The following is a 56,856-nucleotide window of genomic DNA, read 5'->3' as shown; positions in this document are numbered from 1 at the left end:
GGCGAGCACGTCTACCTCGGTTACGCTCGCACCCGGTGGTTTTTCCAGCATCACATGCTTGCCTGCAGCAAGGGCAGCGCGGGCTTGCGCGAAACGGACTTGCGGCGGCGCGCACAACGACACGGCTTGCACCAGGGGCTCCGCCTTCAGCATGTCCTCGACATTCTGATAATTGTGGACCCCATCGATCCGCGCGTTCCTGCTTGCGCCGGCAATGAGTTTGAAGCCGGGGTGACCGGCGATAGCGGGTAAATGCTGATCGCGAGCGATCTTGCCGACGCCGGCAATGCCTATCGCAACTTGCTCTGTCATGGTTGGACCTTATTAATGCGAATGTCGTGGCACGTCGGCGCCACGACATCCTACGAGGAAATCAAAATCGCAGCCCTGATCGGCTTGCAGGACGTGATCGACATACAGCTTTCTATACCCGCTTGTGTCCGCAGTCGCAACTGTCTGTACTTCGGCCCAATTAGCGAGACGCTGGGTGAGTTCCGCGTCGCTGACATCGAGATGCAGTGTTCCGGCCAGGCAATCCAGCTCGATCCAGTCGCCTTCCTTCACCACCGCTAGCGGACCGCCGGCACGTGCTTCGGGGGCGACGTGCAGCACCACTGTGCCATATGCCGTGCCGCTCATCCGTGCGTCGGAGATCCGCACCATGTCGGTGACGCCTTGCGCCAGCAGCTTCGGCGGCAAGCCCATGTTGCCCACTTCGGCCATGCCCGGATAACCCTTCGGCCCGCAGTTCTTCAGCACAAGAACAGAGTCCTTTGTCACGTCCAGTTCTGGATCGCCGATGCGGGCTTTGTAATCATCGAAGTTTTCAAACACGACTGCGCGGCCACGATGCTTGAGCAAGGCCGCCGTTGCCGCCGAAGGTTTTACTACCGCGCCGTTCGGCGCGAGATTGCCTCGCACAATGCATAGGCCGCCATCCGGGACGAGGGGTTTATCGAGTGGACGGATGACTTCTTCATCGTAGATCGGCGCTTCTTTCGTGTTGTCCCAAAGCGAATGACCGTTCGCTGTCAGTGCGTCGGGATGAGGCAACAAGCCCGCTTCGCCCAAGCGCCGGATCACACCGGGCAAACCGCCCGCGTAATAAAACTCCTCCATCAGGAAGCGCCCGGATGGCTGCAGATCGACAAGCGTCGGCGTGCCGCGGCCGATACGCGTCCAGTCATCGAGTTCCAGGTTCACGCCGATACGCCCGGCAATCGCCTTCAAATGAATCGCTGCATTCGTCGATCCGCCGATCGCCGCGTTCACGCGAATCGCGTTCTCGAAGGCTTCTTTCGTCAGGAGTTTCGAGAGCCGTACATCCTGCAACGCCATCTCCACGATACGCATGCCCGACATATGCGCGAGCACGTAGCGCCTTGAGTCCACAGCCGGAATCGCGGCATTGTGCGGCAGCGTGACGCCGAGTGCTTCGGCCATGCAGGCCATCGTGGACGCCGTGCCCATGGTGTTGCAGGTACCGGCCGAGCGCGACATGCCCGCTTCCGCCGACATGAATTCGTGCAGCGTGATCTTGCCCGCCTTCACCTGTTCGCTGAGCTGCCAGACGACCGTGCCCGAGCCGATATCGCGGCCATGATGCTTGCCGTTGAGCATCGGGCCGCCGCTTACCGCAATGGCCGGCACGTCGCAACTGGCTGCGCCCATCAACAAGGCAGGCGTGGTTTTATCGCAGCCGACGAGCAGCACGACGGCATCCACGGGGTTCCCCCGGATCGATTCCTCGACGTCCATGCTCGCGAGATTGCGGGTAAACATTGCTGTTGGGCGCAGATTCGATTCGCCGTTGGAGAACACGGGGAATTCAACCGGGAATCCACCTGCCTCGAACACACCGCGCTTCACATGCTCGGCGAGCTTGCGGAAATGCGCATTGCACGGCGTGAGTTCGGACCACGTATTGCAGATGCCGATGATCGGCTTGCCCTGGAATTCGTGATCGGGGATGCCCTGGTTTTTCATCCAGCTTCGGTACATGAAACCGTTCTTGTCGGCAGCGCCGAACCATTGGGCTGAGCGCAGAGGGCGTTTTGCGTCGGACATCGATTTTTTCCTTAACCGTTTGCTATTTCAAGACTTCATACGCTCGAACGCGTCGGGCGTTCGAGACCTTTTTTGCGATTGCGTCAACTCCGGGATCCCAGCGCAACGGGATCGGCTTTGTTCGCGGGATCGTGTTGCTGTGCCGCATTCCGTCTTAGCTTCGAACCCGCTCGCTCACCCGACGCTGTCCCGTCGGACTTGCGCCGTGCCGCATGCCGTTCGATTACACGCTGCAACAAGCAGAACGCGCATAGCAGGGCGCCAATCACAATGCGGGTCCACCACGAGCTCAGCGTGCCGTCGAAGGTGATGAGCGTCTGGATGGTGCCGAGAATGCCCACGCCGAAGACCGAGCCGATCACATAACCGACGCCGCCCGTGAGCAAGGTCCCGCCTATGACCGTGGCGGCGATCGCATCGAGTTCCATGCCCTGGCCCTGCAAGCCGTAGCCCGACAGCACATACAGCGTGAACACCACGCCGCCGAGCGCCGAGCAGAACCCGCTTAACGCATAGACGCCGACCTTGGTGTGCGCCACCGGCAGCCCCATGAGCAACGCGGAACGTTCGTTGCCGCCAACCGCGTAGACGTTGCGCCCGAAGCGCGTGAAATGCGCGACGAAGATGGCAAGCAGAAGCGTTGCGATCGCGATCAGGCCGCCGGCCGTGATCGAGGCACCGTGAATGTCGATATGGAAGCCTGACAGCGCGTGGAAGCTGGGATCGTTGATGGTGATGGACTGCGTCGTGATCAGGAAACACGCGCCGCGCGCGAGGAACATGCCAGCCAGCGTGACAATGAACGGCTGCAGTTTGAAGAAGTGGATCAGCGCGCCCATGGCCGCACCGTACAACGCGCCCAGCACAAGCACGAGCGGCACGATCACCCATATGGACCAATGCAGGTGCTCGGTGAATACGGCGCAGAGAATGGTTGTCAAGGCCACGACCGAACCCACCGACAGGTCGATACCGCCCGAGACAATCACGAACGTCATGCCGATTGCGACGATCAGCAGGAAGGCGTTGTCGACGAGCAGGCCGAGCAGCACCTGCAGCGAGAAAAATCCGGTGTACATCACCGAGCCGAAACCGAACAGCGCGAAGAACAAAACGATGGTGACGACGATCGGCAGCGTACGCGGATCGACCAGGCGGTCGAGAAGGTTCCTCATTTTGCAGCCTCGGCAAGGGGCTTCTTCGGGGCGAAGGGGAAGGCGCGTTTTAGTTGCCGCATGATTACCGTGCGGGCGCTGGCAGACTGGATCACGCTGACCACCAGCACCACGGCCGCCTTCACAACGAGCGTGGCTTCAGGCGGCACGCCGATGGAATAAGTGGTGTACGTCAGCGTCTGGATGATCAACGCGCCGAGCACGGTGCCCGCAAGGCTGAACCTGCCGCCGAGCAGCGACGTGCCGCCGAGTGTCACGGCAAGGATCGCATCGAGTTCGAGCAGCAGGCCGGCGTTGTTGCCGTCGGCGCTGCGCACATTCGAACTGATCAAAATACCTGCTATGGCCGCGGTCAAACCGGAGAAGGTATACACGCCGAACACGATCGCACTTGACCGCAAGCCGACCAGTTTTGTTGCTACGGGATTGATGCCGATCGCGCGGATGAACATTCCAAGCGCCGTGCGATTCATGAGTAGTGCGGTCACCGCAATAGCGCCCGCGGCAACCCACACCGAGCACGGCATGCGAGCCAGATAACCGCCGCCGACCACCAGATATCCCGGCGCGCCGATGGGGATAATCTGGCCGCCCGTGAGCAACTGTGCGACGCCGCGGCCGGCCACCATCAGGATCAGCGTCGCGATGATCGGCTGCATGCCGACGAGCGCCACCAGCACGCCATTCCACATGCCGGCGAGCACGCCCACCGCAAGCGCGGCGGCGAGTGCTCCAGGGACGTGCGCCGGATTGTCGGCCAGGATGCTGGCCGCCGCCGCTCCGGCAATCGCGACGACCGCGCCGACGGAGATATCAATGCCGCGTGTCGCGATCACCAGCGTCATGCCGAGCGAGACGAGCACGAGCGGGGCGGCACGATTGAGAATGTCGATGGGCGCGCCGAACCAATGACCATCGAGCACGGAGATCGACAGGAAGTGTGCGTTCTGGCTCAGGTCGAGCAAGATCAGCAACACGAGCGTGAGGCACGGCCATACGAGAGGATGCTGCAGTGCGGCCTTGATCCGGTTCATCGGCTGCCTCCCGCAATGAGTTTATAAACCTGATCCTCCGATGCCGCATGTCCCTCGACCTCCGCCACCTTGCGCCGGTCGCGTAGCACGGCGATCCTGTGACTCACGCGCACGACCTCGCTCACCTCCGACGAGATGAAGACAATGCCGAGCCCTTTCGCGCAGAGTGCCAGCACGCGATCCATGATTTCGAATTTCGCCGCGACGTCGATGCCGCGCGTCGGTTCGTCGAGGATCAGCATTTTCGGTTCGGTTGCAAGCCAGCGCGCCAGCAGGACTTTCTGCTGGTTTCCACCCGACAAAAGTCCAATGGGCTGTTCGGCATCGGACGCCTTGATGCCGAGATGTTCGATGTAACTATCCGCTATCTGACGCTGTTTCGCCTTGCCGATAGTGCGCCACCAGCCGCGTCTTACCTGCAGCGCGAGAATAATGTTTTCGCGTATCGACAGATCAGCGACGATGCCTTCCTTCTTCCGGTCCTCCGGGCAATACCCTATGCCGCGACGCACCGCATCACGAGGAGAACGAAGCTTCACCGGCTTGCCGTCGATAGACATCGCACCCGCATCTGCGCGCTCAGCGCCGAACAGGAGCCGGGCGGTTTCGGTCCGGCCAGAACCGAGCAAACCCGCGAGTCCGAGAATCTGGCCCGGCTGCACGTCGATATCGACGGGATTCATGAGGCCGCGCCGGCCGATGCCACGCATCTCGAAGAAGGGCGGCACCGCGGCCTTGTGTGCCGGTGGCTCACCGGCCGCGCGCTTCAGGCGCTCGGTCATCCGTTCGTGGCCCACCATCTTTGAAACAAGTAATTCCACCGGTAAATCGCAGGCGAGATATTCACCTTCACTTTCACCATTACGCATGACCGTGATGCGATCCGACACTGCGTAGGTCTGCTCGAGGAAGTGCGTGACGAACAGGATCGCGATGCCCGATTGTTTGAGCTTGCGCAGGACGTCGAAGAGCCTTGCGACTTCACCATCATCGAGACTCGATGTCGGTTCATCGAGTATCAGCACGCGTGCGTCCACCGAGACCGCGCGCGCGATCGCCACCATCTGCTGCACGGCGATGGGATACGTATCGAGCGATTTGGTCACATCCAGGAAGACGTTAAGGTCGGCGAGCGCCGCTTCGGCCCGCGCATGAATGTTTTTCCAGTCAATAGCGCCATGCCGTTTCGGCTGCCGTCCGGCGAACACGTTTTCAGCGACGGATAGATTCGGGCACAGGTTCACTTCCTGATAAAGCGTCCGGATGCCGGCCGCTTCCGCGTTGAGCGGCGCAGCGAAATTAACGACTTCACCGCCTAGCCGTATCTCGCCGGCATCGTGTGTATGTACGCCGGTGAGCACGTTGATGAGCGTCGATTTGCCGGCGCCGTTCTGACCCATCAGCGTATGGATCTCGCCGGGAAACAAGCGGAAATCGACGTTCTGCAACGCCTTTACGCCGGGGAATGACTTGGAGATGCCGATGGTTTCGAGGATGGGTGAACCGGTCATGAGCGAGGCCGAAAGAGGAGGTTGGAAGTCCGCCGCAAGGCCGCCGTGTCGAGTGGACGGCGGCGCGGCGGACTCGCGGCAACTCAGTACTTGCGCTGCGGCAGTACTTGCGCGGCAACGCTCATCGGGAACACCGTTTCCTCGGTCACGATGCGCTTGGGCAAGGGTTTGCCCGCCACTACCTCCTTCACTGCGGTCATGAGTTGCGGTCCGAGCAGCGGACTGCATTCCACGTCGACGTTGATCTTGCCCGCGACCATGGCTTCGAAGCCGCCTTTGGTGGCGTCGAACGAGACGACGCTCACGTCCTTGCCGGGTTTCACGCCAGCCTCTTCCATTGCCTGGATTGCCCCGAGCGCCATGTCGTCGTTATGGGCGTAGACCACGTTGATCTGCTTGCCGTAGGTCTTGATGAAGGCTTCCATGACCTGTTTGCCGCCGGCGAGCGTGAAGTCGCCGCTTTGCGATGCGATGACCTTGAACTTCGGATCGTTCTTGATCACTTCCAGCAGGCCGGCGCGGCGGTCGTTGGCGGGCGCGGAGCCGACCGTGCCTTGCAACTCGGCGATGTTGATGGGACCTGGGTCGTTCTTGTAGTGATCTTCGAGCCATTTGCCGGCGCGCCGGCCTTCTTCGAGGAAGTCAGAGCCGATCATGGTTACGTATAACGACTTGTCTTTAACATCGATATTGCGGTCGGTGAGAATCACTGGAATCTTCGCGTTTTTCGCTTCGATGAGCACCGGTTCCCAGCCGGATTCCACGACGGGAGAGAACGCGATCACATCGACTTTCTGGGCAATATACGAGCGGATCGCCTTGATCTGGTTTTCTTGCTTTTGCTGGGCATCGGAGAATTTCAGATTGATGCCGGCGTCTTTGGCTGCGCTTTTGACTGAAACGGTATTGGCGGTGCGCCATGCGCTTTCCGCGCCGACTTGTGAGAAACCTAGGGTGATTTTGCTGTCTTCGGCGTAGGCAGTTACGCTTGCGGCCAGCATCAGCGCAGAACCAAGCAGCGCACCGATGGCTGCGCGTCGAGCATGTCTCATGTTTGTCTCCGATTTAGTTGTGTTTGTGTTCGGTACTGCCGCGATTATTGATGCGCGCGGTCGACTGGTTCGAGTACGTACCGGATTGAAGCGTAGCGCCGGGGTTCATGGCGGTCCAATCAGTTATTTGGCGTTTGCGATACCAGAATTGGTATGGGGAAGGGGAGGTTGACTCGCGCCGATGGATGAATCAGAAATACTGTTCGGATCAGATTAACAATCGGAGTGATTCCACTGCTTGAACTAACGCCGTCCGTGTAGACGCCTATGCAACGTGGAACTGCGCAGGTCAACGGTATAAGGCTTTGCCGCCGATCTGTTCATTTAACGTTGAACCCGCGCTTCACTTAACTTGGAACTATCCGTAAGTTTTCAAGCTAGTTGTCCCTGATTACTTTGGCGGGCGCTTTCGTAGAGGGCTGCACGACGATCCAGGATGTCTCGGTCAAGATCGTTGTGACGCTGGGCTGGCGTGACGAAACAGATCGTGCTGTGACTGACGCCGGCGTTTGTAGCAGGTTTTAAACTGGGCGAACGATTGCGCAAACGATTGGCAACATGCGGTTAGATCATCTTGCCAGCGCGCTATTGCTCAGCTCAAGCGGTCGTGTCAAGATTTTGTCTGGCGTGCCGTACTCCCGATCAATAATGCGCAACCGTTCTGCGCGATGCCGCGAAAGGGCGAAGGGACATGACTGAATCAGACTGGCCGATGGTCGGGGTATATCTTGTGTTGATGATAGGCACAGTGCTGCTCTTGAGCGCACTGTCCATGCGTGACAAATCACCAACCTCACATCGTAACGAACGCGGTCCGCAAACGTTTTAAGCCGATGCACCCCACGTTGCAAACCGGTCCCAGAACTTCACGAACTCCGGCCTGAAGTCTGAACCTGCCAAGCGCAATTAGCCGCACCCTCCTCGCACCGCAACCAGCGTGAGATTGTTGGAGAAGCTTGGTCTGACATACGTCGACGATTTTTTATCTTTGCGGATTTTGTGCCCAACTGGTGCTCGTTCGAAGTCTTTTGATTTGCAGCAGCAGCGGCGACGCACTCTCGGGAGCGAGCAACGGGTGCCATAGACGCGTTAATTGCGTCGATGACGGTGTCGGCCGGGTTGGCCTGCGTCGGGTGCCACATAAAGTGAAATCTGTGCCAGGTAAGTGAAAAACTTGACCGTCCGCGACAGTCGCTGATCGACCCGATAGCAGTCGGTCGACGTCGAATCATCGCAACGGCTGCTTGAAGCACAACGGCCGTTTGCCGTATGACAAACGTGTATTAAATGAGCCGATCACCGTTCTGCCTTGTCAACTAAATAGACGATAGGGAATGGCGGGCGTTTGATCCAAATAACGACGGCAACCCCGCCAAAACCTTCGCCGAATTGCAGGCTGCGGCTGCCACTGCCACCTAAAAAGCAGGCGCCTGGTCGTACCGATACCTCTGGGACGACGATCGCCCTGTCACCGGGATTACGGCCCCAGCCTATAAACACGCACAGTGAACTGTGAATTACATTCGTATTACATCCATGCAGTCGCTGGTCATCCGGGTTCACATTGCCGCTGAATGACCAGCAAGCCTCCCTCCCACATTCTTGAGTTGCTCCTGTCAGCGATGTCGCTCGCCTTGGACTAACGTTAATGCTCTTCAGTTGCAGTTGTTCGATGCCGATATACAGAAACGGGCCGCACGACGAGGACCGCTTCGTGGCTGAAGTGCTCGAGTGCAAGACGGAGCTTGTTTGCGTTGTGGCCCTGTGCACAGGCACGTCAAAATCAACGGGCGATGGGAGTCAATGGGATTGCTTGAAAGAATTCGTAGGATGCTCCTGATCCCGACATGGGCGCAATGGCAGCGGTGGTCTTTAACCGCGAAACTTACAGGCGTAGGCGCGCTCGTCGGCGTCCTCGGGCTTGCACTTGGCATCTATATGGCTATACCCGCGACTGTGAGTGACGCGTATGCCGTTGATGGTTCCCGTCACGATGAATACCTCGAATTATTCCGAACCGGACAGTTCGGTCAGCGGGACAAGCTGCGCATTGGGTGCGTTGAGTGGAGTGAAGCATCGTGCGTAGCTGCAGGCAACTTTCTGCGATTGTTGAGCGAGGCAGGCTGGGAAATCGATTCGGACAGAGTATTCAGAATGCAGCAGTTAGTGCCGGTTGACGGCGTATCGATTGCCGGCCGCGGTGATGACATGGTGGACTTGCCAAAAGTACCACCGCACATGGGGCATTGGGGTCGAGTGGACGTTAGCCAAGAAGTATTGATAGCAGCATTTAAGCTGATGGGGGGGCCGGTTAATTTTTCCAGTGACCCGACATTACAGCCAGGCACCATCGGAGTCTACTTTGGGCCGAAGCCGAAGTTGGAAGCACCAACCACAAAAGCGAATGAAAAGGCGCGCCGTGCGCTTCTCAACTACATTGGTTCGGGAATGGTTGTTCAGCGGGCCTGCTCTCAAGAGTCATCCGAGCTTTGCGCGGGAGAGCTCTTCGCCTGGGAGGATGCTGTGTCTTCGTTTCTGAAGCAGCAAAGGTTCGACCCCAATGCTGTGGGCAAGTGGTTCGCCTTGCCGCAGGCCAATGCAGCGTCTGCGGCTTCAGACATGAACACAAAACTGAATGTGCTGATGTCGTTCGTACTGGGCGTTGAGTAGCGTTTACAAGTAAGCCCGACGATCGCATGACAAAAATGCCCGCGTGGTAGATCACGCCTGATGGCCGACCTCGGTCCGATGTCGAACAGCCGAAGTCGACCCCTTCAGATCCCCAGGAAGCGGCCGTTCTACGTTGATATGGCGAGACGTCGAGAGCGGGCTAGGTGAAGAGAAATAAAGCGAAATGGCGGATGCTGCGCGACTAACCAGCTGTAATATCAAACGGGCTGATCGCTGCAGTGGCTGGTATAGAAACTGATGCCATTGCCATCGGGATCCTGCATCGAGAAATAGTGGTGGCCGTATAGCTCCCCATCCGCGATAGCTGATGGTGCATATCCTTTACCGATCAGGCCGACCCTGTAGGATTCCAGATCCGCTGTTGTACCCCCCGCGATCATCAGGTCTATTTTTTCGCTGCTGAAATCAGGCCTCTGGCCATTCTGACTGTTCCGCAAAGCGTCAGCCTGATCATCGCCCTTTTGGAACAGCAGCAAATGCGTGCCACCACGCATTTCAACGATCGCCATTCCAGGAAAGGTGCTGAATGCGCGCAGACCTAAACCAATATAGAAGCTATAGCTCGCCGCAACATCTTGCACTTTCATAACAAAGTGACCAAGGGTCACGGCAGGCAATAGATCTTCCTTTTCATGTTCGTTCATAACGTACCCCAAGGAGTTAGCTGAGAAACAATCTTGCGCCGCGAGCATCGCTGCGCTAATCTGACTGACCAGTCGGAAATGTTATACGACTGATCAGTCGGAAAAGCAAGGGGTTGTTGTGACGCGAAAAAAGGAAATCGACAAAGACAGGGTTTTAGATGCTGCCGAGGCCGTAATCCTCGAATCTGGTGGCCGAAATTTCACACTCGATGCCGTCGCCGAGCGCGCGGGAATCAGCAAGGGCGGTCTCGTCTATAGCTTTCCAACTAAGGATGGATTGGTACACGCGGCGCTGGAACGAGAAGTAGCCCGTTTTCAGGAGGCAGTACGTCGGCGACTGGGCAGTGGACCGACTGGGCCGGTCGAATTGGTCCTCGCGTATATCGAGGAAGCACTGGACGAGGACGACGCCACGACCCAAAAGGCGGCCTTTCTCGTAACCGCCTTGGTGCACGCCCCTGACATGCTGGAGCCGGTGCGACGCCATTACCGCGCTCTGCTCGATCCGCTTCGATCGGAATATGGCGAGGTTGCTGAAGTCCGTCATGCACTGCTGGCTGTTGAAGGTATTTTTCTGCTCCGAGGACTCGGGTTCGTAGAGGTTTCCCCCGACGAGCAAAAATCCGTCCTGCTCCACGCGCGCAATATCGTCCTTGCGGCGTTGGATAGACAAGCATAGCGCTCGCTCCGAGAATCAGAGGGTCAACGATGAGCGCGGCGATCGCCCAATTCCGGCATGCCGCGTTCAACGCATCCAGGGTCGCCCGCTCACGGCCCACGGAGGGAAACGGAAGCCGCTTAACATCGAATAGAAGCGGATCCTAGCGATGTTTCGGGGTCGAGTTCTATCTACCGATCTTGAGGCCCGGCGGCCAGCTCTGATAGGACGGGCGCGTCTTAGTTTCGAGCGCCAAGAGTCCGTCTCAAACCGGGACACGAGCGCCGTATTGCCAGCGAAATGAAGGTCGATTGTGGGCAATGTAGGTCGCGTAATCGAGTGTCCCTTCACGGCTGAAGCCGGAAGTCCCAGGCCGCCTGCGCAGGCGCTAAGGCCGGCCCGAAATGGGTAACCGTTGCCAAAGGCGGGCAGTTCATCATTGCTTCAACTCCAAACGTTTTACTGTAGCGTCGTCGATCGAACGAAACACATACGTTCGATGCTCCTCCCCACAGTAGCCGGTTGTCGCTATCAAAAACGTCGGCAACGTTACGTCGACGGACAAGTCGTTTTGTACTTTCGAAACCCGAACTCCGCGCACATCGACGGCACATCCGTCTCCTACCTCTGTAATCGCCGAGAGGACAAAGTACGGCCAGTTGGACGCGGCGCTGCGTTCGCCAGGCGGGCCGAAAATGGCGAGGTATTGATGTACGTTGTTCCCGCGTGCGAACCCTTCGATCACGAATGTTGCTACAGCAACCGTACCGAGGTCCGGGACGTCGACGAACCTAGTCCTTCGACCGTTGAGAACGGAACGCCGACGACGGTTCGATGGTCGAAACGCCCTTCTCGCCCGCGAGGCCTCGTTAGTTGCCTCGGTAAAGATCATGCATGTGCGATGCCTCGTCACTGTTCTGAAAATCCTCCAGCTCGCGTATCACTTGCGCGCGTGTTTTTCCAAGGGAAACGGGGGTGCCGGCGTGACAGCCGGAACCGCGACCGCTGGATCCTGCGGGGCGTTGCCGGCCGCCACCGACTCGTTCGGGTTGGTCGCTGATTGGGCGAAGCATCCGCCTGCTGTGACTCCAGCCATCAGGGCAAGACAGGCGGTGATTGATTGATGAAGTTTCATGAGCGTTCTCCTTCGGAGTTTAAGGGATCGGCCTGTGCATCTTTCGCCGACCGACAGCAGTCCCCACACGAGCCAAGGCGGGTTCAGCTCCGGCGACGATCAACCGATCCGGGTGCGCTCGACGAATGCCCTTGCAGCGTTGCTGTCATAGTCATTCTTGGTCGGGCGACACGCCGTCGCAACGCACATGCGTAGGCGATGGACAAGCAACGCAGGCGAAAGATGTATGCACTCCTGTTGGCCGATCCGGGGTGATGTATCAGGTAGTCGCCCTTCATGACGGAGCTCCTTTCCAGACCGTCCAGGTGCGGGCAAGGGCGCATCCCGTTGCTGATACATTTGTGGCTGATGGCAGGAATGACGACCTGCTATTCTGTTTTTATCGCACTGTGGCGACGCACGAGGGTGTTGTGCGCCCGTGACCACCCGCGCCGCTTTCGCTGGAATTTGCCGTCTTACTCCGTTAGCCACGTTCGATAGGACCTGTCTAACCAGTGGTGCGCCTTAGGCGCCTCTCGATGCCGCGACTATCCGCCCACGGCGGCTTTCCTAATCAAGCAGCCTTATGAGATCGTCAGGCTTCGTAGTACGGAAGTTTAGGTCGGCGGCTTTGGAACGTGCGTTCCGTATGGACTATGCACGTCGCTACGCGGGCCAACGAAGGCTCGCTGGCGCCGGCAGCATACTGATGTGGATCATGTTTGTTGGCCGTGATTGGTGGCTGCTGAACGCGCTTGATCCCAGCATCCTCTTCGACATTGGCTATGTTCGCCTTGCAGGCGTCGTGGGTATGGCTGTGCCGATATGGTTGATGTGGGGACCGCGCGGCCTTGACGAACGCTGGGCTGTCAGATGCCTTTGTGTAGGGACGCTGAGCAGCTGGTTGGCCCTATTGGGATTGATGATGCTTTACCCGATGGCCCTGGCCGGCCGGGAAATTTTCCCCGGTTTTTTGCTTATCCTTTTCGTGATATTCACGTCGTTTCGACTTCGCGCAATCACGGCAGCGTGGTTAGTCGGACTATGCGCTGTTACCTTCAACCTTACCGAACTGTGCCTTTACCTTTGGCCATGGGGTAACGTTTCCACGCTGGCAGCCGACACGGTTTCCCGCGGGACTATGGTGTCTATCATGTATCTCGTTGGCATTGTCGTCTGCATTCAGTTTGAACTCGCTGCCCGGCGCGAATTTGTGTTCCGGCGGACGTTGCGCGCAGCCAAGGCACGCATTGAAGCGGCATCCCGCGCAGTCAACCAGCAAAATGAACGTATGAAAGAACTCGTTAAAGAGAAGGAACGGTTCTTCTCATCGGCCTACCACGACATCCAGCAGCCCCTCGCCGCGATCAACCTCTTCATCCGTAGCGCGCAGATAAAACTCGAAGATGAACACGCCGCAAGTCACGATCTCGACGTCATCGAGGAGACGGCACGCGACATCCTCGACATGTTCAAGGATATTCAGGACTATAGCGAACTAGGCTCGTACATCCCGCACCTGTCGCCGGTCGATACGCAGGACGTGCTGACGGAGGTTTTCGAGCAATACCTTGAACCGGCGAGGGCGCGGGGCATCGAATTCAGAATCAGCGTGCATCGCCGCCGCCCACCGGCCATTGAAAGTGACCGCTCTTTGTTCAAGCGGGTATTGTCCAATTTCATATCGAATGCGATCAAGAACACCTCCGTGGGTGGTGTCGTTGTCGGCTGGGTGGAGATCGGGGAACGGCTTCGCATAGACGTGTGGGACACGGGCGTCGGTATCTCGCCCGTGCATCGGGATGCGATATTCGCCGAGTACTATCAGATCGACAACCCGGGTCGCGATCGCTCGAAAGGCCTCGGGCTCGGTCTGTCTATAGTCCACCGGGTTGTCGGGATTCTGCCAAAGCACAGCATGCGTTTCTGGTCGGTCGAGGGGCGCGGATCGCGCTTTTCGCTGTACGCCCCGATATCGCAAATGGCACCAGTCATCGGGACGGACGATCAAAAGAGCGACACATGCACGTCCATCCTTAAGGGCAAATACGTCTTGCTCTGCGACGATGAGCCGACCGTTCTCGAAGGCCTGCGCCGGTTGTTCCTCAGTGCTGGCGCACTGGTGGATGCTGCCGAGTCGATGACGGGATTCGAAGCGATTCTGGCCGATGAAGGCCGCGCACCCGACATCATCGTCACCGACATCCGGCTTCGCGACGGGCCGACCGGTATCGAGGTTGCCGAACGGATCAGGCAGCATTTCGCTTGGGCGGGCGTGCTTCCCGTCGCGTTCATCACAGGCGAACTGGTGTCTCCTCGGGCACTTCGCGATTTCGCCGAGCCGTTCGTGCTGTTGCGGAAATCTTCCACGCCGGAAAGCACGCTCGCTGAAGTCAGTCGGTTCGTGGCCGCCCAACAGCCGACAGGCTTCGATCATGCGCGGGATCCGTGACCGGTGGGACGCCCAGTTTGATCCCTCTATCCGCCAGCGTGACGATGAGCTCCGTACGGCGCCGCAGATTGAAATGCGCGAGCAGATGACTGACGTATTTGCGTACCGTAATGTCCTCGATCCCCATTCTCAGCGCAATTGCCTTGGAGGGAAGTCCGCGCACCAGCCACGCCAACGTTTCGAACTCTCTCGGAGTGAGTCCCAGCTCGGATGCGTTGCTCATTTCTGAATTACCGCTCGACTGCGCTTTCACAGGTCCATTTGCCGGAGTCTCGTCCGTGCCCATGTCACGCCTGAGCCTTGCGATGCTGGAGGCGGGCAGGAATACGCCCCCGGCAAGCACCGCGCTTATTGCTGCATGAAGCGCTTCAGGAGGCGACGATTTGGGCACGTATCCCATGGCGCGAAGTTCGATGCATCGACTAATGGTTTCCACGCTCTCGTCGGCCGATATCACAATCACCGGTAACGATGGTCGCGACTCCTTCAATTCGGCAAGCGCGTTGCAACCGTGGCCATCGGGAAGGTCGAGATCGAGAAAAACGATGTTCAGGAGCTCGCCAAGAGCATGATTCACGCCTTGCGACAACGTGCTCGCGTGCAGCAACTCGATGTTCGGAAAGAGCTCTCTCAGTAGCAGCGCCAATCCGGCTCTGAATAGCTCGTGATCGTCGACGATCAGTACGCGCATTTCATCGTCTCCCAGAACCGCTTTCGAGGCGAGCTGCAGTTACACGGCGGATGATGCTACATCCGTAGCAATCATCCGCTGTGTTCAAATTGCATAGTACACGCAGCGCACCGGTGCCACGGGCAGGCGATATGATGCACCTCTCGTAGCGCCGAACTTCCGTCGCCGCCCCTGAACCGCGCTTCGAGTCTGGCAATAGCAGCCGTTCGTCGCTTTCAGACCCCTTGGGCAAGATGCCATTACAATCCAGCACTTCGAACCGACAACCGTGATTTGCGCCATGAGATACCTCCTTGCATCGACACTTGCAGCGGTCATCGCGGTCGCAAGCCCGGCCGCGAAAGCCGAAACATCCGGGGGCAGCGATACACCCAAACAGCAGTGCGCCATTGGGTCTGTTACCGGCGTTGGCGGATCGGCACAGAGCTTTCGTGAATACCTTGCGACCCCCGACAGAGACAAATATCGCTACCTTGCAGACAACCCGATCCAATGCAAGGTCTCCGACGAGGGTCGCGCGTCTGGCTGTACCGGTGTCACAAGCCTTCGGCATGAAAGAGTCAGCGTGTACGACGACATCGACAGCGCGACGATGGCCGTGGTCGCGCGCGTGGAACTCGACCGGGGGACATACCCGGTGATTATCGTTGTGCTAAAGCAGGACGTGCAATGCGAGGAGTGAATGTCATCACGCTACCACCGCCTTTCGGTTCGACTGCGTTGCCGATCATGCGCCGGAAAGCAACGCTCCCGCGCCAGGGACGATCGGCTCAAGCTTGAGCCGATCCAGCATGCCCCGGACGGTGCATACCGCAGTCGAAACGGTGCGGATTCCCAGCATGTCTTCAATGCGCTGAATCGCCGGCAATGAGGGCATTTGGACGCATGCGGACGCCACCACTACGTCCGCGCCTTCCGTGTTCAGGCCCCGAACGTCGTTGACCAGTTGCATCGGGTCGCGCAGACCGACTTCAAGGTTGTCGGGAATCTCAAAGCAGAGGGAATCGATTACTTCAATGCCTTCGTTTTCGATATAAGCGACAACGAGGTCGGTCAAGGGCCGCATGTACGGCGCCATAAGCGAAATCCGGCGAGCGCCCATGATCTTCAGACCTTCTACCAAAGCTCCCGCGGAGGTCATGACAGGTGCCATGCAATGATTGGCACGAGCAGCCTCCAACAGTTCGCGTTCAGTTTCCCGATGATATCCGGGTCCCATCGCCATGATCGCGACCAGGCATGCCGTGCTCATGACATCAACACGAGCGTCGGCGAGTTCCGCCGCGCAACGCAAGCCCTCCTTGTTCATTGCTACCAATTCCTCCTTCGTGACCTTGTGCATTCTCATCCGGCTCGAATGGAACGTGAACCGCTCGGGGCGGATCGCTTCACGAGCACGCAACATGGCGGGAATTTCAGTTTCCATGGTCGTATTTGAGCTTGGAACGATCTGTCCAATACGAAAATTTTGAGACATTTTCTTCTCCGAAATAACTTTAGGTATCCAAAATTCTGAGCTGTCTCAGTCCGGCATGCCTGCGCCACGCGTTTCAGGCAAGAACCATGGCAGCACGATGCCGAGCAGATACACCGAACCGAGTACCAAAGCAGCCTGCGACACGCCGCCGAACGATTTGATCATGCTGCCCGCAATGATTGGGAAGACCCATGCGATCAGGCGCGCCGCATTGAAAACGAAACTGATCGCGGTGGAACGCACGCTGCTGGTGAAAAGTTCGCATGGGTAGATTGCCATCCAGACATAGGCGCAGCCCAGGGTGAAGAAGCCATTGATCGGGGCCACGACCAACATCGCTTCGACGCTCGTCGTGAGCTTGTACGTGATAAACGTTGTTACCAACGCACCGACGAAAGTCAGCGACAGGAAGGCCCGCCGGCCAATTGCATCTACTACGAAGCCTGCGATCATGTAAGCCACGATCGCGCCAATGGTGTACGCGATCGATATCTTCGAGCCCCACGACAAGGCGTCCCGTATACCCTCGGCTTTAGCGAGCGACACGGTGTAGGTCGGCAGCCAACTGGAAATGGCCCACCAGCCGACGGTCGTAACAATCGACAGCACCAGCAGAAGCACCGTGCGGCGCAGCGCTTCCAGTTCACTGAACAGTTGTGTGAGCGTGAAGGGGCGCTTCCCGGATGCAGGTGCGTCGCCCGCAACCCGCTGGGTGCTTGTCGCACTCCAGCGTTTCTCGCTCACCGCGCGTTGCCATTTCTCCGACTCGTTGATCCCGCGGCGGATGTACAGCACAAAGAACGCCGGGACTGCGCCAAGCACGAACATCAGCCGCCAGGTTTCGGCACCGAGTGGATGCGCCGACGAAAGCGCGTACCACACGACCGCTGCGATCAGCGTGCCCCAGCCGAAGCCCGATTGCAGGAAGCCCGCCCCTTTCGCACGAGCCCGCTCCGGCCAGGTTTCCGACAGCAGCGCGACGCCCGTGCTCCATTCGCTGCCCATTGCGAGGCCAGTCAGGAAACGCAGCCCGCACAACACCCAGAAGGTTTGCGAGAACGCAGTCAAACCCGACAACACCGCATAGAGGAATACGGACCAGAGCATCATCCGCTTGCGTCCGACATAGTCCGCGAGAATCCCGCCAACCAGACCGCCCGCCCCCCAGCCAAGCAACGTGATGCCGATTACCAGACCCGCGTAAGTCGTGGGGGACGCGGCTTGCGCCGGCGACAGCACCGAATGCAGCATCGGCCCAAGAACAACGACGAGTGCCAGTGCCTCGTAGCCGTCGAAAATCCAGCCGAGAAAGCTTGCCTTCAGCACACGCCAGTGCATCGACGTGAGACCCTCGTACCAGTGAGTTCGCGAGCTCAAAGCAAGTTGTTTGTGGTCCATCTTTCGTCTCCTTCATATTTTCAACAGAGCTTTCATGCGTTCCCGCCGTACACCGGCCTGTGCTTCTGAAAAGGCTGATGTCCCGGCGGTCAGGACAATGTTGCCTCCTCGACATAAAATCGCGATGCACGCTGCCCGGCCCCGCGCCTTGACCGATGGTCCTGCGCGGATCGAACTCCATGGCACATAGGATGCCGGTTGCCGGGCGTATTGAAAACTTCTCAATGTTCAATACAGGCATCGCCAAACGCGATGGGTGCAAACTGACCGGATATCCAACCCGAAGGAGCGAGGATGCGTGTTTCAGCAGATCGGCCGTTGCGACTCGATATGGAGTCCCTGCGCATTTTCGTGGCTGTCATCGAGGAGGGCAGCATTGCTGCGGCGGCAGCCCGCACGCACATCGTGGCATCGGCCGTCAGTAAGCGCGTATCAGATCTCGAAGACGACGCCGGCACGCTACTGCTGTATCGGCACAGCCGCGGTGTTCAAGCTACGCCTGCGGGCGAGGCGCTTTATCATCATGCGAAGCGGCTGAGCGAACACCTGCAGCAAATTTCGGACGAACTGTCTGAATATTCGGCAGGATTGAGGGGGCATGCCCGGATTTATGTGAACTTTACCGCCATGGTCCAGTATCTGCCTGGCGTGCTGCGCTCCTTCCTGCGCACAAATCCGAAAGTGCGGATCGATATGGTCGAGAAATCGAGCGATGAAGTGGTGCAGGCGATCGCAAGCGGCGTCGCCGATCTCGGCATCTGCTCGGCCAGCGAGGACTCCCTCGGCGATCTGCAGTGGCGTCCGTACAGCGTCGATAAGCTGGTCGTGATCGTGCCGTCGGATCATCGGCTCGTCGAGCGCACAAGCGTGACCTTCGCGGAAGCTCTGGAGGACGACGTTGTCAGCATGCCGCACGGTACGTCCATTCCGAAATTGTGTCGCGCCGCCGCTGAGCGTGCCGGCAGGCGGCTTCGCGTGCGCATAGAGGTGACAAGTTTCGAGGGAGTGCGCAACATGGTCAGCGCGGGTCTCGGCATTGGTGTGCTGCCCAAGGGAAGCGTGACACCTTATATGCATTCGGTACCGTTTCGCGTCGTTGAGCTTGACGAACCGTGGTCGCTGCGGCCGCTGTTAATAATCGCGCGCAATTTTGACACACTGCCGCTTCCAGCGCGCATGCTGGTCGATCACCTCGACAAGCACCGAGGCAACGTGTCATGAGGGCTGTTGCAAGTCGATGGCGAGCCGCACAGCGCGCGGTTTGATAGAGCTAGCGCGCCATCGCGGTTCGCGATGGGTGGCGTCGCTACTTATTGATTTACGCCGTGGGCCGGGTTTCTTAGCATTCGTTCAGGGAAGTTCTGATCAAGGTATTAACCCTTTCAATTCCTGGAGCGCGCAACATGGACCCCAAATTCCCTATCAAGGTAGCAATCCTCGACGACTATCAGAACGTCGCGCTGAGCGTGGCGGACTGGTCGCCCCTTGAGAACCTGGCAGACGTTACGGTGTTCAACGACCACGTCGCCGATATCGGGAATCTGATTCAACGCCTGCAGCCATTCGACGTCGTATGCGTGATGCGAGAACGCACACCGCTGTCCCGCGTGGTCATCGAAAGCCTGCCGAACCTGAAGCTAATTGCCTCGACCGGCCCGGGGAATGCGTCGATCGATCAGGAGGCTGCTGCGGAACGCGGCATCGAAATTCGTCATACGGGCTATTCGTCCACGCCGACGATCGAGCTGACATGGGCGCTGATTCTCGCGATGGCCCGCAATATTCCCCTCGAGAATCAGTCCGTGCGTGAGGGAGGCTGGCAGCTTTCGCTGGGCGAAGAACTAGCGGGTAAGACGCTCGGATTGCTGGGTCTTGGCCATATCGGCTCGGCTGTCGGCATCATCGGGCGGGCATTCAGAATGAACGTCATCGCGTGGAGTCAGAACCTCACCGCGGAGCGTGCCGCGGAAAAGGGCGTGCAGCTAGTCAGCAAGGATGTACTGTTCTCCACGGCAGATTTCTTGTCGATCCACGTGCGGTTTAGCGAGCGAACCCGAGGTTTGGTCGGCACGACGGAACTCGCGCAGATGAAACCCACAAGCCGGCTGATCAATACGTCCAGGGGACCGATCGTCGACCACGTCGCCCTGCTTGGGGCACTTACGACCGGTCAGATTGCCGGCGCCGCACTGGACGTATACGACGTCGAACCGCTCGACAATCCGCACCCTCTGCGCGAATTGCTCAACGTGCTCGCGACGCCGCATATCGGCTATGTGTCGAAGGAGTTGTATCGCACCTTCTATAACGATTCTGTGCAGAACATCGTTCGGTGGCTTGATGAAACCGGACGTTCTGCGCAAGGCTAGCGGAGGAGATGATCCTCGCGAGGTCCGTCTGGTACTCGAGGTCCTTGTGTTGCGCCGACCGGTCTCGCGAATGACTCGATGAACAGGGACTGTTGATTTGCACGGAATCCTGACCCAGGATTCCGTGCAAATCAACACTATCGACCCTTGTCGAATGAATTGACCGCTGCATGACGACAACCGACCCGTTCAGCATCCGGTGGATTGTAGCCAACGAACAACTGAAGCACAGCCTGTGCATCGACACACGCATGGAGTTGCTCCCGGAAGTGGTGGTCGCAGAAGCGCTGCGCTACGTCAGCCAGTAGATGCAGATGCGTACTGTTGGCCGATTCCGGGACCAATAGCACGACCACGTCGCCCACGGGATTTCCGTCGGGCGCATCAAACGGAATGGGTGTCGTCGGACGGACATACAACGTTATGGCCCGGCGCAGCCCCTTGATTCGACCGTGCGGAACGGCAACCCCCTGACCCAGCGCGGTCGAGCCTAACGATTCGCGCGCCTCGAGGCCTGCGATCACGGTCGCCGCCGGCAGCCCGAAGCGTTGTTCGCAGAAGCGGCCAAGGTGCACGAAAAGCGACTCCCGGTTAGCGACGTCCAGGCCGAGCAGGACGTGATCCCGGGCGAGCAGTTGCGCAAGAGTGTCGTTTCCAGAAGCCATTTCGTCCGATTGACCGGCCGGGTCGACACTCGGAGGAGACGTGGGATGCATCAGATCCCGCCAGGCTTCGGTGGGGGCATGAGGGATCTCAAACAGTTGCCCTAACTCGGCATTCGGTGCCAGATGCGCGACTCGCTGAATCGCCCCGCTCACTACCTCCTTGGGGAGATAGAGCGATAGACTCACGCGGCCCGTTCCGTATAGAGGCACGAGGCGAATGGTCCACGGCTGACCGGCGCAATCGCGGATCAGAGCCTGACGCAACGGGGTAGCGTGCTGCGCGTCGAGCGTGACATGCATCATCACATTGCGGCCAGATGCGAGACGTGACCGGCGGTGGACGGGGGGCTTGCCCGATGCGAAAAGAGCCCGCAGGGCCGCCAGTGTGTGCATCATATCGCTCCCGTTTTCCGCCACTCAATCCAAGGCTATCAAGACCGATGCTAACGTTCCGTAAAAATCACCGGTGCAACGGACTGCACTGTCAGCCCGGCCCTGGCTCGAACAGCGAATCACCTGAACTATCGCAGCCGGTCGCCATTGCTGACGAAGGCGCCCGGAAGGCGATAATTGCGCCGATGAAAAGCAGGTCCATATTCCGTCTTCATCATCGAATTTATATGTCTTTAGTTCTAAATATAGGTAAAGACTGATAAATGCCGGGTCAAGAGATCGGGGAGACTCATAAAAAAGAAGTAAAACAGTGCCGGAATTTCACGTCGACCGAGGACCGTATCATGTCGGCTGGGAGCGTTGTTCACAATTTCCTTTTGAGTGACTCAAGTCGGCCGGCCATCGTCTGTCGCCGACAGACGCTACGCGACCGGGGCGACGCGAAGAAAGCTGTGCGCATGCTTCGAAAACATATCGAGCAAACTCAGCGGGGAAGGGCAAAGCTGTTTCCGCAACCGCAGCGCGGCCAAAGCATCGTGACCCGGTTCGCGCGGCCCCGTGCGAGCTATTCCTGCTTCGGCGTCGCGTAAAATTTCCCGGCGTGCGCCCAGTTCGTCGGAGGGATTTCGACGAATATGACGTCGATAGATTCGACCGGACAATTCAACACGTCCGAAGTGAGCTTTGTCACCTCCTCGACGTACTTGGCCTTTTGCTCGTGTGTCCGCCCTGGCGACAACTCGATCCTGACGATTGGCATTTGATTTCTCCGTTGGTTAGTGATTGCTGGCATATGCCGGCGTTGTTGGCATTCGTTCGACCGCCGACAATGGTAAAGGAGGTGCGCATGCTGTGGCAGAAAGTCGTCGAGCCGACATAGGAGATCCGCGAATCGGCGAAATCCTAAATGAAGCGTCGCGACCCGACAGTGTTTGCAGAAATCGACCGCCTGATGCAAGCGGTGTTTGGCGTCTAACGCAATCGATATGCGATGGATTCGATATCGAGCCAATATCGAATCAAAGGGAAGGGCAAGGCTAATACGAAGCGAGCGGCGGTCGGGACGACGCGCGTTATGGTCGACCAGTTCATTGCGGCGCCACCGGACGCGAGGCACCGGATGTCTCATTCCACGCCGCATTGAACGTTGCAAGTTTGGCCGCGTGCTGCCTTATGCAAAGAGCATACGCAATGTGAACCACGCAAGTCTGTGATCGGCAGCACGCGACCCCGAGCTGACGTTCATCGTTCTATGAAGCGGACATTGACTCAAGGTAAGCTGATCTGCTTCTGAAGCTGTCCACGGATCGCTTGAAGTCATCATCTTGAGTACATACCCGGGACGAGCGTCTCATTCGCTACCCGCTGCACTGTACCCTGCCATGAGCGCCTCGGCCTCCGTCGCGAACGGATGCAGGCTGTCTACCGCGAGGCGTATCAACACAGCCATGGGACGAGTAGAACTCGTACTTCTGCCAACGGTTGATGCCTACCTCGGTGTCTTGCATGCGCCGTTCCAACTTCGCGCTCGTGAAGTTGCGGTCCCGATGGTTCACCGCCTTGAACTTGCTTCCGTCGATTACCACAAGCGCTTCAGAGAACAGATCCTGGCCCTGGTGCTGACATAACATGACAAATTGCCGGCAACCGCTGCGGATGTCCGGTGGGCCTTGAGGAGGAGGTCAGGCTGACGTCGTTCGTCCATGACAAGATCAACATGCTCGGACGCTACTCGTTCGCGGTGCCGGTGGCCATCGCACGCACTGAATTGCGCCCACTGCGCGATTCAACCGATCCGTAGGTCGGGACGCTGCCATTGCTCCCCGGACCCGTTATTTTTTTACGTCTTGTGCCTTATGTCTGGGGTGACATACTTGGCGCACTCGCGGTTCGAAAAAAAGCGCGCGCCAGCGTCAGCTTTCGCTAACAGGCATTTTTATCGCTATAAGTCTAAAAGGAGATGCGAAATGAACAGTTTCGATACAGCAATTCAAACTTTTCTGACGCACATCGCTTTTAGCTCCGACTTGCTTAACCACGCGATAAGGGTAATCGCGGACCTATATACATCGAAGGGCTTGGTACTCATACCCGTTTTGTGGTGGGTGTGGTTCAAACCCAGTCAGCGTGGTGAATGGGAGCGCGAAATGGTCATCGCAACGATTGCGAGCGGCCTTCTGTCACTCGCAATCGGCAGGCTTCTCGCCCATTACTTGCCATTCCGGGGGCGACCAATCTATAACCCCGAACTGTACCTGCACTTTCCATCAGCCGGTGCGCCAGAGGCGGTGCTGCGAACCTGGAGTTCCTTTCCGAGCGACCACGCGATGCTGTGGATGGCGGTCGCGACAGGAATTTTTCTCGTCTGGCGCCGCGTGGGCGTGCTCGCGCTTTTGTACAGCACGATCTTCATATGCATGCCGCGCGTTTATCTCGGCTTGCACTATCCGACCGACGTGCTCGGGGGGGCGGCGATCGGGATTGTCCTCACCTATGTGATGTCACGGGACTCCGTCAGAACGCGTTTTGCAGTGCCGATCCTGGGATGGTTTCACAGATTTCCCGGGCCTTGTTATACCTTCGCGTTTCTCTTATGTTTTGAACTAATAACCCAGTTTGACGAAATACGATTGATCGAGCAGTCGGTTTCAAAAGCACTACCACTGCACGGGACCGCATCTATCGGCCTGGGACTCGCTGGTGTCAATATTCGACGCGGGCAAGAATGGTGAACCAGGATTATTCATGTCGATGATGGTCGTTATCTGGCGTTCGTCCGTCGATTGTCAACGGTCAAGGCGGCTGTGTCGAACGTCTCAAAACGGCCGAAATTCGTCTGACGTCGAAGTGTGCTCTCAGACTTTTCTGGCCTTTATCGTGTGTCCGCAGGAAGCCACATCTCAGGACGCGATGTGTTTCTGCATGAACACACTCAGTGGGTCGTTCGTGTAATCGCCAAACGGTCCCCGGCGCTCATAGCCGGCCGAGGCATACAAAGCCAACGCCTCATGTTGGTAAGGTCCGGTTTCAAGCTTCAGCAACTTACAGCCAAAGTCCATTGCACGGGATTCGAGCAGAGCCAGGAGTTTCTTGGCAACGCCTTGCCCTCGGCCGCGAGGACTGACATACATGCGTTTGAGTTCGCCGAATTCAGGGCAGAGGACTATCGCCCCACAACCGATTGCCTGGCCCTCACTATCCCGCGCAACGGCAAACAGGACATTGGGTTGCTTCAACGACGCGAGGTCCAAAGCGTGCCTGCTCTCTGGTGGGTACAGTGTGTCTTGGTACGTGTCCAGATCGGCGATGAGGGCGACCACGTCAGGTTGGTCGGGTGATTCGAAGGTGAGAGTCATGGCCGAACAAGCGGGGCGAAAGGGAAATTAAAGTACCGGACGACGAAAAACGACCGACGACGGCCGCTATCTGGTGTTCATTTCCCGATTGTCTCCGATCTATCCGATGCTGTCGAACGTCTCAAAATGGCCGACGGAGTCCAATGCAAAAGGCCAAGAAACCAGTGTAATAGTGTGGAGCGTTTGGTGACCTCGCGCTCTGGCCCATGAAGAGCTGGCACGGCGATGCGCCCCAATTTCGTCACGCAGGAGGACTCAACTGAACTGGAGCGCGAACGGATTTACGCGCGTCCCTTTTTTCCTACCCCAAGCCCATCCGCGACGGTACGGTTTGAGTGCTTGCCGGCCTTCGGGCGATCACACGATATCAAGCTCGGGGGCATCCCACGTCTGACCTAACGGCTCCGTGACCACCCGGTTCCTTCCCGCGCGCTTCGCCGCATAGAGCAGGTGATCGGCGCGCGCCAGCAACTCCCCGACCGCCTCGCCAGGCCGATACCGGGCAACGCCGGCACTCGTCGTAACGCACAGCGTAGCCTCGATTTCATTGAAGCGTGAAGACTCCAGCACGGTGCGCAAGCGCTCGGCGATCTGATACGCGAATTTGTCGTCAGCGCCCGGCAGCAGAAGCACGAACTCCTCGCCGCCGATGCGCGCCACCACGTCTTTCTCGCGCACCGCGGCGCGCAGGATTGCGGCGAACTGGCGCAGCACCGCGTCGCCGGCCGCATGCCCGTAACGGTCGTTGATAGATTTGAAGTTGTCGATGTCGAAAGCGATCAGCGCGAGCGGATAGCTTCGCTTGTCCGCGACGCGGCGGCCCGCCATGCGTTCAAACGCGCGCCGGTTCAACGTTTCGGTGAGCGAGTCGAGATCGCGTTCGAGAGTCAGCCGGTCGATCACGTCCGACATCGCGGCGGCCAGCAGCACGAGCCCCAACACAGCGCCCATCAGGGCGAGCGACAACTGCAGCAAGACCCAGAAAATGGTTCGCGCGAACGGCGCAGCGCTATGCGGCAAGGGTTGGATCGTAGTGAGCGGCGTCCTGATGAAAAAACTGGCGCCGAAGATCAGCAGCACCCAGAGAAGAACGTGGTTGACGGTGCGGCCATTGCAGCGTTTCCTGAAACGGACCGCGGTAAACACCATCAACAGCCCGGCGCTGAGATTCAAAATGTAGACGCGCACGAGTAGGTTCGACGTCACGAAGGAGAAGTAATACATGCCGCCCAGCACCAGCGCGAACATCGACGCATGCGTCGCTAGCCGCAAGTGAAGCCCTGCCCTGCGCAAAACACCTTCCGCCAACAGTTGAATGCTTAACACATAAAACGTTGCCGATATAAGCGCGTTCAATCGCCATTCATCCGGCAGGTGACAGATCTGCACTGCCGAGCCGAGTGCGAAAGCAACAAATGAAGCGGCGAGAAAGCGCAGATAGCGCAGTCGTCTATCGTAGAGCCATGCACAGGCAAAACCGAGCGAAAAGACGGCCGTGATACCTGGGATGATCAATTGAACGAGTTGATTGAGCGTTATCTGAGCGGGCATGTGGCTCGTTCTCCGCTGCCGGCCGCGAAATCGCCGGGCCTATGGGTTGGCGGTTCTCAGGGCGTGTATCGTCAGCCGCCATTGACGACTCTCCCAAAAATGGACGTGGCACCCGATATGGTCAGAGGATTGTACGCCTGGTGAGTGGGAGCCCTCGGGCAAGGCGATAGTGTCGCATCCGGTCTCGAGTTCGGAACTTGATGCGCGCAGGATTGTCAGCGATTCTTCTGACGTCGGCGAAGGTCCCTTACTGGCCGCCCGCTGCCACATGCATGAGAGGCCGTTTCCCGTGGCACATAAAGCGGTGATCTGCGGCAGGCGACCGGGAGCGCCCAGCCATCCCTACAAAAAGCAGACACGTGACGCACGTGATCAAATTGGAGTTGCTCCAATGCCGCTATCCATGTGCGCATTTCAAGTACATGCAGCACGGATTGCCCGCGCGGCCTGTTAGCGTCCCGGGCTCACTCGCCTGGTGGCGAGCAAGCCTCAACCGCGGAGCGCCACAGTAACCACAACGAGAGCCGAAAAGATCAGCGCCGGGGCGAGATGCCCGAACGGCTCCCGGTTTCGTAGCAACGTGAAGAGCGCGCCGACCATGATCGCACCGGCCAGCGTTAGGCCCAAAACTCTGGTTTGTTGTCCAAAAAGAAGTGCCGCACTGAGCAACTCGAGAGCGCCACAGAGCAAATGAAACCATGCCGGGTAACCCCAGCGTGCGAAGTCGCGCTTCACCGCGCCGCGTCCTGCGAGATTGACCACTCCAGCAACCGCGAACAGAACCGCTACGATCACCGCGAGAACCGACTCGAAAGATGCACCGTTCCACGCCATGGTCATGCTCCGTTGCTTTGCTGAAAGTGCTTTTGTACAGAGAGGTCCGCAATCAGGCCGGGGCCATGGGGCTTCCACGCAAGAACTCGCCGGGCATGCTGGCCGCTTACTGTCTGATCGAGCGCCAGTGCGTCAGCGAACGGTCCAAGCGATTTGCGAGCATCGTCGAGCGGCCAGGGTTCGACGCGATCGGCGCCGACCGAGGCCCGAATCGCTTCACCCATTTCGGCAACGGCAACAGCATCTTCCGCGACCACGTTGAAGATCTGTCCCGCGACTAGACCGTCCCCACTTGCCGCCCGCTCCATCGCGCTCAGGTAGGCGGTGGCGAGATCATCGACGTGAACGGCAGGCCAGTGGTTGTGACCATCGCCGACGACCCTCACACTGCCGGTTTGACGGACCATGCCGGCAAGCATGCCGAAGACGCCGCCGCCGTAGCCGTGCACCATCGCTGGCCTGAGGATCACTGCAGCAATCGAGCGGCGTGCTGCTAGCGCCAGCACCTGATGCTCCACTGCGGGCCGCCAGGCGATGAGTGGTGTCGGGTTCAGCGCCGATGCTTCAGTCGCGGGCTCCCCCTCCGTATTGCCGTAGACCCAGGTGCCCGACGTATAGACAAACGCCGCGCCCGGACGCAAATGCGAAAGCATCGCTACAGTCGCGGCCTCATCAGCAGCAGCGGTGGAAGCATCGTTGGTCGACGCGGTGTGCACCACGCCATCAGCGGCACCGGCAGTCCCAGCGAAAGACTGTGGCTCGCGCAGGTCGCCGGAATGCAGGGTCACACCGAGACGTGCCAGCGCGCTCGCGGCCGCCGAGCTGTCATCGCGCACCAGCGCCGTCACCTGATGGCCGAGGATGATTGCCTTGCGCGCGACCGCTTGCCCGATGAAGCCAGTACCACCTGTAATGAACAGTTTCAAAGCGTTCTCCAATGATTGGCTGCGAAGTTGAATAGTTATACAAACGAGACCCATTGGTCTCGTTTTGACAAATCTAAACGAGACTGACTGGTCTTGTCAACTACTCAACGATCTGTTATTTATCTCGCATGGACACTTCTTCTCTCTCCGGCCTGAGCCCGCTGCAATGCCGTAAGCGGTCTGCAATCCTCGACGGCGCGAAAACCGTTTTCTTACGCGAGGGTTTCGGTTTGGCAACGATGGACGATGTCGCCGCGGCCGCTGGCGTCGGCAAACAGACGGTCTACCGCCACTTCAAGTCGAAGGAGGCGCTCTTCGTTGGTCTGGTCAGCGAGATGTGCGCTCAGGTGGGCGCGCTGCTTGCCAGCGCTCAGGGCGAGCAAACCGATGGCGCACCCGAAGTCGAGTTGCGCGAGTTGGGATGGTTGCTGGCACGAAGCCTTATTACGCCGGATTATCTGCGGCTTTACCGGGCCATCGTTGCTGAGGCCGAGCGTCTTCCGGAACTTGGCCAAGTGTTTTACGAAAATGGTGCAAAGGTCGTGCGTGCCTTCGCCGCAAAAATTCTGCGAAAGCGATTTGACAAATCGACTGCTGCATTGCGGGCAGCGACATTCGTTCAGTTGGTGCTTGGCGACGCGTATCTGGAACTGTCAATTGGCTACACGGTGCCCAATGTTGAAGCGCGCTTTGCGCTGCAGATTGACGAGGCGGTGGCGGCTGCACTTCGCTAAGGAGCGCCGCATAAGATGTCGGGCCACTGCACGAAGGGCGATTGGCGGAGACGCCAATTCTTTGACCGCATTGATGCGTTCATCTACAGCATATGTTGGGCATTACGCGCAGATATTGGCACCACTACGAAGTGACACGCGCTCAGATTGCGAACGACGAGGTCTTCGTCGTCGAGCATGAAATCGGCATTTTGGGCTTCTACAGTTTAGTCATCGCGCCCGTAGCGGAACTAGACTTGCTTTTCGTCCCTGACGCAGCACAAGGTAAAAGTGTGGGCAAGTTTCTCTTTCAGCATATGTCCGCGCATGCCCAGGTGGTCGGAGCGACGAAGCTTCTCATCGTATCCCACCCACCATCGGTCGGATTTTACCAACGCATGGGCGCTCGAATTACCGGAACCAAACCTTCGTCCGCCTCTGTTCCCTGGGACCGGCCGGTCCTTCACATGTGGTTATGATTGCAAGTTGCCCATTGGACATTCATTTTCGCGCTCTCAGCTTGTGGCCAGTGGCCACTGGCAGTCTCACGCGACCGTCCGTTGACCCGCTTCGGCCGGTCAAATTTCTACAAACCGGCCATTCGTTCGTCGTGGCGCGCAATCGGCTACCGTCCCAGCCAGAAGCAAGCCGAGGCGGCAAATGGCAATTCCTACGCCAATCGGAGATCCCACAACACATCGAGTACGTGTTGCGTGGAACGTTCGACGTGTCCCGCACGATGTGCAACGCCGAGGCGACGCCACAACGCAGGGCGCAGCGCATGCATGGCAATGCGTCGGTCGGGCAAAGGCGTAGTGGCCTCATGAGGCAACAGCGCTGCCCCGTAACCCGCCGCGACCAGGCTCTTGATTGCGTCGTTGTAGTTGAGCTGAATGCGCGGCGCAGGGTGGTGACCGCCGGTTGCGAACCACTCCGCAGTCAGACGCGAGAGACGCGTGGTGGAGTCGTTAAGAATGAGCGGCTGAGCCGCGAGCCACTCAGGCGTGATGCGAGCCGGACATCGCCAATGTGCCGGCACGAAGGCCATGACGGGGTCGCGACGCCAGGGCTTTATTGTGAGCCCAGCCATCGGGGGCTGAGGCAGAGCAACCAGCCCAACATCCAGCGTTCCATCCGCCAGTCGGGACAGCGTTTCATGCGAAGTGAGTACTGCAACTTGAATGTCTATAGCGGGATGGTGCTGACGCAGCACCTCAAGCGCTTGCGGCAACAGGTGCGCGATCGCGCCGGTCGACGCACCGAGCCGCACGCGCCCTTCGAGCCCCTGCACCTGGCGGTGAACATCGTCCAACGCCTGTTCCGCGTCGGCCAGCAGTCGACGCGCGCGCCCTACCAACATCTCGCCTATCGCCGACGGTCGAACATGTCCGCGCTTCCGTGACAGGAGCGGAGCCCCAATGCGGTCTTCCAGTTCAGCGATGTGCAGGCTGACCGTTGGCGGCGCCAGGTGCAGCGCACGCGCCGCGTCGGCGAATGAGCCACGGTCGGCAATAGCGACCAGGGTGCGCAAGCGGTCCAGGCTGATCTCTCGCATGTCAGGGTCCAGATTCAGAAAAGCTGAATGTTAGCGTTATGAAATTCAACTTTCGCTATTCTAGCTGTACGCAGAAGATAGGGGCTCGCTCTACTTGTTATGACCCAGTCACCGGAGTATTCCGCGCATGATCCCTCCCCTCGTTTTCATCGACGGCGACCAAGGCACCACCGGGTTGCAGATCCACGAACGGCTTCGCGATCGAAGCGACCTGAAGCTATTTACGCTTCCCGCTGCGGAACGCAAGGATCCGAAGCGTCGCGCCGAAGCCATTAACGCCTGCGACATCGCCATCCTCTGCCTACCCGACGACGCCGCGCGCGAGGCGATGGATACGATCGCCAATCCCGCTGTCAGGGTAATCGACGCGAGTTCCGCCCACCGCACGCAGCCGGACTGGACATACGGTTTTCCGGAGATGGCTGCGGGACAGGCGGAACGCATCGCGAACGCACGTCGGGTCACCAATCCTGGTTGCTATCCGACCGGTGCGATTGGCCTGCTGCGTCCCCTGCTACAGGCCGGGCTCATACCAGACAGCTATCCGGTCAGCATTCACGCTGTGTCCGGCTACTCGGGACGTGGACGTGCCGGCGTGGAGGAGCACGAGGGGCGGGGCGCCGTCAACGCGCCTTCTTACCAGGTCTATGGTTTGGAACTCGCGCATAAGCACACCCCGGAGATCCAGCGGCACGCCGGGCTCGCGCAGCGTCCGATCTTTGTCCCTGCGTATGGTGCGTTCCGCCAGGGCATCGTGCTGACGGTGCCCTTGGAGTTGCGGCTGCTGGCGCCCGACGTGGATGGTGCCGCGTTGCACGAATGCCTCGCGCGGCACTATGCCGAGGCGACCCACGTGCATGTCTTGCCGCTGCTGGAATCGTGCGCCTTAAAGCACCTGGATCCGCAAATGCTGAACGGTACGAACGACATGCGCTTGAGCGTATTTCCCAACACGGCGCACGGGCACGTGCTGCTATCTGCAGTTTTCGATAATCTCGGCAAAGGCGCATCCGGCGCTGCGGTTCAGAACCTGAACCTGATGCTCACGCAGCAATAGTGGCTGATGGATTGAGCTAACGTTCGGCCGCATCCATATGCCGACGATTGTTGTCAATCTGGTCGTAGCCGTCGAATGTCTCATACTGGCCGCACGCGGTCCGTTGTACTCAAGCGCCGCCGCTCATTGAAGCAATTAGCCCCCGGCCCGCTTCGCACTATGCCCGTACTTTTTGAGCGCTTCGATGACCCGCTCGCAATGGTCACCCTGGACTTCAATCGCTCCATCCTTGACCGTTCCACCAGAACCGCAGGCCATGCGCAACCGCTTGCTTAGCAAGGCCAAGGCAAGAGGATCGAGCACCAGCCCTTTAACGATCGTCACGCTTTTCCCGCCCCGCCCCTTTGTCTCGCGAGTCACTCGCACCACGCCATCACCTACCGGTAGTGTCTTGGTGACCGTCTCGCAGACGCATTCCGTGAGCACCTGCCTGCATTCGGGACACATCCGCCCGCCATCGGTGGAATAGACAAGGCCGCCCTTTGCACAAATCTTCATAATTGGCTTATTCAAAGATACTCAGGTCGGGAAGCGGGCTGAGTTTAGCAGGTGGGCCTTAGCAGCCGCTTCTGGCAAAGTCCGGTCTCATTCCATACTTCCGACGTCGACACGGAGCGGGCAGCTGGCTCTCCCGAGAACAGACATCCTGCTTCCGAGTTAGGCGGGAATTGTGTCACCGATTGAGTTGTGGGGAAGCGATGAAGACACATCGCTGCCAGACCGGCGACGTAGCAGGCCGAGTCGACTACCCATGAACGTTGGGCTGCCTCGATGTCTTGGGATAGGTCGCTCGAAGAACCAGCCAGCAAACAACACCGGCAATTACCCCGATCGGCATATTGAAAACCGCAAACCACATATCGATGTTTTTGATCCCAAGTAAGGCGAACGGCATACGCGGCGCGGATACGACGTACGGGAAGGCGACAACCAAAACAATTCCGAGCGCGACGAAATAGATCCATCGCCGCACACCAAAGAGCCGAGCCAGCGCCATCCCAGCTACGTACATTGGAAGAGTCCACACCGACGCGAATACCAGTGCTGCGAGAACGGCTCCGAGTTCAAGAGTCCAAAAGTGACGAGCGCCTTCGACCGACAGTAACGCTGGCCGGAGAAACGTCATGTTTTCACCACGGACGGCGTGAGTGATATCCAGCCAGGGAAAGAACGCAGCCGCGGCACAACTCATGGCCGCAATGTATCCAAGTAGCGCACGCCAAAACGTCACAAACGGCGGTACTTTGGGTAGTAGCGGCCGTTCCAGTTGCTGCTGAATAAGCATATGGATGCTTTCCGTGAACTAAAAGTCTCTTATCGTTGGCGTCTCAGCGTAAAGCATGCCCGCAGGTCGATAGTTGCCGCAGCGCGTTCTGCTTCGAACCGCCTAAAGCAATTGTCCACAATTTAAGCGGCGACGTCGAATAACCGAAAGTGGCTGCATCCCAGTCTCCCTCAAACCGTCGTGCATCTAGTACGCTGTCCTTTCAAAACCGCTCGATTCCATCTATCGTTTCACCCATCGCGCGCAATGGCATGTTGACATGTACGACGCCCAAGCCACCCAGCCACCCGGCGCCCGTCCTAACCGGTTACGCTGCGGCCACGGCGTAGACGAAGATCGCGTTATTGATCGCGTGCAACAGGATCGGCATCGACAGCCCCTTCGTCTTCTTGGTCAGCCAACCGGCAATCAGGCCCATCACGAACAGATAGATAAAATGGCGCATGTCTTCGTGCATACCCGCGAATACCGCAGCCTGCAGCACGTTGGCCCAACCGAAGCTGATATGACGGGACAATCCGCCTAACAGGCAACCACGGAACACCAGTTCTTCGATTACAGGCACAAACACAGATAACACCAGCAGCGCGAGCGGAATGCCGCCGAGCGCGACTGCACCGTGCGCCAGGTTCACCGTCCACGAGTTCGGAGCGAAGCCGTGCGGCACGTTGTGCCGAGCCAGCAAGTGGGGGAGCTGAGAAATGCCGTATGCGGCGACGGGTACCAACATCCACGTCAACTTCCATCGTCCACTGCCGATCCATTCGCGCCATCCGATCAGCCGACCGACTGCCGCCAACCCGAGCGCGCTGAAAAACAGCGTCCACAAATGCGAAATCGCAATGCGATTTGAGGCATCGATGCGCACTACGCCGCTGCCAGTCGGCGACAGCGCCGCCGTGCCCATGCGGAAGATCGTGACGAGATAGAGCGCCATGGAAAAGACGCCCAGCCCCCACCATGCGTGCCGCAAACCTATCCGCGCGAAGAGCGGCGCGGACGCTTTTCCGGAACGTTGCCGGACCGTACCGCGGTAATGCACCGGGAACAGCAACAGGCCTGGCGATGCAAGATAGAGCGCGAGCATGCCGAGCAGGCCGGCCGCGAGTGGTAGCAAATCGGCGCGGGCGGCGATAGCCGGATCGAGGTCGAGCAGATGCGCGTACGCGTACGCGAGCGGCGCGGCCTTGCCGGTCTTCTGGTACTGGTCGCGGACAATGTCGGCAGCTATCTTCGCGTCGCCCACATCGAATGCAACGTCAAGGCGAAGCTGCTGGTTCTGCGGCGACTCGAATTTATGCGACGCGGCGTCAGCAGTCAGAACCGCTTCCGCGGCTGTCGAATCGCCGGCACGCTGTAATACACGCGCCATCGTATAAGCGTCGATCTTGAGTCCGGCGCGTTGGGCGCGATGTAACTCGTCGCTCGCTTCCGTGCCAGGCAGCACTTCGACAGCCGTATTGATGCGTACGGCTTCCTGCCATGGCGTCCTGGCGACGGGCGCCGCCGCCAGCAGCTTGTTGGCATCGCGTGCGCGACCGGTCCTCGCCAGGTAGCGCACCGCGTCGATCAGGCGGTCATTGGCCGGATCGAGCTGCACCGCGAGAACCGCCTCCTGCCCGGCACGGGTATCGCTTTTCATGGTCGCGTAACCGCGTGACAACGCGGCATGAAGACGCGCGCGCTGCGCCGTGCTCCAGCCCGTCGAGTTGGCGACAAGCGGCTCGCCATACGCGACCGCATCTGCACCGAACCGATGTTCGAGCAGATAAAGTGCCGCCTCGGGATCGGTTGCAAACTCCTTGTCGAGCGCGGTGCGACAAGCTTCCAAGTCCTTCCCGGCGACGTCGCCCCAGCTCAGATCATCCGACCACGTGAAGCGCTCGATGAATTTGCATTGCGCGAGAAGAAGCGATATGTCGCCGGGATTTTCGCGCTGAGCCTGACGATAAAGGTCGAGCACCTGCTGGTAGCTGTTCTTCTCCTGGCCAACAACGAATTCGGCGGCTTGCTCCGGCGTGCGGATTTTGTCGGGCGACAGGCGGGCCACGTCGGACGCAACGGCATGACCCGTCAGTAGTGCGCTGCCTACGACAAGGAGGCAAGATGTAAGGGTTCTGGCGAGCATGGAAGCAGAGGGCAGACTGAGCCAATGAGGTGGCGGACCTTTTGCGCGGTTGACGTATGCGCTTTGGGTTGCGGGAGCACTCGGACGGCACATGTCCATACGAATGCTTACCCCTCTGGCACACAGTTTCGTTGTCCGCGCCGCAAGCAATGGCGCTTGTGGCACGGACCGCGCCGTCAGAAGTGCTGACCGCCCCGGACCATGCCGCGCTTGTTACTTGACGGCAACGCCGGCCAGATGACCAATCCCATCTGCCGTCTGCATGCCCACGTTCCTCGCGACTACACCTAGGCCACTTACTACCGTGACGCCTGTGTCGGCCACCTCGAAATCGGTTCCGGCGACCGTGACCGTCCCCTTGATGTGGTCGCTGCCGGCGAGCGCGCCAAGGAGTATCCGTGCCGCAACGGAGCGTGTCTTGAATTCGCTTACGTGAAGTGCGACCGGAACACCCGACGCCGTAACCGGAATACCGATCTTCGTCATCTCGGCGTGGAAGGCCCCGAGAAGGTCCGCTTTAGCTTCAGAAGAAATGTCGAACGATCCCGTATCAATCTGCAATTCGCTCACACCGCCAGTAAGTGCGACGCTTACATCGTGCCCCCGGTCGGCGGGTAGAGGATTCATGGTTGGCGCTCCCGCACACGCGGCAAGGAGGAGGACGCAGATCGCTGAAAGAGAGATAAAACGCATTTTGTAGTTCCGGATTTATTGTTAAGAAATTGATGACCGGCAGTGCTGCACAGAGCATCCGAACTTTCAGGCCGCGCGAGTTGCGGTGTCGCCATCGGCCTGATAATTGAATATCGGCTGTGGGAGATAAGTTCTTTAGAGTTCTTTAGCGTTCTTGTATTATTCGGCTTCAGTTTGCAATATCAAGGAGACGTGCTTCCGTACGCAACGCCAATAGTCCGCCCGCCATTATCAACACCAACTGGACAGCGATTTCCCCTCACTGTAATTGGGCGAGTGGGCGCGGATTGTCGCCAATCTAGCTGGTAACGTCGGGCATCAGGGGTCGTAATCAGCAATCATCTTTCTCGCGTCCAGATGGCGGCGTGCCACGGGGAATAAGGTGTCCCGGAGTAGCCCACGATTTGGCCGCGATTGTTGATTGCGCTAGCGGTACTGGTGTTGCCGCCGGGGAGCATGCCCAGGTCGGTCATCACACCGTGTTCATACAGAAACGCGCGAAAGTTCCCGCTTGCATCGGTCGACTGGCCAACCACCTGGCCGCGATCGTTGATCCCGGAAGCGATACTGATGGTGCCACCGGGGAGCGTGCCCAGGTCGGTCATTACGCCGTGCTCATACAGGAAGGCGTGCTCGTACCCGCTTGGTGTGGCCGCCTGGCCGACCACCTGGCCGCGATTGTTGAGCGCGAAAGCGGCACTGCTGTTGCCGCCCGGGAGCGTGCCCAGGTCGGTCATCACGCCGTGATCGTACAGAAAGGCGTGGTCGGCCCCCGAGGTTGCACTAGTGGACCAGCCGACCACCTGGCCGCGATCGTTGATCCCATAAGCGGCGCTGAAGTACCCGCCGGGTAGCGTGCCCAGATCGATCACCTTTCCTTTTTCAAACAGAACGGCTTGGGTATCCGTGAGTGCATTAAGCGACCAACCGACCGCCTGGCCGCGATCGTTGATGGCGTTAGCGACACTGGTGTTGCCATTAGGGAGCGTGCCCAGGTCGGTCATCACGCCGTGTTCAAACAGAAAAGCGTGCTCGTTCAGAAGGGCATGCTCGTTCCCGCCAACGGCCGACCAGCCGACCACCTGGCCGCGCTCGTTGATCGCGTCGGCGGTAGCATTGGTGCCACCGGGGAGCGTGCCCAAATCGGTCACCTTCCCGTCTTCATACAGGGTAGCGTGCTGGTCCCCGTTCGCGACGTTCGAGAAACCGACCGCCTGGCCGCGCTCGTTGACCCCGCTAGCCTGGCTGGTGTTGCCAGGGAGCGTGCCGAGATCCCTGACGTCAAAACTTTCGGCTACGGCGGGCTGGAGTGCAGCGGCCGTGAGCAGGGTGAAAGCAATCAGGGCGCGGTGAACGGAGTGCATACGGCAAATTAGCTTGCATGCAGATTGCATAATGATCCCCTTTCCTGAGACATGACCTGGATCGCCGTCAGCAACCGGGCCGTAGGCGTGCCATATGCGTTTTGACAAGGACGCAACCGATAAGAGCGAAGAGCGAGGCCATGCTAACGGTCCCATCTGAGGTCTTGATCTCATAAGCAAAGAGAGACCAAGGGCAGGCAGGCGCCAGATGCCGTGCTAAAGCTCGCTGAACTTTGGATAACTCACTTCGTGATCCTCAGGCACATATGCACCACCTTAGACATAGGCGTCGGCACGACTTCGATTCATGTGCGGCACAAAGCGCTACACCTTGCGTCTCAATGTCGGTGGAGGTCGACTGGAAGTAGCGTATTTTTGTAAATAATAAGGTCCATTATTTTTGCCATCCAATGCGTCTGTATCGGGATAAATTTCGGTGTCCTGCATCGGAAAGTGGACATGGCCTCATTAGAAGATGAGCGCAGATAGAAGTTATCGACCAGTCTAGTCTAAGGAATGTTTTTTTCAACTTATTATCTAGTGAGGCAGATTAATGACAATGCAAAATCGTGATTACTTGCCTTTGCTCAATAGTGGGTTAAACGATAGCTCGGGTTCAAGCGCTCGACCCTCTGGACCTCTTACGCCGAATGCGGGACGGACAGCGACGGAGACAAAAACACTTGGCTAGGTTCCCCTTGCGGACTTCCTGACCGGGAAACGGAAGGGGCGGGCAAGTCGCTCAGCGCGTTATGCACTGGCAGCAAACAGAATCGCAGCGGACGTATGCGGATTACGTAGCGGGTACGGAACCGATTGTCGACGAAGCCGGCACTGAGCATCGGCATCGCCGTCGGCGGCCTCGCCGACGACACGCTCGACACTATCCTGCAACGCGCCGACGAGGCGCTCTACCGTTCGAAGCGGGAAGGCCGCAACCGTGTGCGCATCGCGGCGCTGTGTACCGGGGACGACGAACCCCGGGCGGGTTGATCGGCCTGCCGTCTGGCGCAGCCGCCCGAAGCTCACCCGGCGGCTCCGAAAGAAGCCGCGTCAATTTTCCGGGGGCGACGCCGGACCGACGGTCATGTCCGCAATGCACTCTGGGGGTCACAGACTGACAACGGCGGTGCGCGTCGCCTCAGGCAGGCAGGCGGCGCTCACAAGCGATCACGAAGACTTCGCGTCTCCGGCATTGCGCGAGGCACACAGGCGCCATGCGGCCTTTGGCGCAGCGACGGTCTCGACGACGTGGCGCCACCAGCGTTCGCCGTGATGTGGCGCGCTCAGATCCAGCCGCTCGCCCATGCGGGGTGTTGACAGCGCGACACCGCGCGCGAGGGCCAGTGCCATCACCCTTTCGAACGGCTCCTGCCAGCGGTGCATGGCGAGGTCGAAGGTGCCGTTGTGAATCGGCACGAGCCGACGGCCGCGCAGATCGATGTGCGCCTGCACTGTTTCTTCGGGCTGCATATGAACGTACGGCCACTGCGCGTCGTATGCGCCCGTCTCGACCAGCGTGACGTCGAATGGCCCAAGGCGCTCGCCGATAGTCCTGAAACCATCGAAGTAGCCGGTGTCGCCGCTGAAGAACACGCGCAGATCATCGTCGACGATCACCCACGACGCCCATAACGTACTGTTGCCGTCGAACAGGCTGCGGCCGGAAAAATGCTGCGCGGGCGTAGCGGTGAACTGTATGCCGTCGACCTCGGTGTCTTGCCACCAGTCGAACTGCCGCACCTTCGAAGCGTCGATGCCCCATTCGATCAGCCGGTCGCCGACGCCGAGCGGTGTCAGAAACACGCCGGTGCTCTCCGCAAGCGCGAGCACGGTTTCGCGGTCCAGGTGGTCGTAGTGGTCGTGCGACAGGATCACGCCGCGCAGCGGTGGCAAATCGGCGAGCGCGACCGGTGGCGCATGGAAGCGCTTCGGGCCGAGATGCCGGAACGGAGAGGCGCGCTCGGCGAACACGGGATCGGTCAGCCAGAACTGGCCGCGCAGCTTCAGCAGCATCGTCGAATGACCGAGCCGGTAGAGGCTGCGGTCGGGCGCCGCATCGAGCTGCGCACGCGTCAGCGCATCGACGGGCAACGCGTCTGCCGGCACAGTGCCGCCCGGCTTGTTAAGCAACACGTTCCACACAATGCCAAGCGTCTTGCGCAGGCCTTCGGTGGGACGCGGCTTGACGTTGCGAAAACGTTCGCCGTCATGCTGCAGCGAGGAGCTGGACAACGCGCGGCCGCGTTGCGCGGCGGTGACGCCGAGCGTGCGGCTGACAAGAGCGAAAAGCGACGTCATGAGATGGGCCGTCCAGGGAGAAATGTATACTCGGCAGTGTAGTTTATTTTCGAGAAAAGTAAACTGCTCGGTGTAAAATCCGGTCATGGATCCACATGTCACCCATCAGCGCCTGACTGACCGCAAGCGTGACGCCATCGTCGGCGCCGCGATCGAGGAATTCCTCGCGGCCGGCTACGACGCGACCAGCATGGACCGTATCGCCGCCCGGGCGAGCGTCTCGAAACGTACCGTCTACAACCATTTCCCAAGCAAGGAAGTACTTTTCGCGGCGATTCTCCATCAGCTGTGGGACGCGAGCCAGACGGGCGATGCTCCCGCCTACCGCGCTGACGAACCGTTGCGCGCGCAGTTGCTCGACCTTTTAGGCCGCAAGCTGCGGCTTCTGAACGACGAATCCTTTCTGTCGCTTGCACGTGTGGCGATCGCGGCCGGGATCCATTCGCCGGAGCGAGCGCGGGACATGGTCGCCCGCCTGGGCGAACGCGAGGAAGACCTGACCGTGTGGATCCGGGCGGCCGTCGCCGACGGCCGTCTCAAAACCGACAATCCGCTCTTCGCGGCGCTGCAGTTGCAGGCGCTGGTGAAGGCCTTCGCGTTCTGGCCGCAGGTGACGATGGGCCAGGTACCGCTCGGCGAACAGGAGCAAAAGCAGGTCGCAGAATCGGCCGCTGACATGTTCCTCGCACGCTATGCATGAGCAGACATCCGGTGCTTGCGTCTCGATCTTCATGTCCCCCGGATCGGCAGTTGGGCGCCTCGTCCGCGCGGACCTTTAAGCTGCTTACTTTTTTGTCTCGTTCGCTCAAACAGCCGTCATTAGTGAGTTGCCTTGAGCCACCGGGTTCCCTGGCCTTAGCGACATCGGAAACAGTGTGTTTCCGATGTCTTACGTGTCGTCGGTGGCCGCCTGCTCCTCGCGCGCGTATTGTGAAGGCGGCCGCCCGACGTGTCGCGTGAAGGCGACGCTGAAGGTGCTGGCGGAGCTGTAGCCAACGCGCTGTGCAACATCGGCGACGCGGCCTTCATTACGGCGTAGCAGGTCCTTTGCGAGCGCCATGCGCCAAGTGAGCAAATATTCCATGGGTGCCACGCCGACCGCGCGGTTGAAGCGTTCAAAGAAGGTTGAGCGCGACAGTGCGGCCTCTTTCGCAAGTTCAGCAACCGTCCACGCGCGTGTAGGGTGTTCGTGCATAACGCGGATCGCGGCCGCGAGGCGGCAATCGGACAGCCCGCGAACCAGGCCCGGTGACGCAGTCGTTTCCGCCGTGGACCGCAGCGCCTCGATGAGCAGCACTTCCAGCAGTCGTGACAGCACGACCTCGCGCGCAGGCCGCTGCTCGCGTGATTCATCTCGTACAAGTTGCACGAGGGTGGCCAGCCGCTCTTCGCCGCGGACATGCACGAGTTGCGGTAGCAACGAGACCAGCAGGGATGCATCTGGTGAACCGAAGCTGCAGTGGCCGACCATTATTCGCGAATCGACAGGGCTGTCTGGCTCCCCGATTCTAAATTCATTGTTGCCGAGCGCGATCGGCTCCAGCGTCTGAACGGCCGGCGGTGGCGGCACGAGGCTGGACATCGCGACGCCGTAGGCCGCGGGAATCAGCACGAAGTCACCCGAGATGAGCTCGATGGGCTCGTGCCCGTCGATCGCCATGCGGCACGCGCCCTCGAGGATCACGCAATAGAGCGGCTGACCGGCATCCGAGCGGCTAACGCGCCAAGGGCTGGCGCCCAGAACCAGTTTGGAAAACCGGGCGCCCGGCTGCAGCAGCGTCACGACTTCGGCCAACGGATCGATCATTGCTGGACTCCTGCAAATGAAATTCGGATTATCGATTGTAGTGAGTACAGTCACGGCGGTCTATCGTACGGGAATACGCAAACCACCTCACACAGGAGTTCCCATGAAAACCGTGCTGATCACCGGCTGCTCTTCCGGATTCGGCCTCGAGATTGCCCGCTATTTTCTGGCCCGCGACTGGCAAGTCGTCGCCACGATGCGCACGCCGCGCACCGACGTGCTGCCGCCTTCAGAGCGCTTGCGCGTGCTGGCGCTCGACGTCACAGATCCGGAAAGCATCCGCAAAGCTGTCGAGGCGGCCGGCCCGATCGACGTGCTCGTCAACAACGCGGGCTTCGGCGCGGCTTCCCCGGCGGAACTGGTCCCGCTTGCGACGGTGCGCGAGATTTTCGAGACCAACACCTTTGGCACGATCGCATTGACGCAGGCGGTGCTGCCCCAGTTTCGGCAGCGTAAAGCCGGCGTCGTAGTGAATGTCACGTCGAGCGTAACGCTGAAGGCGCTGCCTCTGATCGCCGCTTACCGCGCGAGCAAGGCGGCGGTGAACGCATTTACCGAGTCAATGGCGCTGGAGCTCGAGCAGTTCGGCGTGCGAGCGCGCCTGGTGCTGCCGGGCCGTGCGCCCGACACCCGATTCGCAGAGAACGCCCACGCCCACATGCATGGCCTCGACCACGAGGCCTACGCTGGTCTCGTCAAGGATGTCTTCGCGCAGTTCCAGGACACCTCTACGCCAATCACCCGGGCACAGGACGTCGCGGAGGCCGTGTGGCGCGCGGCGACGGGCCCGTCATCCCCAATGCGCATCCCGGCCGGCGCTGATGCCCAAGCGTGGGCGGCTGAGGTTCGCTGACCGAGCGGCACAGATTGAACGTGGCTTCTACGCGCTACAGCGTATTACGATAAGGAGATTGCTATGCAGGACAAACCCGTTGCTCTCGTAACCGGGGCTAATCAAGGAATCGGTCTTCAGATCGCAAAGGATCTCGCGGCACGCGGCTTGACTGTGTTGGTAGGGTCGCGCAGCCTCGAACGCGGCGAGGCTGCGGCTAGCGAAGTTGGGATGAACGCTTTCGCGCTCCAACTCGACGTGACGGATCAGGCTTCGATCACATCTGCGGCGGAGCGCGTCCGGAATGAGTTTGGCCGCCTTGACGTGCTCGTCCAAAACGCGGCCATCTCGAATACGAAGAAGCAGCCCGGTCAATCCGTCGAGGAGTACGCAAAGACGACGCGCCCGAGCAACGTGGCTCTCGATGAAATGCGCGCGGTGTGGGACACCAACGTGTTTGGCGTGCTCGCTGTGTACCAGGCGATGCTGCCACTTTTGCGCAAGACGCCGGGCTCCCGCATTGTTCACGTGTCGAGTGGCGTTGGGTCGTTGACGACGAACTCGGACTCGGCTTTCCCGTACCGCGCGATCTTCGGGCCCGTCTACCCAGCATCCAAGACGGCTCTCAACGCTTTGACGGTCGCTATGGCCATAGAACTTGAGCCAGAAGGTATTAAGGTCAATGCCGTCTCCCCGGGCTTTACCAGGACGAACCTCAACGGATATGCGGGCACCGAGACCGTCGAGGAAGGCGCTCGCGAGGCGGTGCGCGTTGCGCTGCTGGGTCCGGACGGCCCCACAGGGACGTTCACGCGCTGGAAAGGGGAAACGATCCCATGGTGATTTAAGTCTAGGGCGCGTGTACAGAGCGAAGCAGTCGCACCAATGTCCATGCGGCAGTCTGGATCTGTCACCCCGCCGCTTCAAAAATCTCCCGAACCCATTGCGCGAAGACCCGAACCCGCGCCGATAACTGCCGGTTCTGCGGATACAAAACCGAAACCGGCATGGGAGGCGGTGAAAACGCATTCAGCACGACCTTCAATTTCCCCGCCGATATCTCCCCCATCACCCGATACCGAGGCACCTGCACCATTCCCAATCCCGCCACCGCCGACCCCGTGTACAAATCCGCGCCCGTAACCGACACCACAGCCGCAAGCTGCATCTCGACCACCCGGCCATCGACGGTAAATTCCATAGGCAAGATCCTCCCCGATCCACTCGATAGATAGTTCACCGCCCGATGCGCACCCAGCGCCTCGAGCGTCTCAGGTTCACCGAATCGCTCCAGATAAGCGGGACTCGCGACCGTGACCTGTTCCATCAATGCGACGCGGCGCCCGACCATCGAAGAATCCTGGAGCGTGCCCGCCCGCAGCACGCAGTCGATCCCCTCGCGCACCAGATCCACCAGCCGGTCGTCCTCGCCAATCTGCAATTCAATGTCCGGATACTGCGCGATGAACTCAGGCAGCGCCGGCACCACGAAATGCTTCGCAAGCGTCCCCTGCAAATTCACGCGCAGCAGACCCTTCGGCGCGACATTGCGAAACGAACCCTCCGCTTCCTCCATATCCGCAATCAGCCGCACGCAGCGCCGGTAAAAAGCCTCGCCGTCGTGCGTCAGGCGCACCGTGCGCGTCGTGCGCTCTAGCAGCCGCGTTCCAAGCCGCTCCTCCATGCGCTTCAAAAGATTGGTCACCGTGGCGCGCGGTATCTGCAAATCGTCCGCAGCTTGCGTGAAGCTGCTGCGCTCGGCGATACGAATAAACACCTGCATTTCCTGAAACCGGTCCATGGGCAACTCGCGAGCTCTGATTATTAAAGAAAATGGAACTATATTACCAAATCGAGGCTAATTATCAATCGACGTGAATGATCAATACTTCATTCCACGCACTCACCACCCAAAGGAGCGAATCATGAACACAGTCAAGAACAGCCAGGTAGCCATCGTCACGGGCGCATCGCGGGGTATCGGTGCAGCAGTGGCGCGGCGTCTCGCCAACGACGGTTTTGCCGTGGCCATCAACTACGCATCGAGCTCGAAGGAAGCCGACGCGCTCGTCGCGGAACTCGCCGCGCAGGGGACGAAGGCCATCGCGATCAAGGCCGACGTAGCGAACGCCGATGAAGTCCGCGCCATGTTCGAGGCGACCGAACAGCAGCTCGGCAAGATCGACGTGCTGGTGAATAACGCGGGCGTGCTGAAGACAGTCCCGCTCGCCGATACCTCCGACGCGCTCTACGACCAGACCTTCGGCATCAACGTCCGCGGCACCTTCAACACGCTGCGCGAAGCGGCGGCGCGGATGAACGACGGCGGCAGGATCGTGAATTTCTCGAGCACCACGCTTGCCCTGAACATGCCCGGCTACGCCGTCTACAACGCGACGAAAGCGGCAGTTGAGGCGTTCACCCATGTGTTCGCGAAGGAACTGCGCGGCCGCGGCATCACGGTGAACGCCGTTGCGCCGGGTCCGATCGCGACGTCGCTGTTCCTCGATGGCAAGACCGAAGAACAGATCCAGACCTTCGCCAAAATGCCGCCGCTGCAACGCCTCGGCCAGCCCGATGACATCGCTTCGGTCGTGTCCTTCCTCGCCGGTCCGGATGCGGGCTGGGTCAACGGACAGATCCTGCGCGCCAATGGCGGTATCGCTTAAGAACACAAAAACGTTAGCTTATCTAAACGATTGGAGAGTCATCATGAAATCAGTCATTTTGGTAACGGGCGCAGGCACGGGTATCGGCAAGTTGAGCGCGCAGGCCCTGGCGGAAGCGGGGCACATTGTGTACGCGACCATGCGCGATGTCGAAGGCCGCAATCGTGGTCGTGCCGACGAATTGCGGGCATTGTCGGCGGAGAAGGGCATCGCGTTGATTCCACTGGAACTCGACGTCCTCTCGCAGGATTCCGCCGATTCCGCCGCCGCAACGATCATCCGCGAGCAGGGCAGGATCGACGTGGTGATGCAGAACGCGGGACATCTGGTGGTCGGCCCGTCGGAAGCGTTCACGCCGGAAGAAATGATGAAGGTTTTCGACACCAATCTGTTCGGCGCGCAACGCGTCAACCGTGCAGTGTTGCCTTATATGCGCAAGCAGGAATCCGGGCTCGTCTTGTGGATCAGCAGCACGACGACCAAGGGCGGTTTTCCTCCGTTCATGGGCCCTTACGGCGCGGCGAAGGCAGCCATGGATTCGCTCGCCGTCACGCTCTCTTATGAACTTGCACGCTTCGGCGTGGAGACATCGATTGTCGTGCCGGGTGCGTTCACCAGCGGCACCGATCACTTCCCGAGCGCAGGCAAACCGGCAGACACGGCGACGGCCGCGGCCTATGCCCGATACGACGGCGTGATGGACCAGATCGGCGAGCGTTTGACCGCACTGACACCGGCTGACGCCGATCCTAAAGCCGTCGCGGATGAAGTGGTCCGTATCGTCGGGCTGGAAAAGGGCACGCGTCCGATGCGCTCGGTGATCGATTTTGTCGGCGATGGCGCGGCGCAGGTGCTGGCGGTATCGGAGCGAGTGCGGATCGAATTCGCGCAGCGCATCGGCATGGGCGATCTGCTTGAAGCGAAGGTGCCGCGATGATGTATGCCGGGCGTATCGTTCGCGACGCCTGGCTTAGCCTTCTTATGCTGACCGCCGCGTGCGGTCAGCAGGGCTACGCGGAACAGGAGGGCAAGACCATGAAAGCATCGACGACGTATTTGTATTTGCTCAGGAAGACGCCGTTTTTTACGGGTCTCGATACGGAGCAGCTGCGCTGGACCATCGACCATTCTCGCGAGTGGGAAGCGCAGGCGGATACGGTTGTGGCGAATTGCGCGGCGGCCGATAAGAGCGATGATTTCTGGATCTTGCTCGATGGCCGCTGGCAGGTGGAGCACGATGGCCACTCGTACCAGGCCGGTCATGCCGACTCGGGCAAGTGGTTCAGCGCTTCGGAGACGCCGGGGAGCTGCCGGTTGGTCACGACGGAACACAGCTACGTGATGAAAATCACGCGTGCTGATATGAACGACATGCTGAGTCGTGGATTCGCTTTTGAGTCGCACCTGGAGCAGGGGCGTGCTTATTACCGGACGGTATTTACGGCGGCCGCGGCGGGATATTGACCCCCCTAAACCCGAAACACCGCCACCGCGACATCCAGCTGCGCAGCCTGCTGCTCAAGCGACGCCGCCGCAGCCGCAGCTTCCTCCACCAGCGCCGCGTTCTGCTGCGTTACTTCATCCATTTGTGCGACCGCGCGATTGATCTGTTCGATCCCGCCGGTCTGCTCGTTCGATGCCGCGCTGATCTCGCTAATAATGTCCGACACGCGCTTCACCGCCGCGACCACTTCGCTCATTGTCTGGCCCGCTTGCCCCGCGAGCGCATTCCCCGCCTGCACCTTGTCAGCCGATGCATTGATCAATTCCTTGATCTCTTTCGCAGCCGCCGCGCTGCGTTGCGCGAGGCTGCGCACCTCACCCGCGACCACGGCGAAACCGCGCCCTTCCTCACCCGCCCGCGCGGCTTCCACTGCCGCGTTCAGCGCGAGGATATTCGTCTGGAACGCAATCCCCTCGATCACGCCAATGATGTCCGCAATGCGCGTGGAACTCGTCGCGATGTCGTCCATCGTATGAACGACCTTGCCCACGACCGCGCCGCCGCGCACAGCAGTCGCGGATGCATCGACGGCCAGCTCGCTCGCTTGCCGCGCGTTGTCGGCGTTCTGGCGGACGGTCGCCGTCAACTGCTCCATGCTCGATGCCGTTTGCTGCAACGAAGCCGCTTGCTCCTCCGTGCGCTGCGACAAATCGATATTACCCGCCGCGATCTCACGCGCGCCGTGCGAGATTGCGCCCGTGCCGCCGCGCACCTGCTGCACCGTCCCGACAAGACCCTGCTGCATCTTCCCAAGCGCCGCGAACAAGCGGCCCATTTCGTTGTTGCGCGAGGCATCGATGCTCGCCGTCAGATCGCCCGCGGCAATCTGTTCGAAGTGATGGATCGCCGATTCAATCGGCTTCATTACCGCCGCGCTCAACGCACCACGCGCGATGAAACCAAACACCAGCGCTAACGCCGCGACGATCACCGCCGCCGTCGCCATCGTGTGGAACTGCGCTTGAGCTTGCGCATAACGGTCTTGCTGATGCGCGATCTGGAACGCTTCCAGCGCGGACATCGCGTGGTCATAGGTGGCGTATAAACCATCCGCCGTCTGTACCTGGAGCGTGCGGAACGTCGAGAAATCGTTTTGCGCGAGTGCATCGAATTCAAGGTTGAGCGCCTTCGCGATCAGTGCGTCGCGCGCCGCTTTTGCCGCTTGCACGAGCGGCTCTTCCAGCGGATCGCGGGGCTTGGCGAGATAGGCATCGAACTCGGCATCGCTTGCCTTGAGCGTCTTGCGCGCGTTGGGCAGCAGGTCATCGCCGGCCTTGCCGAGCATGAACAGCGTCTCGAAGCTTCCGAGCGCGAGACGCACTTGCAGCAAGCGCTGCGAACTCGTCTTGAGATGCGTGATGGCGACGGTATCGGTTGCGACCATCTGCTCAAGCGCCTGATTACTCTGGCGCAGGCACGCAGCGGCTGCAAGCAGCACCGCCACGAGCGCGAGCGTATAACCGGCGATGGTAATCGTGAGTCCGCGACGAATCGTGAAGTTCTTGAGCATGGTCTTGATCGCGGGCGAACGCGGCACGCGTGGTTTTCCTCGGTTGAGTCTTCGGCGTCGTTTAGTTTTCTTGAATAAACAGCGGGCGCTACCGGTCTGTGCTCAGGCGACTCATGCTGATTGCCTTAATTACCAGACCGGACGATATGGCTCGTTGCGCGATTCTCACGCATGTCACGCGATGGCGACATTGGGAAATGTGCGCCTTCAGATTTTGCGTGTTCGTGCCGATAAGCGGGGGATGCTGCGCGGCGATGGTTTTTAGTCGAATGACCGCTAGCTTCAATTCCCGCTAGGCGCCGATTTTATAAGGGCGCGTCATGACCTCTAACAGATGGCCGTCGGGGTCGTCGAAATACACGCCCCGGCCACCGTTGTGACCATACGTTTCACCGGCGCGCTGTTTGCCTGGGTCGGCCCAGTACGGGAGCCCCCAGTCACGAATCCGGGCGAAGACCTGATCGAATTCGTCTTCGCCGATCAGAAACGCGTAATGCTGCATGGAAATCGGGTCTTCGCTGTTGAGGAAGTCTAGCGAGACGCCATTGGCGAGCTGAACGACGAGCATCTGCCCGAACTCGACAGGGCTTGGCAAGTCCAGGATGTCCATGAGGAAGCGCGTCGACTTCTGCTTGTCGCGACACCAGACAATAGTGTGGTTTAGCTGGACACTCATGGCGCGACTCCTTACGGGCTATTCTCTTTTCGGGAAGACGGGCTCTCGTCTCGCCCTAGCTACACCATAGCCGACGCTTACCGGCATTCAAGCGAAATGTAACCATGACCACCCGCTGATGGGCCACTTGCCGGCGATGATTACAATAGCTGGCCACCATCGGTTGCGCAGCCCGGCACTACACCGGCACCACACCAAATGGAGAAAAATAGATGAAGCGGCCCGAATTCATTAAGCACTGGACAGAGCTGGAGGCGTCAGAGGCGAGACACTATCCCGGAGATACGGAGTTGATGGCGTTCGGCGCTCCATTGGCGCGTAAGCTCGGTATCAGTCGCATTGGTATTCACCACAATCGCCTGCCGCCAGGCAGCCGGACTTCTTACCCACATGCGGAAAGTGCCGAGGAGGAGTTCGTATTCGTTCTCGAAGGCAAGCCCGACGTTTGGATCGATGGGAACCTTTATTCGTTAGTCGAGGGTGACTCCGTCGCGTTTCCGGCAGGAACCGGAATTTGCCACACGTTTATTAATAACACTGAGCACGACGTTCGGCTGCTGGTCATCGGCGAAGTCGAAAAAGCAGAGAATCGCATTCGATATCCGATGAACGAAACGTACGAGCTCACCCGTGCCGACCGCTGGGTGGATTGGCCACATCGTCCACTCGGCCCGCATGATGGCAAGCCGGATGGCAATAGCGGGCATGGCGATGAAGATTAAGCGAGGGGGATCGGCGCGCTGACCAGCGGCTACTGCCGGAATTTGCATCGGCATCAATACGATCCCGATCAGTTCGACCGTGTCGCGAACGCGTAGCCGTTCTTGCCGTTTCGTTTCACCTGGTACATCGTTTCGTCGGCCACGGCGACGAGATGATGGTAATCCTCGACGGGATCGGGAAAGCTCGCAATGCCGATGCTGGCCCGGACAAAACCGACTCCCATCTGCTCGTCCGTCTGAACCACGCAGGCGATCAGACGCTGCGCAATAGCTTCCAGTTCAGCGTTCGTTGAAAACTCGCGAACCAGCACGACGAACTCGTCGCCGCCGAAGCGCGCGACCACGTCGACTACACGCACTGTTTGACGAAAGCGCCTGGAAACGGCGATCAGGAATTTATCGCCGATGTGATGCCCGAGCGAGTCGTTGACCTGTTTGAATCCGTCCAGATCGACATAAAGGACGGCAATTTTTCGGCGCTTCGAATTCCCCTCCGACCCCGCTACCGTTTCCGCCAGCGTGGCAAACAATTTCCGTCTGTTTGGCAGGCCGGTCATTGCGTCGTGCAGCGCTGCATGCTCGAACTTGTGCGACTCGCCCGCCAATTGGCGGGTGCGCTTGGCATACATCCCCAGGGCGGTGATCAGCGCGCCGAAGACCAACGCCGACAACACGATCAAGGTGTGCGCCACACGGGTAATACGCGTGCGTGCATCGACACTGTCGCGATTACGCTGGGCACGCCAGTACACCGATTCCACGGCGAGCAACGCGTCTGTATCGTCGAGATTTGCATCGGGCGATAACGCGGATTGAGGGATGCGCGGTGCCGCCGACGGGCTCGAGTTCACCAGGGCGGCGAGTGACGCGAGACGGGCAGCGAGATCGGCGCGTGCACGTCGATAACCTTCCGATTGTTGCGATTGGGTGTTGCTGTTATCGGCTTGTTGTTGCCAGAGGCGGACCAGGCTGCGAGCACTTTCCGCTCGTTCAATTCCTTCGAGAACAAGGCCGCTGTATTCCTGCTTCAGCTGGTCCGAGAAGATCGTCTTGATTTGCAACGCCAGGAACAGGAGACCGATCAGCAGGCAAAGGAAGGATGCGCTGGCGATCGTAGCCGGGCCCGGCCTGAAGCGCATACCGAGGACAGGTCCCACTCCGCTGCTCACGGACGGGAGTAAATATCTCGCTGGCCTTCGGTGCCACGCTGCCGGTAGCTCACGCGATGAAAAAATGAACCGACGCGGGTGAACAGGCCGCTATTCGACTTGGCGCGCGACGTCGGACGGTGGCGATCCAGGTTTGCAGAACAACTTGCTCGATCTGGGCGCGTTGTGGCCAGTTTTGGTGCAGCGACATCGCGAGAAGGCGCTGCGCGGCGGTCAAACTGGGTAGAAAAAACGGGCGCGTTCAGGTCGACACTGGAAACGGCGGCCCCGGGAGGAGTCGATGAGGATAAGTCACCATAACCGGACGAAGACGTTGGTTGCGCCGCCGATGTGGATGCGGTGATCCAGAGCGTCTGTCGCGCGTTCTCCATGGCTTCGGCGTAGGCACGCTGATCCTGGTTGAACCAAACGCCATACGCGACCGTCCCGACCACTCCGACTGCCAGTGCACTTGCCGACGCAACCCAAAGCGCGAGACGTCCGAACCGCACAGGCGTAGCGGCAGGCGCTGGATTAACGTCGAGGTTGAAATCTGCATCGGGACGATCTGCGTCCGATTGCGACTCGGTATGTTTGGACATCGCAACATTCTCCGGCCTTTCGTCTGAAATTTCGACGAAATTTGTTCGTACGATTGGGCTGCAATTTGGTGGATAGTTTTTGGAAGAATTTACCCCGCTCATCGGGGAGCAGCAATCTGGCAATACAGCAGTTAATGTGCCCGTACCGGGTAGCGCAGGAGTTGTCGGCCGCAACGCGAATCTGGTGACGCACGCGTTCATATGCCGAGATCGTCCGGATGCAGTCGCCCAGGCAGTCGACATCGCACGTCCGGGTGGGCACACTGTAGGACTTTTCTAACGGGAGTAAACGGTGAATCCAAAACAGCCAGTTGATATTGCACGGATTCTGCTCGTGATCGTCATCCTGTCTGCGTTGATGGTCGGCAGCCTCTATATCCTGCGGCCGTTCCTTCCCGGGCTCATCTGGGCGACCACCATCGTGGTCGCTACCTGGCCGGTGATGCTGGCGGTTCAACGCCGCTGCGGCAATCGCCGATGGCTGGCCACCGCAGTGATGCTGATTATCCTGCTGGTTGTGATCGTGCTGCCGCTCTATGAAGCCATCTCGACATTGGCTCTCCATGGGAGCGACATCATGGCGGCCATCAAGGGCCTGCCTAGCTATGCGCTGCCGCCGCCGCCCGGCTGGGTCGGCGCTATTCCGCTAGCCGGCCAGCGCGCCGCGCAAGAATGGCAGACGTTGTCGGACGCCGGGCCGGGCGGCCTGCTGGCGAAGCTGGAGCCGTATGTGACGATCGTTGCACGCTGGATGCTCGGTCATGCGGCGCTCGTGGGGGTGTTCGTGATGCACATGTTCGTCACGATCATTATCTCGGGCATTCTCTATAGCCAAGGTGAAGCAGCGGCCCGATTCGTTGCACGCTTCGCAACCCGGCTCGCCGGCGAGCGCGGCGCGGGAACCATCAAGCTGGCGGGACTGGCGATTCGCGCGGTCGCGCTCGGGATTGTCGTGACGGCAGTGGTGCAGTCCGCGCTGGGCGGGATCGGCCTGTGGATAGCGGGTGTCCCCGCGGCCGGAATACTGACCGCGCTGATGCTCATGTTGTGCCTGGCCCAGATCGGCCCCATGCTGCCCTTACTCGGCGGCGTCGCGTGGCTCTTCTGGCATGGCGCAACCATAGCCGCGATTCTGTTGCTGATCTGGTCGGTGGTGGTCGCCATGCTCGACAGTTTGCTGCGGCCAGTCTTGATCAGGCGTGGGGTGAACCTCTCGATGCTTTTGATCCTGTCCGGTGTGTTGGGCGGGCTGTTTGCGTTCGGGATCGTCGGCCTTTTCATCGGCCCCGTGATTCTGGCGGTGACGTCGACGCTGTTGGAGGCGTGGATCGACGAGCCTTCGCCGGTACAGCAAATCGATGCTACATAGGGCAGTCGCGTTGCGACGCCCAGGAATCCGAAGGACGTTCAGTGGTCTTCGTCGAGGTAAGGGGAACGTTTCGGTGACTTGAATGGGGGCGCGAGGCGGCGAGTCTCCATCTAAAAGCGGCAACGCCCGTTCCGCGCCCTGTCTGGCCGAGCTTGAATATAGGGGCGCGAACGCCTCCGCCGCCCCTACACTCGCTTGTGCATTCCCTTGATCCATGTCAATCTATTTCGCGTTCGCCGCGCGATATTTACAGTCGCCAAAGCGGCGACCAATGCCACGCGAGCCCTCCGTTTCCACGGTTAAAAAAGGAAGAAAAAGCCGTCCGGCGCGGCTGCCGTTTCATTCAGGTGCTTCATTAATAGACGGAGTCAGCCATGTCTATTTTCGCCATTGATGGTGTTCGTTGGACCAATGATCGCGTCACCCACGTACGTTGGGGCAACGTCGATGAATTGACGGCCATCTGGACGTCAATCCCCAAAGTCGTGGATGTGGACCGCGTGGTGAAAGCCCTGGAGAAGGGAGAACAGGTCCGGACGGTGTTCAAGCTCGGTGGTCGAAGCTATCTGGGTCCTCAGGTGAGTTCCATCCCTTACGCTAACGGCCATATCGGAATCGAAACCTCCTTTGAAGAGGGTCGGATTGAAAAAACGTTGGAAGATCTGCCAAACGTTTAATCGAAACAACTCACTTCATTCCATTCCATTCGGCAGCGGCGCTGGGAGCACGCTTGGCGTGTCGCGCCAATTGCGCTTGGCCAAGTGCCCGTTGAGTTCACTCGTCGAGGAACGGCTGTTCCAGCCTTAGATCACTTGAAGTTGAGGAAAGCGCGGTTGTCTGGATGCAAGACCGGCGACATCATTGCTCACCACCAAGAAGACTGCGCAGCATACGTTCCGGGTTGGCCAGGAATGACCGCATGACCTGGAAGTGCTCGGTCTCTTCATAGCTGACGCGCGTTATGCCATCGGTCGCGAACTGATATATCCACGCGTCCGGATACGCCATCAGAATAGGCGAGTGAGTTGCGATGATGAACTGCGACTCATCGAGCGCCAGGTCATGAAGCCTTGCAAGTGCGGCGAGTTGCCGTTGTGGCGATAACGCAGCTTCGGGTTCGTCGAGGAGATAAAGACCCTTGCCGCCGAAGCGGTTCATGAGCAGCGCCAGAAACGATTTACCATGTGATTGCTCGTGCAAGGAGTGTCCGCCGTAGGAAGGGAGGATCGGAGGACCGAGCGACGGTTCAGCGTCAAGGTTCTCGATCTCGGTGGCCACGTTGAAGAAGCTCTCTGCACGGAGAAAGAATCCGTCCTTGGGCCGCCTGACTCCTTTAGCAATCCGCAGGTATTCGTCGAGCACGGAGTGTGAAGCTCGGGTACCGAAGTTAAAATTCTTCGTGCCGCCTTCCGGGTTGAACCCCATCGAGACGGCAATGGCCTCCAGGAGCGTCGATTTTCCGGAGCCATTCTCGCCGACGAAAAATGTCATCTTCGGATGCAGTTCCAGCGTTTCCAGCGATCGGACAGCAGACAGTGAAAACGGATAACGGTCGAATGACTCGACCTTGTCGCGCTGCAAACTGATCCGGCTGATGTACTGGGTAGAAATCATGATGTAAGCGTCACGCCTTCGCGGACATCGCCCATGGCGCGATGGAGTTGGAGCGCATCGAATGGATATTCTGGAAAGCCGCCCCTGCCGCCGCTTTGATGAAGCGCTATCTTAACCCGATGAAGAATCGCGGAATGAGGCAACGGAATCGGCATGCGTACTCGTCCAGACATTCGCGATCGCAGTAATCGCAAGTCTTCACATGTCCATGACGGCGGCGCGCTGCCTGAAGGTGAAGCGAAGCGCCAAAGCAGCAAGCCGGCAAGCCAAAGCGCTCAGGTCACCCCTGCACGCGCCAGCCGAGTCCCAGGCTCTTCTGCAACGACACAAAATCCTTCAGCAATTCAGCTTGTCCCGCAACCACGTTCTGTTGCGCGCTGAACTGCGTGCGCTGTGTATCGAGCAAGTCGATCAGGCTCGACGCACCCGCGGTATAACGTTGACGCATCAACGTAGCCGAGCGGTCCGCCGACGCCTGCACCTGCTGGAGCGTGGCGAGATGTTCACGCTGATGTCCATAACGCGACAGCGAAGTATTCGCGTCCTGCAACGCGGCGAGTACCGTATGCGCGTATTTCGCATCGGCCTCGTCACGCGACGCCTCGGCGCTGTGAACGCTTGAAAGGGTGCGGCCGAAGTCGAGCACATTCCACTGCAGATAAGGCGCGCCGATCCAACTGAAATTGCTCTTGCGCAAAAGATGACCCGGGTTGGCGGCGGTATAGCCTATGTCGCCGAACAAGGTCACCTTCGGGAAAAAGTCAGCCTTGTGTTCGCCGATCTGGGCATTGCTGGAAGCCAGCCGCCGTTCAGCCGCGCGAATATCGGGCCGTTGCTGCAACATCGAAGCAGGGTCGCCGACCGGCACGGACGCGGGCAAGGCCGGTATGGGCCGCAACGCCGACAGCTCCTGATCGAGCGCGCCCGGAGCCTGGCCCGTCAACACCGCAAGCTGGTCGAGCGACGCCTCCACTTGTTCGTCGAGCGGCGTCAGCGTCGCGCGCGTGTTTTCGACCTGCGTGGTCAGGCGCTCGACATCGACATCCGCCGCCGTGCCGTGTGCGCGTCGCTGCTGGGTCAACGTGAGCATCCGCTGCTCGATTTCCGCCGAGCGTTGCGCGAGCGTCAGGCGCTGCTGCTCGTCACGCAGATCGACATAAGCCTGCGCGACTTCCGCCGCGAGCGACACTTGCGTGTCGGCGAGATCGGCGTCGACCGCATCCGCTTCCGCGGTTGCGGCTTCGACGGCGCGTCGCGTACCGCCGAACAGATCGATCTCCCACGTTGCATCGAAGCCTGCTGTGTAGAGCTGAAGCGGCCCTCCACCGGACGATGACAACGCACTGACATTAGGCTGACGCATGCGCAACGCGGCAGCGTCGACAGAGCCCTTCGGCATGCCGTTCGCTTTCTGATTCTGCAATTGCGCGCGTGACTCACGCAGACGCGCCTGCGCGGCATGAATGTCCGGGTTGTGCGCGAGCGCGGCGTCGATCAGCGTGTTCAACTGCGGATCATTAAGTGCAAGCCACCATTGATTCGGCGCGCGTGTCGACACGACGCCAACCGCGGGCGCGCGCACGAAGTTCGCAGCACGTGCTGCGTCGGGCGCCACCTGCGGCGCGCCGGCGTAGTCGGGGCCGACCGTGCAAGCCGAGATGGCGCAGACGGACGCCAGCAGCGTAAGAAATAGAGGAGCAGAAGGGCGAGAGAACATCGTAGATTTCGTAAGAGCCGTCAATGGCCTGCGGACGGCGCAACGGGGCCGCGCGGAGTCTTCAGAAGGAGCGCCAGCGGCACGCAGGCAAGCAGGGCGATACCGAGCAGATAGAAGGTTTCGGAGTAGGTGATGACGGTTGCCTGCATATGGATCTGCGCCGCAATCTGCCCGAGCGCACGCATCTTGGAGTAGGCCATGTCGCCGGTTTGCGCGAACCAGTTCGCGGCGCTCGACGTCAGGCGCTCCTGGCCCACCAGTGAATTGGCCGTCAGCGATTCGCGGATCATCGCGGTATGAAACGTGGTGCGCCGGTCGATCACGGTCCCGATGATCGCTAGCCCGACCGAGCCGCCGAGATTGCGGGCCATGTTGTAGAGACCCGCCGCATCGCCGGAATCTTCGCGCGAGACCGCGGCCATCGACGCCTGGTTCAAGGGCATGAGTGCAAGGATTTGCGCAAAGCCGCGAATCAGTTGGGACCAGAAGAAGTCGTGCCCGACACTCTGCGCAGTCAGGTCGATATCGAGCATGCAGCTCCACGCAAACAACACCAGTCCTGTGATCACGAGCATGCGAAAGTCGAGCTTGCCGAGAATACGCGGCAGCACCGGCATGATCAGGAAGGCCGGCACACCCGATATCAGCATGATGGCGCCCGACTGCTGGGCGTTGTACCCCGACACCAGGCCGAGGAACTGCGGCAGCAGATACGACACACCATACAGTCCGGCCCCGACAGCAAACACAATGACAATGACGCTTGCATAACGCGGGTTGCGCAGCAGGTTCAGACGCATGATCGGCTTCTTCGCGATGAACTGCGAAATGGCGATCAACACCATGCCGGCAAGCGACACGCACGTCAGCGAGACGATCATGCTGGACTCGAACCAGCGTTCACGCTGGCCTTCTTCGAGCACCACAGTGAGGGAGCTCAGGCCAATCGTGAGGCCGACAATGCCGACCCAGTCAGCTTTGAAAAAGGCCTCCCAGTGAGGCCGGTCCGAGGGCAGCCCGACGATCAGCAACGTGATCAATGCAATACATACGGGGAGGTTGATAAAGAAGCACCACGACCAGCTGATGTTCTCTGCCAGCCATCCGCCCAGCACCGGTCCCAGCAACGGCCCGAGCAACACGATCAGCCCGAACATCGTCATGCCGACGGGCATCTGCGAGCGCGGCAGGCGGGTGCGGATGATGGTCTGCGCCGTCGGGATCATGGCGCCGCCGGCAAAGCCTTGGCCGATGCGTCCGGCGATCATCATGGGCAAGCTGTGCGACCATCCGCACATCATCGAGAACAGGATGAAAAGCGTGGCATTGGCGAGCAGGAAATTACGCAGGCCGAACACCCGTGTGAGCCATGCGGCGAGCGGGATCATCACGATCTCGGACATCAGGTAGCCGGTCGAGATCCACGTACCCTCGGTCCCGGTCGCGCCGATCTCGCCCTGGATCTGCGGCAAGGCCGAGTTCGTGATCGAGATATCGAGCGTGGCCATCAGCGCACCCAGCGAGCCGGCGGC

Annotated in this window: 54 protein-coding genes and 1 pseudogene (1 of these 55 only partly in view); 21 read left to right on the top strand and 34 right to left on the bottom strand. The window is 59.6% G+C overall.

The features are described from left to right. The 6 genes from EOS_RS20710 to EOS_RS20685 form a co-directional block, all read right to left on the bottom strand. Positions 1-312 carry the 5' portion of a Gfo/Idh/MocA family protein gene (locus EOS_RS20710; RefSeq protein WP_047848565.1) on the bottom strand. It extends 618 nt beyond the left edge of the window, so the window shows 312 of its 930 coding nt (coding positions 1-312); the start codon lies at positions 310-312; its stop codon lies off the left edge, out of view. Positions 313-324: 12 nt separating this feature from the next. Then, positions 325-2,067 (bottom strand): IlvD/Edd family dehydratase, encoded by a 1,743-nt coding sequence (locus EOS_RS20705; protein ID WP_047848564.1) that lies wholly within the window; start codon positions 2,065-2,067, stop codon positions 325-327. 83 nt (positions 2,068-2,150) lie between these two features. Then, positions 2,151-3,242 (bottom strand): galactofuranose ABC transporter, permease protein YjfF, encoded by a 1,092-nt coding sequence (gene yjfF / locus EOS_RS20700; protein ID WP_047848563.1) that lies wholly within the window; start codon positions 3,240-3,242, stop codon positions 2,151-2,153. Beyond that, positions 3,239-4,276, bottom strand: a complete 1,038-nt coding sequence (locus EOS_RS20695; protein ID WP_047848562.1) for an ABC transporter permease — start codon at positions 4,274-4,276, stop codon at positions 3,239-3,241. The genes yjfF and EOS_RS20695 overlap by 4 nt, the downstream gene beginning before the upstream one ends. After that, complete coding sequence (locus EOS_RS20690) at positions 4,273-5,787, bottom strand: sugar ABC transporter ATP-binding protein (protein WP_047848561.1); 1,515 nt, start codon at positions 5,785-5,787, stop codon at positions 4,273-4,275. The genes EOS_RS20695 and EOS_RS20690 overlap by 4 nt, the downstream gene beginning before the upstream one ends. Before the next feature lie 83 nt (positions 5,788-5,870). Continuing rightward, positions 5,871-6,839 carry an ABC transporter substrate-binding protein gene (locus EOS_RS20685; protein ID WP_047848560.1) on the bottom strand — a complete coding sequence of 323 codons (969 nt, stop codon included), beginning with the start codon at positions 6,837-6,839 and terminating at the stop codon, positions 5,871-5,873. Positions 6,840-8,669: 1,830 nt separating this feature from the next. Here EOS_RS20685 and EOS_RS20680 point away from each other — a divergent pair. Further along, on the top strand, positions 8,670-9,509 hold the full coding sequence (locus EOS_RS20680) for a hypothetical protein (protein ID WP_200908678.1): 840 nt from the start codon (positions 8,670-8,672) through the stop codon (positions 9,507-9,509). A 218-nt stretch (positions 9,510-9,727) separates the two neighbouring features. On the opposite strand, the gene EOS_RS20675 is transcribed toward EOS_RS20680, so the two are convergent. Continuing rightward, positions 9,728-10,174 (bottom strand): VOC family protein, encoded by a 447-nt coding sequence (locus EOS_RS20675; RefSeq protein ID WP_047848559.1) that lies wholly within the window; start codon positions 10,172-10,174, stop codon positions 9,728-9,730. A gap of 118 nt (positions 10,175-10,292) precedes the next feature. On the opposite strand from EOS_RS20675, the gene EOS_RS44675 reads away from it, so the two are divergent. Further along, positions 10,293-10,853, top strand: a complete 561-nt coding sequence (locus EOS_RS44675) for a TetR/AcrR family transcriptional regulator (RefSeq protein ID WP_075645376.1) — start codon at positions 10,293-10,295, stop codon at positions 10,851-10,853. Positions 10,854-11,772: 919 nt separating this feature from the next. On the opposite strand, the gene EOS_RS20660 is transcribed toward EOS_RS44675, so the two are convergent. Continuing rightward, complete coding sequence (locus EOS_RS20660; RefSeq protein WP_047848556.1) at positions 11,773-11,967, bottom strand: hypothetical protein; 195 nt, start codon at positions 11,965-11,967, stop codon at positions 11,773-11,775. Positions 11,968-13,099: 1,132 nt separating this feature from the next. On the opposite strand from EOS_RS20660, the gene EOS_RS20655 reads away from it, so the two are divergent. Continuing rightward, entirely contained in the window at positions 13,100-14,398 is a 1,299-nt protein-coding gene (locus tag EOS_RS20655) for a hybrid sensor histidine kinase/response regulator (RefSeq protein WP_160312515.1), read from the top strand. Here EOS_RS20655 and EOS_RS20650 read toward each other — a convergent pair. Then, positions 14,340-15,089, bottom strand: a complete 750-nt coding sequence (locus tag EOS_RS20650) for a response regulator (protein WP_047848554.1) — start codon at positions 15,087-15,089, stop codon at positions 14,340-14,342. The genes EOS_RS20655 and EOS_RS20650 overlap by 59 nt on opposite strands. A 280-nt stretch (positions 15,090-15,369) precedes the next feature. Between EOS_RS20650 and EOS_RS20645 the strand changes: the two genes are divergently transcribed. Continuing rightward, complete coding sequence (locus EOS_RS20645; protein ID WP_047848553.1) at positions 15,370-15,771, top strand: hypothetical protein; 402 nt, start codon at positions 15,370-15,372, stop codon at positions 15,769-15,771. A gap of 45 nt (positions 15,772-15,816) precedes the next feature. Here the strand turns inward: EOS_RS20645 and EOS_RS20640 are convergent, their stop codons facing one another. Both EOS_RS20640 and EOS_RS20635 read right to left on the bottom strand, forming a co-directional pair. Further along, positions 15,817-16,566 carry a maleate cis-trans isomerase family protein gene (locus EOS_RS20640; protein ID WP_047848552.1) on the bottom strand — a complete coding sequence of 250 codons (750 nt, stop codon included), beginning with the start codon at positions 16,564-16,566 and terminating at the stop codon, positions 15,817-15,819. A gap of 45 nt (positions 16,567-16,611) precedes the next feature. Next, positions 16,612-17,964: an MFS transporter gene (locus EOS_RS20635; RefSeq protein WP_047848551.1), complete on the bottom strand. Its 1,353-nt coding sequence runs from the start codon at positions 17,962-17,964 to the stop codon at positions 16,612-16,614. Between the two features lie 294 nt (positions 17,965-18,258). Between EOS_RS20635 and EOS_RS20630 the strand changes: the two genes are divergently transcribed. Together EOS_RS20630 and EOS_RS20625 are read left to right on the top strand one after the other, a co-directional pair. Continuing rightward, positions 18,259-19,185 (top strand): LysR family transcriptional regulator, encoded by a 927-nt coding sequence (locus EOS_RS20630; protein WP_047848550.1) that lies wholly within the window; start codon positions 18,259-18,261, stop codon positions 19,183-19,185. A 182-nt stretch (positions 19,186-19,367) separates the two neighbouring features. Beyond that, a complete protein-coding gene (locus EOS_RS20625) occupies positions 19,368-20,333 on the top strand; it encodes a D-2-hydroxyacid dehydrogenase family protein (protein WP_047848549.1) in 966 nt (321 codons plus the stop codon). 137 nt (positions 20,334-20,470) lie between these two features. Here EOS_RS20625 and EOS_RS43615 read toward each other — a convergent pair whose 3' ends face one another. The 3 genes and pseudogenes from EOS_RS43615 to EOS_RS44670 all read right to left on the bottom strand — a co-directional run. Beyond that, a complete protein-coding gene (locus EOS_RS43615; protein WP_082163441.1) occupies positions 20,471-21,394 on the bottom strand; it encodes a PTS sugar transporter subunit IIA in 924 nt (307 codons plus the stop codon). Positions 21,395-21,956: 562 nt separating this feature from the next. After that, on the bottom strand, positions 21,957-22,151 hold the full coding sequence (locus EOS_RS20615) for a 4-oxalocrotonate tautomerase (RefSeq protein WP_047848548.1): 195 nt from the start codon (positions 22,149-22,151) through the stop codon (positions 21,957-21,959). Positions 22,152-22,889: 738 nt separating this feature from the next. Next, a pseudogene (locus EOS_RS44670) lies at positions 22,890-23,049 on the bottom strand (IS5/IS1182 family transposase); the annotation flags it as partial. A gap of 5 nt (positions 23,050-23,054) precedes the next feature. Here EOS_RS44670 and EOS_RS47120 point away from each other — a divergent pair. Both EOS_RS47120 and EOS_RS20605 read left to right on the top strand, forming a co-directional pair. Continuing rightward, a complete protein-coding gene (locus tag EOS_RS47120) occupies positions 23,055-23,192 on the top strand; it encodes a hypothetical protein (protein WP_160312514.1) in 138 nt (45 codons plus the stop codon). Between the two features lie 166 nt (positions 23,193-23,358). Beyond that, positions 23,359-24,123 carry a phosphatase PAP2 family protein gene (locus tag EOS_RS20605; RefSeq protein ID WP_047848546.1) on the top strand — a complete coding sequence of 255 codons (765 nt, stop codon included), beginning with the start codon at positions 23,359-23,361 and terminating at the stop codon, positions 24,121-24,123. A 168-nt stretch (positions 24,124-24,291) separates the two neighbouring features. Here EOS_RS20605 and EOS_RS20600 read toward each other — a convergent pair whose 3' ends face one another. The 4 genes from EOS_RS20600 to EOS_RS20585 all read right to left on the bottom strand — a co-directional run bounded on the left by EOS_RS20600 (position 24,292) and on the right by EOS_RS20585 (position 28,058). Next, positions 24,292-24,747, bottom strand: coding sequence for a GNAT family N-acetyltransferase (locus tag EOS_RS20600; RefSeq protein WP_047848545.1), 456 nt, complete (start codon positions 24,745-24,747; stop codon positions 24,292-24,294). 357 nt (positions 24,748-25,104) lie between these two features. After that, a complete protein-coding gene (locus EOS_RS20595; protein WP_047848544.1) occupies positions 25,105-26,298 on the bottom strand; it encodes a GGDEF domain-containing protein in 1,194 nt (397 codons plus the stop codon). A 489-nt stretch (positions 26,299-26,787) separates the two neighbouring features. Beyond that, entirely contained in the window at positions 26,788-27,138 is a 351-nt protein-coding gene (locus EOS_RS20590) for a DoxX family protein (protein WP_235442896.1), read from the bottom strand. Further along, positions 27,135-28,058, bottom strand: coding sequence for an NAD-dependent epimerase/dehydratase family protein (locus tag EOS_RS20585; protein ID WP_047848542.1), 924 nt, complete (start codon positions 28,056-28,058; stop codon positions 27,135-27,137). The genes EOS_RS20590 and EOS_RS20585 overlap by 4 nt, the downstream gene beginning before the upstream one ends. 128 nt (positions 28,059-28,186) lie before the next feature. On the opposite strand from EOS_RS20585, the gene EOS_RS20580 reads away from it, so the two are divergent. Further along, on the top strand, positions 28,187-28,792 hold the full coding sequence (locus EOS_RS20580; RefSeq protein WP_047848541.1) for a TetR/AcrR family transcriptional regulator: 606 nt from the start codon (positions 28,187-28,189) through the stop codon (positions 28,790-28,792). Between the two features lie 92 nt (positions 28,793-28,884). Next, on the top strand, positions 28,885-29,250 hold the full coding sequence (locus tag EOS_RS49300) for a GNAT family N-acetyltransferase (RefSeq protein ID WP_053063988.1): 366 nt from the start codon (positions 28,885-28,887) through the stop codon (positions 29,248-29,250). A 191-nt stretch (positions 29,251-29,441) separates the two neighbouring features. On the opposite strand, the gene EOS_RS20570 is transcribed toward EOS_RS49300, so the two are convergent. After that, on the bottom strand, positions 29,442-30,326 hold the full coding sequence (locus EOS_RS20570; RefSeq protein WP_047848540.1) for a LysR family transcriptional regulator: 885 nt from the start codon (positions 30,324-30,326) through the stop codon (positions 29,442-29,444). 127 nt (positions 30,327-30,453) lie between these two features. Here EOS_RS20570 and argC point away from each other — a divergent pair, with 127 nt between their 5' ends. Next, entirely contained in the window at positions 30,454-31,383 is a 930-nt protein-coding gene (gene argC / locus EOS_RS20565) for an N-acetyl-gamma-glutamyl-phosphate reductase (protein ID WP_047848539.1), read from the top strand. Positions 31,384-31,518: 135 nt separating this feature from the next. Here argC and EOS_RS20560 read toward each other — a convergent pair whose 3' ends face one another. The 5 genes from EOS_RS20560 to EOS_RS20540 all read right to left on the bottom strand — a co-directional run bounded on the left by EOS_RS20560 (position 31,519) and on the right by EOS_RS20540 (position 36,883). Further along, the gene (locus tag EOS_RS20560) at positions 31,519-31,881 is read right to left on the bottom strand and encodes a translation initiation factor Sui1 (RefSeq protein WP_047848538.1); all 363 of its coding nucleotides are present in this window, start codon (positions 31,879-31,881) and stop codon (positions 31,519-31,521) included. A gap of 247 nt (positions 31,882-32,128) precedes the next feature. Continuing rightward, complete coding sequence (locus EOS_RS20555; protein ID WP_047848537.1) at positions 32,129-32,668, bottom strand: hypothetical protein; 540 nt, start codon at positions 32,666-32,668, stop codon at positions 32,129-32,131. A 307-nt stretch (positions 32,669-32,975) separates the two neighbouring features. Further along, positions 32,976-34,718, bottom strand: a complete 1,743-nt coding sequence (locus tag EOS_RS20550; RefSeq protein WP_160312513.1) for a CPBP family intramembrane glutamic endopeptidase — start codon at positions 34,716-34,718, stop codon at positions 32,976-32,978. 291 nt (positions 34,719-35,009) lie between these two features. After that, positions 35,010-35,423 (bottom strand): hypothetical protein, encoded by a 414-nt coding sequence (locus EOS_RS20545; RefSeq protein ID WP_200908677.1) that lies wholly within the window; start codon positions 35,421-35,423, stop codon positions 35,010-35,012. 404 nt (positions 35,424-35,827) lie between these two features. Next, complete coding sequence (locus tag EOS_RS20540) at positions 35,828-36,883, bottom strand: DUF3466 family protein (protein ID WP_047848534.1); 1,056 nt, start codon at positions 36,881-36,883, stop codon at positions 35,828-35,830. Between the two features lie 786 nt (positions 36,884-37,669). Between EOS_RS20540 and EOS_RS44665 the strand changes: the two genes are divergently transcribed. Beyond that, positions 37,670-37,846, top strand: coding sequence for a diguanylate cyclase domain-containing protein (locus EOS_RS44665; RefSeq protein WP_326972943.1), 177 nt, complete (start codon positions 37,670-37,672; stop codon positions 37,844-37,846). A 177-nt stretch (positions 37,847-38,023) separates the two neighbouring features. On the opposite strand, the gene EOS_RS20535 is transcribed toward EOS_RS44665, so the two are convergent. Continuing rightward, positions 38,024-39,154 carry an MBL fold metallo-hydrolase gene (locus EOS_RS20535; protein WP_047848533.1) on the bottom strand — a complete coding sequence of 377 codons (1,131 nt, stop codon included), beginning with the start codon at positions 39,152-39,154 and terminating at the stop codon, positions 38,024-38,026. 85 nt (positions 39,155-39,239) lie between these two features. On the opposite strand from EOS_RS20535, the gene EOS_RS20530 reads away from it, so the two are divergent. Next, on the top strand, positions 39,240-39,854 hold the full coding sequence (locus EOS_RS20530) for a TetR/AcrR family transcriptional regulator (protein ID WP_047848532.1): 615 nt from the start codon (positions 39,240-39,242) through the stop codon (positions 39,852-39,854). Between the two features lie 189 nt (positions 39,855-40,043). On the opposite strand, the gene EOS_RS20525 is transcribed toward EOS_RS20530, so the two are convergent. Next, complete coding sequence (locus EOS_RS20525; RefSeq protein ID WP_047848531.1) at positions 40,044-40,961, bottom strand: AraC family transcriptional regulator; 918 nt, start codon at positions 40,959-40,961, stop codon at positions 40,044-40,046. Between the two features lie 103 nt (positions 40,962-41,064). Here EOS_RS20525 and EOS_RS20520 point away from each other — a divergent pair, with 103 nt between their 5' ends. Together EOS_RS20520 and EOS_RS20515 are read left to right on the top strand one after the other, a co-directional pair. Next, a complete protein-coding gene (locus tag EOS_RS20520; protein WP_047848530.1) occupies positions 41,065-41,814 on the top strand; it encodes an SDR family oxidoreductase in 750 nt (249 codons plus the stop codon). A gap of 63 nt (positions 41,815-41,877) precedes the next feature. Then, complete coding sequence (locus EOS_RS20515) at positions 41,878-42,636, top strand: SDR family oxidoreductase (protein WP_047848529.1); 759 nt, start codon at positions 41,878-41,880, stop codon at positions 42,634-42,636. A 67-nt stretch (positions 42,637-42,703) separates the two neighbouring features. On the opposite strand, the gene EOS_RS20510 is transcribed toward EOS_RS20515, so the two are convergent. After that, the gene (locus EOS_RS20510) at positions 42,704-43,594 is read right to left on the bottom strand and encodes a LysR family transcriptional regulator (RefSeq protein WP_047848528.1); all 891 of its coding nucleotides are present in this window, start codon (positions 43,592-43,594) and stop codon (positions 42,704-42,706) included. A 124-nt stretch (positions 43,595-43,718) separates the two neighbouring features. On the opposite strand from EOS_RS20510, the gene EOS_RS20505 reads away from it, so the two are divergent. The 3 genes from EOS_RS20505 to EOS_RS20495 are packed head-to-tail and all read left to right on the top strand — an operon-like array spanning position 43,719 to position 45,926. Next, entirely contained in the window at positions 43,719-44,462 is a 744-nt protein-coding gene (locus EOS_RS20505) for an SDR family oxidoreductase (protein WP_047848527.1), read from the top strand. Positions 44,463-44,505: 43 nt separating this feature from the next. After that, entirely contained in the window at positions 44,506-45,399 is an 894-nt protein-coding gene (locus EOS_RS20500; RefSeq protein WP_047848526.1) for an SDR family oxidoreductase, read from the top strand. Beyond that, positions 45,396-45,926, top strand: a complete 531-nt coding sequence (locus EOS_RS20495; RefSeq protein WP_087881978.1) for a cyclic nucleotide-binding domain-containing protein — start codon at positions 45,396-45,398, stop codon at positions 45,924-45,926. Before EOS_RS20500 ends, EOS_RS20495 begins: the two co-directional genes overlap by 4 nt. 5 nt (positions 45,927-45,931) lie before the next feature. Here the strand turns inward: EOS_RS20495 and EOS_RS20490 are convergent, their stop codons facing one another. Together EOS_RS20490 and EOS_RS20485 are read right to left on the bottom strand one after the other, a co-directional pair. After that, positions 45,932-47,476: a methyl-accepting chemotaxis protein gene (locus EOS_RS20490; RefSeq protein WP_047848576.1), complete on the bottom strand. Its 1,545-nt coding sequence runs from the start codon at positions 47,474-47,476 to the stop codon at positions 45,932-45,934. 292 nt (positions 47,477-47,768) lie between these two features. Further along, the gene (locus EOS_RS20485; RefSeq protein ID WP_047848525.1) at positions 47,769-48,152 is read right to left on the bottom strand and encodes a VOC family protein; all 384 of its coding nucleotides are present in this window, start codon (positions 48,150-48,152) and stop codon (positions 47,769-47,771) included. A gap of 212 nt (positions 48,153-48,364) precedes the next feature. Here EOS_RS20485 and EOS_RS20480 point away from each other — a divergent pair, with 212 nt between their 5' ends. Continuing rightward, complete coding sequence (locus tag EOS_RS20480) at positions 48,365-48,874, top strand: cupin domain-containing protein (RefSeq protein WP_047848524.1); 510 nt, start codon at positions 48,365-48,367, stop codon at positions 48,872-48,874. A 68-nt stretch (positions 48,875-48,942) separates the two neighbouring features. Here the strand turns inward: EOS_RS20480 and EOS_RS20475 are convergent, their stop codons facing one another. Further along, positions 48,943-50,031 (bottom strand): diguanylate cyclase, encoded by a 1,089-nt coding sequence (locus tag EOS_RS20475; RefSeq protein ID WP_407639165.1) that lies wholly within the window; start codon positions 50,029-50,031, stop codon positions 48,943-48,945. An 8-nt stretch (positions 50,032-50,039) separates the two neighbouring features. Continuing rightward, the gene (locus tag EOS_RS20470; protein ID WP_235442895.1) at positions 50,040-50,726 is read right to left on the bottom strand and encodes a hypothetical protein; all 687 of its coding nucleotides are present in this window, start codon (positions 50,724-50,726) and stop codon (positions 50,040-50,042) included. 190 nt (positions 50,727-50,916) lie between these two features. Here EOS_RS20470 and ydiK point away from each other — a divergent pair, with 190 nt between their 5' ends. Both ydiK and EOS_RS20460 read left to right on the top strand, forming a co-directional pair. Further along, on the top strand, positions 50,917-51,993 hold the full coding sequence (gene ydiK, locus EOS_RS20465) for an AI-2E family transporter YdiK (protein ID WP_047848521.1): 1,077 nt from the start codon (positions 50,917-50,919) through the stop codon (positions 51,991-51,993). A 374-nt stretch (positions 51,994-52,367) separates the two neighbouring features. Then, positions 52,368-52,670: a hypothetical protein gene (locus EOS_RS20460; RefSeq protein ID WP_047848520.1), complete on the top strand. Its 303-nt coding sequence runs from the start codon at positions 52,368-52,370 to the stop codon at positions 52,668-52,670. A 181-nt stretch (positions 52,671-52,851) separates the two neighbouring features. Here the strand turns inward: EOS_RS20460 and EOS_RS20455 are convergent, their stop codons facing one another. From EOS_RS20455 to EOS_RS20445, 3 genes are all read right to left on the bottom strand, one after another. Next, a complete protein-coding gene (locus EOS_RS20455; protein WP_047848519.1) occupies positions 52,852-53,607 on the bottom strand; it encodes an AAA family ATPase in 756 nt (251 codons plus the stop codon). A gap of 280 nt (positions 53,608-53,887) precedes the next feature. Continuing rightward, positions 53,888-55,324 carry an efflux transporter outer membrane subunit gene (locus EOS_RS20450; protein ID WP_047848518.1) on the bottom strand — a complete coding sequence of 479 codons (1,437 nt, stop codon included), beginning with the start codon at positions 55,322-55,324 and terminating at the stop codon, positions 53,888-53,890. 20 nt (positions 55,325-55,344) lie between these two features. Then, positions 55,345-56,856 (bottom strand): MDR family MFS transporter (locus tag EOS_RS20445; RefSeq protein ID WP_047848517.1); only part of this gene is annotated, 1,512 nt, incomplete at its 5' end.

This window comes from Caballeronia mineralivorans PML1(12), assembly GCF_001028175.1.
GTDB lineage: Bacteria > Pseudomonadota > Gammaproteobacteria > Burkholderiales > Burkholderiaceae > Caballeronia > Caballeronia mineralivorans.
The sequence above is the reverse complement of the archived record's forward strand: the minus strand, read 5'-3'. Positions and strand labels throughout refer to the sequence as shown.

Coding starts and splice junctions, on each gene's coding strand:
- EOS_RS20630 (WP_047848550.1), top strand. CDS start 18,259: ATGCGTGTTTCAGCAGATCGGCCGTTGCGACTCGATATGGAGTCCCTG.
- EOS_RS20600 (WP_047848545.1), bottom strand. CDS start 24,747: ATGACTCTCACCTTCGAATCACCCGACCAACCTGACGTGGTCGCCCTC.
- EOS_RS20655 (WP_160312515.1), top strand. CDS start 13,100: ATGTATCTCGTTGGCATTGTCGTCTGCATTCAGTTTGAACTCGCTGCC.
- EOS_RS20640 (WP_047848552.1), bottom strand. CDS start 16,566: ATGTCTCAAAATTTTCGTATTGGACAGATCGTTCCAAGCTCAAATACG.
- EOS_RS20530 (WP_047848532.1), top strand. CDS start 39,240: ATGGATCCACATGTCACCCATCAGCGCCTGACTGACCGCAAGCGTGAC.
- EOS_RS20545 (WP_200908677.1), bottom strand. CDS start 35,423: ATGAATCCTCTACCCGCCGACCGGGGGCACGATGTAAGCGTCGCACTT.
- EOS_RS20515 (WP_047848529.1), top strand. CDS start 41,878: ATGCAGGACAAACCCGTTGCTCTCGTAACCGGGGCTAATCAAGGAATC.
- yjfF (WP_047848563.1), bottom strand. CDS start 3,242: ATGAGGAACCTTCTCGACCGCCTGGTCGATCCGCGTACGCTGCCGATC.
- EOS_RS20590 (WP_235442896.1), bottom strand. CDS start 27,138: ATGACCATGGCGTGGAACGGTGCATCTTTCGAGTCGGTTCTCGCGGTG.
- EOS_RS20685 (WP_047848560.1), bottom strand. CDS start 6,839: ATGAGACATGCTCGACGCGCAGCCATCGGTGCGCTGCTTGGTTCTGCG.
- EOS_RS20660 (WP_047848556.1), bottom strand. CDS start 11,967: ATGAAACTTCATCAATCAATCACCGCCTGTCTTGCCCTGATGGCTGGA.
- EOS_RS20510 (WP_047848528.1), bottom strand. CDS start 43,594: ATGGACCGGTTTCAGGAAATGCAGGTGTTTATTCGTATCGCCGAGCGC.
- EOS_RS20555 (WP_047848537.1), bottom strand. CDS start 32,668: ATGCTTATTCAGCAGCAACTGGAACGGCCGCTACTACCCAAAGTACCG.
- EOS_RS20705 (WP_047848564.1), bottom strand. CDS start 2,067: ATGTCCGACGCAAAACGCCCTCTGCGCTCAGCCCAATGGTTCGGCGCT.
- EOS_RS20540 (WP_047848534.1), bottom strand. CDS start 36,883: ATGCAATCTGCATGCAAGCTAATTTGCCGTATGCACTCCGTTCACCGC.
- EOS_RS20580 (WP_047848541.1), top strand. CDS start 28,187: ATGGACACTTCTTCTCTCTCCGGCCTGAGCCCGCTGCAATGCCGTAAG.
- EOS_RS20470 (WP_235442895.1), bottom strand. CDS start 50,726: ATGAGCGGGGTAAATTCTTCCAAAAACTATCCACCAAATTGCAGCCCA.
- argC (WP_047848539.1), top strand. CDS start 30,454: ATGATCCCTCCCCTCGTTTTCATCGACGGCGACCAAGGCACCACCGGG.
- EOS_RS20495 (WP_087881978.1), top strand. CDS start 45,396: ATGATGTATGCCGGGCGTATCGTTCGCGACGCCTGGCTTAGCCTTCTT.
- EOS_RS20690 (WP_047848561.1), bottom strand. CDS start 5,787: ATGACCGGTTCACCCATCCTCGAAACCATCGGCATCTCCAAGTCATTC.
- EOS_RS20535 (WP_047848533.1), bottom strand. CDS start 39,154: ATGACGTCGCTTTTCGCTCTTGTCAGCCGCACGCTCGGCGTCACCGCC.
- EOS_RS20675 (WP_047848559.1), bottom strand. CDS start 10,174: ATGAACGAACATGAAAAGGAAGATCTATTGCCTGCCGTGACCCTTGGT.
- EOS_RS20645 (WP_047848553.1), top strand. CDS start 15,370: ATGAGATACCTCCTTGCATCGACACTTGCAGCGGTCATCGCGGTCGCA.
- EOS_RS20480 (WP_047848524.1), top strand. CDS start 48,365: ATGAAGCGGCCCGAATTCATTAAGCACTGGACAGAGCTGGAGGCGTCA.
- EOS_RS20650 (WP_047848554.1), bottom strand. CDS start 15,089: ATGCGCGTACTGATCGTCGACGATCACGAGCTATTCAGAGCCGGATTG.
- EOS_RS20635 (WP_047848551.1), bottom strand. CDS start 17,964: ATGGACCACAAACAACTTGCTTTGAGCTCGCGAACTCACTGGTACGAG.
- EOS_RS20485 (WP_047848525.1), bottom strand. CDS start 48,152: ATGAGTGTCCAGCTAAACCACACTATTGTCTGGTGTCGCGACAAGCAG.
- EOS_RS20680 (WP_200908678.1), top strand. CDS start 8,670: ATGCTCCTGATCCCGACATGGGCGCAATGGCAGCGGTGGTCTTTAACC.
- EOS_RS20615 (WP_047848548.1), bottom strand. CDS start 22,151: ATGCCAATCGTCAGGATCGAGTTGTCGCCAGGGCGGACACACGAGCAA.
- EOS_RS20450 (WP_047848518.1), bottom strand. CDS start 55,324: ATGTTCTCTCGCCCTTCTGCTCCTCTATTTCTTACGCTGCTGGCGTCC.
- EOS_RS49300 (WP_053063988.1), top strand. CDS start 28,885: ATGTTGGGCATTACGCGCAGATATTGGCACCACTACGAAGTGACACGC.
- EOS_RS20460 (WP_047848520.1), top strand. CDS start 52,368: ATGTCTATTTTCGCCATTGATGGTGTTCGTTGGACCAATGATCGCGTC.
- EOS_RS20695 (WP_047848562.1), bottom strand. CDS start 4,276: ATGAACCGGATCAAGGCCGCACTGCAGCATCCTCTCGTATGGCCGTGC.
- EOS_RS20500 (WP_047848526.1), top strand. CDS start 44,506: ATGAAATCAGTCATTTTGGTAACGGGCGCAGGCACGGGTATCGGCAAG.
- EOS_RS20505 (WP_047848527.1), top strand. CDS start 43,719: ATGAACACAGTCAAGAACAGCCAGGTAGCCATCGTCACGGGCGCATCG.
- EOS_RS20490 (WP_047848576.1), bottom strand. CDS start 47,476: ATGCTCAAGAACTTCACGATTCGTCGCGGACTCACGATTACCATCGCC.
- EOS_RS20520 (WP_047848530.1), top strand. CDS start 41,065: ATGAAAACCGTGCTGATCACCGGCTGCTCTTCCGGATTCGGCCTCGAG.
- EOS_RS20605 (WP_047848546.1), top strand. CDS start 23,359: ATGAACAGTTTCGATACAGCAATTCAAACTTTTCTGACGCACATCGCT.
- EOS_RS20570 (WP_047848540.1), bottom strand. CDS start 30,326: ATGCGAGAGATCAGCCTGGACCGCTTGCGCACCCTGGTCGCTATTGCC.
- EOS_RS20455 (WP_047848519.1), bottom strand. CDS start 53,607: ATGATTTCTACCCAGTACATCAGCCGGATCAGTTTGCAGCGCGACAAG.
- EOS_RS20595 (WP_047848544.1), bottom strand. CDS start 26,298: ATGCCCGCTCAGATAACGCTCAATCAACTCGTTCAATTGATCATCCCA.
- EOS_RS43615 (WP_082163441.1), bottom strand. CDS start 21,394: ATGATGCACACACTGGCGGCCCTGCGGGCTCTTTTCGCATCGGGCAAG.
- EOS_RS20560 (WP_047848538.1), bottom strand. CDS start 31,881: ATGAAGATTTGTGCAAAGGGCGGCCTTGTCTATTCCACCGATGGCGGG.
- EOS_RS20525 (WP_047848531.1), bottom strand. CDS start 40,961: ATGATCGATCCGTTGGCCGAAGTCGTGACGCTGCTGCAGCCGGGCGCC.
- EOS_RS20625 (WP_047848549.1), top strand. CDS start 19,368: ATGGACCCCAAATTCCCTATCAAGGTAGCAATCCTCGACGACTATCAG.